The sequence below is a fragment of the Rossellomorea oryzaecorticis genome (genome assembly GCF_045897515.1).
Taxonomy (GTDB): domain Bacteria; phylum Bacillota; class Bacilli; order Bacillales; family Bacillaceae_B; genus Rossellomorea; species Rossellomorea enclensis.
Map to the genome: position 1 here is coordinate 1 of NZ_JBJOSA010000009.1, position 57,671 is coordinate 57,671.

The 57,671-nt window shown below is 45.0% G+C and carries 52 protein-coding genes (1 of these 52 running past the window's edge); 44 read left to right on the plus strand and 8 right to left on the minus strand.

The window, feature by feature from the left end:
• The first annotated feature begins 625 nt into the window (after positions 1–625).
• A complete protein-coding gene (locus ACKA06_RS11995) occupies positions 626–2,218 on the plus strand; it encodes an amidohydrolase (RefSeq protein ID WP_411159752.1) in 1,593 nt (530 codons plus the stop codon).
• A 77-nt stretch (positions 2,219–2,295) separates the two neighbouring features.
• A complete protein-coding gene (rarD, locus tag ACKA06_RS12000; RefSeq protein ID WP_411159753.1) occupies positions 2,296–3,213 on the plus strand; it encodes an EamA family transporter RarD in 918 nt (305 codons plus the stop codon).
• Between the two features lie 46 nt (positions 3,214–3,259).
• Here rarD and ACKA06_RS12005 read toward each other — a convergent pair whose 3' ends face one another.
• On the minus strand, positions 3,260–4,060 hold the full coding sequence (locus tag ACKA06_RS12005) for an NAD kinase (RefSeq protein WP_411159754.1): 801 nt from the start codon (positions 4,058–4,060) through the stop codon (positions 3,260–3,262).
• 152 nt (positions 4,061–4,212) lie between these two features.
• Here ACKA06_RS12005 and sppA point away from each other — a divergent pair, with 152 nt between their 5' ends.
• The 8 genes from sppA (at position 4,213) to ACKA06_RS12045 (ending at position 12,052) form a co-directional block, all read left to right on the plus strand.
• Positions 4,213–5,223 (plus strand): signal peptide peptidase SppA, encoded by a 1,011-nt coding sequence (gene sppA / locus ACKA06_RS12010; RefSeq protein WP_032087342.1) that lies wholly within the window; start codon positions 4,213–4,215, stop codon positions 5,221–5,223.
• Between the two features lie 98 nt (positions 5,224–5,321).
• Positions 5,322–5,795: an RDD family protein gene (locus ACKA06_RS12015; RefSeq protein WP_032087462.1), complete on the plus strand. Its 474-nt coding sequence runs from the start codon at positions 5,322–5,324 to the stop codon at positions 5,793–5,795.
• 132 nt (positions 5,796–5,927) lie between these two features.
• Entirely contained in the window at positions 5,928–6,650 is a 723-nt protein-coding gene (locus ACKA06_RS12020; protein ID WP_411159755.1) for a DUF2953 domain-containing protein, read from the plus strand.
• A 15-nt stretch (positions 6,651–6,665) separates the two neighbouring features.
• The gene (gene ytfJ / locus ACKA06_RS12025) at positions 6,666–7,142 is read left to right on the plus strand and encodes a GerW family sporulation protein (RefSeq protein WP_411159756.1); all 477 of its coding nucleotides are present in this window, start codon (positions 6,666–6,668) and stop codon (positions 7,140–7,142) included.
• Positions 7,143–7,461: 319 nt separating this feature from the next.
• Positions 7,462–7,962: a thiol peroxidase gene (gene tpx, locus ACKA06_RS12030; protein ID WP_032087344.1), complete on the plus strand. Its 501-nt coding sequence runs from the start codon at positions 7,462–7,464 to the stop codon at positions 7,960–7,962.
• A gap of 130 nt (positions 7,963–8,092) precedes the next feature.
• A complete protein-coding gene (locus ACKA06_RS12035; protein WP_032087464.1) occupies positions 8,093–9,076 on the plus strand; it encodes a class I SAM-dependent methyltransferase in 984 nt (327 codons plus the stop codon).
• 785 nt (positions 9,077–9,861) lie between these two features.
• A complete protein-coding gene (locus ACKA06_RS12040; RefSeq protein WP_032087345.1) occupies positions 9,862–11,055 on the plus strand; it encodes an acetate kinase in 1,194 nt (397 codons plus the stop codon).
• Between the two features lie 160 nt (positions 11,056–11,215).
• Entirely contained in the window at positions 11,216–12,052 is an 837-nt protein-coding gene (locus ACKA06_RS12045; protein WP_411159757.1) for an EcsC family protein, read from the plus strand.
• Positions 12,053–12,609: 557 nt separating this feature from the next.
• Here the strand turns inward: ACKA06_RS12045 and ACKA06_RS12050 are convergent.
• Entirely contained in the window at positions 12,610–12,915 is a 306-nt protein-coding gene (locus tag ACKA06_RS12050; protein WP_064564712.1) for a hypothetical protein, read from the minus strand.
• Between the two features lie 251 nt (positions 12,916–13,166).
• Here ACKA06_RS12050 and ACKA06_RS12055 point away from each other — a divergent pair, with 251 nt between their 5' ends.
• Both ACKA06_RS12055 and argH read left to right on the plus strand, forming a co-directional pair.
• A complete protein-coding gene (locus ACKA06_RS12055; RefSeq protein WP_064564505.1) occupies positions 13,167–14,381 on the plus strand; it encodes an argininosuccinate synthase in 1,215 nt (404 codons plus the stop codon).
• Complete coding sequence (argH, locus tag ACKA06_RS12060; RefSeq protein WP_032087348.1) at positions 14,378–15,772, plus strand: argininosuccinate lyase; 1,395 nt, start codon at positions 14,378–14,380, stop codon at positions 15,770–15,772. The genes ACKA06_RS12055 and argH overlap by 4 nt, the downstream gene beginning before the upstream one ends.
• 35 nt (positions 15,773–15,807) lie before the next feature.
• Here argH and ACKA06_RS12065 read toward each other — a convergent pair whose 3' ends face one another.
• A complete protein-coding gene (locus tag ACKA06_RS12065) occupies positions 15,808–16,260 on the minus strand; it encodes a universal stress protein (RefSeq protein ID WP_032087349.1) in 453 nt (150 codons plus the stop codon).
• A 106-nt stretch (positions 16,261–16,366) separates the two neighbouring features.
• Between ACKA06_RS12065 and ACKA06_RS12070 the strand changes: the two genes are divergently transcribed.
• Positions 16,367–16,522 carry a hypothetical protein gene (locus ACKA06_RS12070; RefSeq protein ID WP_169792803.1) on the plus strand — a complete coding sequence of 52 codons (156 nt, stop codon included), beginning with the start codon at positions 16,367–16,369 and terminating at the stop codon, positions 16,520–16,522.
• Between the two features lie 43 nt (positions 16,523–16,565).
• Here the strand turns inward: ACKA06_RS12070 and ACKA06_RS12075 are convergent, their stop codons facing one another.
• On the minus strand, positions 16,566–17,909 hold the full coding sequence (locus tag ACKA06_RS12075; RefSeq protein ID WP_411159758.1) for a purine-cytosine permease family protein: 1,344 nt from the start codon (positions 17,907–17,909) through the stop codon (positions 16,566–16,568).
• Positions 17,910–18,372: 463 nt separating this feature from the next.
• On the opposite strand from ACKA06_RS12075, the gene ald reads away from it, so the two are divergent.
• The 4 genes from ald to ACKA06_RS12095 all read left to right on the plus strand — a co-directional run bounded on the left by ald (position 18,373) and on the right by ACKA06_RS12095 (position 22,529).
• A complete protein-coding gene (gene ald, locus ACKA06_RS12080; protein WP_032087351.1) occupies positions 18,373–19,491 on the plus strand; it encodes an alanine dehydrogenase in 1,119 nt (372 codons plus the stop codon).
• A 564-nt stretch (positions 19,492–20,055) separates the two neighbouring features.
• Positions 20,056–20,736 (plus strand): metal-dependent hydrolase, encoded by a 681-nt coding sequence (locus ACKA06_RS12085; RefSeq protein ID WP_032087352.1) that lies wholly within the window; start codon positions 20,056–20,058, stop codon positions 20,734–20,736.
• 116 nt (positions 20,737–20,852) lie between these two features.
• The gene (locus ACKA06_RS12090; protein ID WP_052011494.1) at positions 20,853–21,104 is read left to right on the plus strand and encodes a hypothetical protein; all 252 of its coding nucleotides are present in this window, start codon (positions 20,853–20,855) and stop codon (positions 21,102–21,104) included.
• Between the two features lie 108 nt (positions 21,105–21,212).
• Positions 21,213–22,529 carry a CBS domain-containing protein gene (locus ACKA06_RS12095; protein WP_032087354.1) on the plus strand — a complete coding sequence of 439 codons (1,317 nt, stop codon included), beginning with the start codon at positions 21,213–21,215 and terminating at the stop codon, positions 22,527–22,529.
• A gap of 47 nt (positions 22,530–22,576) precedes the next feature.
• Here the strand turns inward: ACKA06_RS12095 and ACKA06_RS12100 are convergent, their stop codons facing one another.
• The gene (locus ACKA06_RS12100) at positions 22,577–22,882 is read right to left on the minus strand and encodes a YtpI family protein (RefSeq protein ID WP_032087355.1); all 306 of its coding nucleotides are present in this window, start codon (positions 22,880–22,882) and stop codon (positions 22,577–22,579) included.
• 93 nt (positions 22,883–22,975) lie between these two features.
• On the opposite strand from ACKA06_RS12100, the gene ACKA06_RS12105 reads away from it, so the two are divergent.
• Entirely contained in the window at positions 22,976–23,914 is a 939-nt protein-coding gene (locus tag ACKA06_RS12105) for a DHH family phosphoesterase (RefSeq protein WP_411159759.1), read from the plus strand.
• Between the two features lie 498 nt (positions 23,915–24,412).
• On the opposite strand, the gene ytrI is transcribed toward ACKA06_RS12105, so the two are convergent.
• Together ytrI and ACKA06_RS12115 are read right to left on the minus strand one after the other, a co-directional pair.
• On the minus strand, positions 24,413–24,916 hold the full coding sequence (gene ytrI, locus ACKA06_RS12110; RefSeq protein ID WP_411159760.1) for a sporulation membrane protein YtrI: 504 nt from the start codon (positions 24,914–24,916) through the stop codon (positions 24,413–24,415).
• Positions 24,913–25,248, minus strand: a complete 336-nt coding sequence (locus ACKA06_RS12115; protein WP_032087358.1) for a YtrH family sporulation protein — start codon at positions 25,246–25,248, stop codon at positions 24,913–24,915. The genes ytrI and ACKA06_RS12115 overlap by 4 nt, the downstream gene beginning before the upstream one ends.
• Positions 25,249–25,391: 143 nt before the next feature.
• Here ACKA06_RS12115 and dnaE point away from each other — a divergent pair, with 143 nt between their 5' ends.
• The 8 genes from dnaE (at position 25,392) to ACKA06_RS12155 (ending at position 36,588) form a co-directional block, all read left to right on the plus strand.
• Positions 25,392–28,745: a DNA polymerase III subunit alpha gene (dnaE, locus tag ACKA06_RS12120; protein WP_411159761.1), complete on the plus strand. Its 3,354-nt coding sequence runs from the start codon at positions 25,392–25,394 to the stop codon at positions 28,743–28,745.
• Positions 28,746–28,893: 148 nt separating this feature from the next.
• Positions 28,894–30,132, plus strand: a complete 1,239-nt coding sequence (locus ACKA06_RS12125; protein ID WP_032087360.1) for an NAD(P)-dependent malic enzyme — start codon at positions 28,894–28,896, stop codon at positions 30,130–30,132.
• On the plus strand, positions 30,132–30,797 hold the full coding sequence (locus ACKA06_RS12130; RefSeq protein ID WP_052011495.1) for a FadR/GntR family transcriptional regulator: 666 nt from the start codon (positions 30,132–30,134) through the stop codon (positions 30,795–30,797). Before ACKA06_RS12125 ends, ACKA06_RS12130 begins: the two co-directional genes overlap by 1 nt.
• Before the next feature lie 125 nt (positions 30,798–30,922).
• The gene (accD, locus tag ACKA06_RS12135) at positions 30,923–31,801 is read left to right on the plus strand and encodes an acetyl-CoA carboxylase, carboxyltransferase subunit beta (protein WP_032087361.1); all 879 of its coding nucleotides are present in this window, start codon (positions 30,923–30,925) and stop codon (positions 31,799–31,801) included.
• On the plus strand, positions 31,795–32,775 hold the full coding sequence (gene accA, locus ACKA06_RS12140; RefSeq protein WP_058297954.1) for an acetyl-CoA carboxylase carboxyl transferase subunit alpha: 981 nt from the start codon (positions 31,795–31,797) through the stop codon (positions 32,773–32,775). Before accD ends, accA begins: the two co-directional genes overlap by 7 nt.
• 316 nt (positions 32,776–33,091) lie before the next feature.
• The gene (gene pfkA / locus ACKA06_RS12145; protein ID WP_032087363.1) at positions 33,092–34,051 is read left to right on the plus strand and encodes a 6-phosphofructokinase; all 960 of its coding nucleotides are present in this window, start codon (positions 33,092–33,094) and stop codon (positions 34,049–34,051) included.
• Between the two features lie 30 nt (positions 34,052–34,081).
• Positions 34,082–35,842: a pyruvate kinase gene (gene pyk, locus ACKA06_RS12150; RefSeq protein ID WP_411159762.1), complete on the plus strand. Its 1,761-nt coding sequence runs from the start codon at positions 34,082–34,084 to the stop codon at positions 35,840–35,842.
• 359 nt (positions 35,843–36,201) lie between these two features.
• The gene (locus ACKA06_RS12155; protein WP_411159763.1) at positions 36,202–36,588 is read left to right on the plus strand and encodes an FxsA family protein; all 387 of its coding nucleotides are present in this window, start codon (positions 36,202–36,204) and stop codon (positions 36,586–36,588) included.
• Between the two features lie 43 nt (positions 36,589–36,631).
• Here ACKA06_RS12155 and ytvI read toward each other — a convergent pair whose 3' ends face one another.
• Positions 36,632–37,744, minus strand: a complete 1,113-nt coding sequence (gene ytvI, locus ACKA06_RS12160; RefSeq protein ID WP_411159764.1) for a sporulation integral membrane protein YtvI — start codon at positions 37,742–37,744, stop codon at positions 36,632–36,634.
• A 468-nt stretch (positions 37,745–38,212) separates the two neighbouring features.
• Between ytvI and citZ the strand changes: the two genes are divergently transcribed.
• The 18 genes from citZ to dnaI all read left to right on the plus strand — a co-directional run.
• Positions 38,213–39,331 (plus strand): citrate synthase, encoded by a 1,119-nt coding sequence (citZ, locus tag ACKA06_RS12165; protein WP_032087367.1) that lies wholly within the window; start codon positions 38,213–38,215, stop codon positions 39,329–39,331.
• A 122-nt stretch (positions 39,332–39,453) separates the two neighbouring features.
• Positions 39,454–40,725, plus strand: coding sequence for an NADP-dependent isocitrate dehydrogenase (gene icd, locus ACKA06_RS12170; protein WP_032087368.1), 1,272 nt, complete (start codon positions 39,454–39,456; stop codon positions 40,723–40,725).
• A gap of 82 nt (positions 40,726–40,807) precedes the next feature.
• Positions 40,808–41,746 carry a malate dehydrogenase gene (gene mdh, locus ACKA06_RS12175; protein WP_032087369.1) on the plus strand — a complete coding sequence of 313 codons (939 nt, stop codon included), beginning with the start codon at positions 40,808–40,810 and terminating at the stop codon, positions 41,744–41,746.
• Positions 41,747–42,141: 395 nt separating this feature from the next.
• Positions 42,142–42,618 (plus strand): MaoC family dehydratase, encoded by a 477-nt coding sequence (locus tag ACKA06_RS12180; protein ID WP_032087370.1) that lies wholly within the window; start codon positions 42,142–42,144, stop codon positions 42,616–42,618.
• A 179-nt stretch (positions 42,619–42,797) separates the two neighbouring features.
• Complete coding sequence (locus ACKA06_RS12185) at positions 42,798–43,511, plus strand: response regulator (RefSeq protein ID WP_411159765.1); 714 nt, start codon at positions 42,798–42,800, stop codon at positions 43,509–43,511.
• Entirely contained in the window at positions 43,508–45,304 is a 1,797-nt protein-coding gene (gene pnpS, locus ACKA06_RS12190) for a two-component system histidine kinase PnpS (RefSeq protein ID WP_411159766.1), read from the plus strand. Before ACKA06_RS12185 ends, pnpS begins: the two co-directional genes overlap by 4 nt.
• Positions 45,305–45,599: 295 nt before the next feature.
• Entirely contained in the window at positions 45,600–46,523 is a 924-nt protein-coding gene (gene hflK, locus ACKA06_RS12195) for an FtsH protease activity modulator HflK (RefSeq protein ID WP_411159807.1), read from the plus strand.
• Positions 46,523–47,458 carry a protease modulator HflC gene (gene hflC / locus ACKA06_RS12200; RefSeq protein ID WP_411159767.1) on the plus strand — a complete coding sequence of 312 codons (936 nt, stop codon included), beginning with the start codon at positions 46,523–46,525 and terminating at the stop codon, positions 47,456–47,458. Before hflK ends, hflC begins: the two co-directional genes overlap by 1 nt.
• Before the next feature lie 158 nt (positions 47,459–47,616).
• The gene (gene polA, locus ACKA06_RS12205; protein ID WP_411159768.1) at positions 47,617–50,247 is read left to right on the plus strand and encodes a DNA polymerase I; all 2,631 of its coding nucleotides are present in this window, start codon (positions 47,617–47,619) and stop codon (positions 50,245–50,247) included.
• A 22-nt stretch (positions 50,248–50,269) separates the two neighbouring features.
• Entirely contained in the window at positions 50,270–51,100 is an 831-nt protein-coding gene (mutM, locus tag ACKA06_RS12210; protein ID WP_411159769.1) for a DNA-formamidopyrimidine glycosylase, read from the plus strand.
• A gap of 70 nt (positions 51,101–51,170) precedes the next feature.
• The gene (gene ytaF / locus ACKA06_RS12215) at positions 51,171–51,809 is read left to right on the plus strand and encodes a sporulation membrane protein YtaF (protein ID WP_032087377.1); all 639 of its coding nucleotides are present in this window, start codon (positions 51,171–51,173) and stop codon (positions 51,807–51,809) included.
• Between the two features lie 64 nt (positions 51,810–51,873).
• A complete protein-coding gene (coaE, locus tag ACKA06_RS12220) occupies positions 51,874–52,479 on the plus strand; it encodes a dephospho-CoA kinase (protein WP_198258937.1) in 606 nt (201 codons plus the stop codon).
• 435 nt (positions 52,480–52,914) lie between these two features.
• Entirely contained in the window at positions 52,915–53,943 is a 1,029-nt protein-coding gene (locus tag ACKA06_RS12225) for a glyceraldehyde-3-phosphate dehydrogenase (protein WP_058297945.1), read from the plus strand.
• A gap of 499 nt (positions 53,944–54,442) precedes the next feature.
• Positions 54,443–54,823 carry an adenosylmethionine decarboxylase gene (gene speD, locus ACKA06_RS12230; RefSeq protein ID WP_032087380.1) on the plus strand — a complete coding sequence of 127 codons (381 nt, stop codon included), beginning with the start codon at positions 54,443–54,445 and terminating at the stop codon, positions 54,821–54,823.
• A gap of 168 nt (positions 54,824–54,991) precedes the next feature.
• Entirely contained in the window at positions 54,992–55,372 is a 381-nt protein-coding gene (locus ACKA06_RS12235; protein ID WP_058297944.1) for a hypothetical protein, read from the plus strand.
• Between the two features lie 82 nt (positions 55,373–55,454).
• Positions 55,455–55,910 (plus strand): transcriptional regulator NrdR, encoded by a 456-nt coding sequence (nrdR, locus tag ACKA06_RS12240; protein WP_032087382.1) that lies wholly within the window; start codon positions 55,455–55,457, stop codon positions 55,908–55,910.
• A gap of 105 nt (positions 55,911–56,015) precedes the next feature.
• On the plus strand, positions 56,016–57,410 hold the full coding sequence (locus tag ACKA06_RS12245) for a replication initiation and membrane attachment family protein (RefSeq protein WP_411159770.1): 1,395 nt from the start codon (positions 56,016–56,018) through the stop codon (positions 57,408–57,410).
• A gap of 11 nt (positions 57,411–57,421) precedes the next feature.
• On the plus strand, positions 57,422–57,671 hold the 5' portion of the coding sequence (gene dnaI, locus ACKA06_RS12250; protein ID WP_032087384.1) for a primosomal protein DnaI. 683 nt of this gene lie beyond the right edge of the window; only the first 250 of its 933 coding nucleotides appear in the window; it begins with the start codon at positions 57,422–57,424; the stop codon falls past the right edge of the window.

Genomic DNA, 57,671 nt, shown 5'->3' on the forward strand with positions numbered 1-57,671 from the left:
ATGAAACCGCCGTATACGGAACCGTACGTACGGTGGTGTGAGAGGTCGGGGGTTAGTCACCCCCTCCTACTCGATTGAATGTAGAAGGACGACGATAACTATACTAGTTGGTTCCAAAGTTGATTGAAGTGCAAGACAAAGACTCCTAACCGAAAAGCGGAAGGGCTTTGCTCAGAGGCGGGTGGCATAAGACGAACCGTCCACGAAGGCGTTCTTTGCCTTCTTGGACGGTTTGGCTTATGACATGTGCCTATAAGACCTGCAGTTGGACAGTTCCCTTCTCTGAGGGGGCTCCCTGTCCGCCCGCGGAAAGCGAAGTCTTGCACGGAAATCATAACCGGCATTCAATAAACTTTCTATAATCCTTCTACTTCCCGATTCCTCCTATAATATGGTACATTTGAAACAGAATTTTTTAGTAGAAGGCTCCGCTGCATTTCTGGTATAACCGGATATAGCTGTTGATTGGAGTGCAAGACGAAGACTCCGGCGGGAGAAGTGGCCAATGTGAGACCCCGCAGGCGAAGCCGAGGAGGCTCACGGGTCACCCGCGGAAAGCGAAGTATTGCACGGAAATCAACAGCGGTATTTTAACAGGAGCCTTAATAGAAAGGAAGCTTCCAAGATGGGTACATTATGGACAAACGGAAAAATCTATACAATGCAGTCGGAAGGCCACATGGTCGAAGCCGTCTATACAGAAAACGGGTTCATTAAAGACTTGGGCCAGGCAGAACAATTAAGGAACAAATATACAATAGAAGAAACAATCGACTTAAAGAATGGCGTCATGTTCCCCGGATTCGTGGACAGCCATATGCACTTGATCGGCCATGGGGAGACCCTCCTGCGCCTTGACTTGTCACAGATGACGAGCAAAGAAGAGGTACTGGAGGCCATAGCTGAAAAAGCAGGCAAGCTTCCCGAGGGACAATGGATCTTCGGGGAAGGATGGAATGAAAATCTTTGGGCCGGAGCGGAAGTCATTACAAAGAAAGAACTGGATGACGCTGTACCGAACCACCCTGTCCTGTTAAAAAGGATCTGCCGCCACGCCATGGTGGTCAACTCCCTTGCGCTTAAAGAGGCAAAGATTGATGAGGAAACCCCTGATCCTGAGGGAGGATTGATTGAAAAAGGTGAGGATGGCAGCCTGAACGGACTATTAAAGGATAAAGCCCAGGACCTCATGACAGCAGCCCTTCCTCCCATATCATCAAACTATCTGGAAGAAGCCCTGTCAAAGGGTATAGAGAGTTGCTGGGAAAATGGCCTTGTCGGTGGACATACAGAAGATTTAAGCTATTACGGAAATTTCAACAAAACGTACAATGCGTTCAAACAAACGATCAACCATAACAATAAAAAATTCAGGGCGCATCTACTTGTCCATCATGCAGTGATCGATGATTGGCATGAAGAAGGGCATCAATTCCTTGGAGGAAATGAATTCATCGAGTTCGGAGCCATGAAAATCTTCGCCGATGGCGCCCTCGGAGGCAGGACAGCCCTTCTCAGCTATCCTTATGCAGACGAACCGGATACAAAAGGTGTCAGCATCCATTCTCAGGAAAAGCTCCTGCAGCTGGTTGAAAAAGCACGAAGCCTTGAGCTGCCGATTGCCGTCCATACGATCGGTGATCAGGCATTCGAGAATGTCGTGGATGCCATCACGGTACACCCATCTGAAAAATCGAGGCGTGACCGATTGATCCATGCGCAGATTCTCAGGGAGCAACTGATAGGAAAAATCAAAGGTCTCCCCCTCATATTGGATATCCAGCCGCGTTTTGTCGCTTCTGATTTTCCATGGGTGATCGACAGGCTCGGTAAAGAAAATATGAAATACAATTATGCCTGGAAGACTCTGCTCGACAGAGGCGTCCACTGTGCGGGCGGATCCGACGCCCCGATCGAACCCGTCAATCCTTTATGGGGCATCCATGCCGCTGTCACAAGGACAAATCCTTTGGATCCGGAAAAGACCGTTCATATTCCTGAAGAACGTCTCTCGATGTACGAAGCGATTTCGCTTTTCACAAAAGGAAGCGCATATGCTTGTCACCATGAAAGTGACAGGGGGATGATCAAGGAAGGCTTTACTGCAGACTTTACGGTCCTTGAAAAAGATCCATTCGAGTCCAATCCAGATGAATTGCTCGAAAAAATCGTTTCCATGACCATAATCGACGAAACAATCGTCTTTGCAAAAGAATAAAAAGATTGCCCCCAAAACGTTTCCCCGATATAATGAAGTTATTTCGGAAACAGAAATAATTTTGGGGGTGTTTTTTTATGAAACAGAATGAACAGACAGGTATGATATACACAGCTTTTTCCTATTTTCTATGGGGAATACTCCCGATTTACTGGAAATGGTTAAACCATGTATCAGCTGACGAAATCCTGGCAAACCGGATCTTTTGGTCTTTCTGGTTTATGCTTTTATTTTTATTTTTCACGAAGAGATGGAAGGCTTTCACTTCCTACATAAAGACTTCATTGACCAAGAAAAAACAGCTGCTTGCTTTACTGCTTGCTTCTCTTTTGATCAGTGCCAACTGGTTCATTTATATCTGGGCAGTGAATACGGATCAGATGGTGGAAGCGAGTCTGGGTTACTATATTAATCCTCTTGTCAGTGTCCTGTTAGGGGTGTTCATCTTAAAGGAAAGCTTGTCAAAAGCGCAAATCGTTTCATTTATCCTTGCGGCTGCAGGTGTGTTGATCCTGACGTTCTCGTATGGAGATTTCCCTTGGATCGCGATGGGTCTCGCCTTCTCATTTGGTCTTTACGGCCTTGCCAAGAAGATGATCAAAGTGGATTCTGCGATCGGTCTGACCTTGGAGACGATGACGATTGCACCGCTTTCGCTTATCTATATGGGGTATTTGTACGCGGATGGGACACCATCGTTATTCACCGTCTCATGGGGGACGGATCTTCTCTTGATGGGGGCGGGGGCGGCCACGGCGATTCCGCTGCTTTTCTTCTCAAAGGGCGCGCAGCAGATCCCGCTTTATATGGTCGGGTTCCTGCAATATATCGCGCCGACGATCACCTTGATCCTCGGTGTCATGGTCTATGGTGAAACCTTCTCCATGACCCATCTGATCTCGTTCATGTTCATTTGGATCGCGCTGGCCGTTTTTACGGGTTCCCGTATCCGATTTGCGAGGAAAAGAAGAAGGGAAGCGAAGCTTTCTGCATGACAGGGAAAAAGCTCCGGGCATTTGCCGGAGCTTTTTTACTTTATGTTTATAAGAAGGAACGCTTTACTTTCTCCCAGAAGGAGTTGTCCTTTAGTTTTACGGTTTTAATGATTTTATCACTTAATTTTGCTTCCACTTTCTCAACGTGCTGGATGCTGAGGGCTTCATTGTCCATCCCCATCGCTGGGTAGTCATTTCCATCCTGGACGATTTTCAGTTCCAGGCGGCGTTTGTCGCTGAGGATGAAGGACGATCCAAGGGTACGGTACCGGTTGTTGTTCAGTGAAGCCATTTCACTGACCTGAAGACAAGGGATCATCGGATCGACGACCGCTCCGCTGACGGATTTATTATACGCTGTACTGCCCGTCGGAGTGGCGATGATCATGCCGTCCCCCCTGAATGTTTCAAAGTGGATATCATCAATGAAGACATCCATTACGAACGTCTTGATGATCCCGGATCTGATGCTGAATTCATTCAGGCAATGAAAAGAAGTCTGCTCGTCGACCGTGACTTCAATGGTTGGGTATTTTCTTACTTCAATTTGCTCTTTCGTCATCGCATCGATCATCTTGGATGTATCATCGATATGGAAATCGCAGTACATGCTCAGAGTACCGCCTGTCGAGATGCCTGCATACAGGCAGTCCTGTCTGAAGCCTGTTTTACGGACAGCCTGAAGTAATGTACCGTCACCGCCTACACTCACGATGATGTTTGCTTCTTTATGGGACTGTACGATGTTGAAATCATAACGGTTTGCCAAATCATATAGTTTGTCGAGCTTGGGCTGGATGGCTTTATCTTTTAATACGTAAAAATAAATATTCCTGCGATTGTTCATTTCTATGTACCTCCCAAAATTTAGTAGGATAATTTTTCCCATTCCATCAAAAGTCTGCTAAAATAACTTTGTGAATATTCTATCATGATTTGCCATGAGAATGATATTCATATCCTTACATAAGATAGGATAAACAAGGGAGGAATATACTTATGAATGCGAAAAGATGGATTGCCCTGGCGATTGCAGCAGGTCTGTTCTTTGTCTCCGTTGTGGTGAATTTCGCCACTTCAGCATTGACAGGGGATTTCAATAAGGCGTTTGATGAGGTGCTTGGCGGCACCGAGCAGGCTTTTGGGGAAGAAATCATTGAGGATGGAAACATGCAGAAGAGAATCGCGGTGCTTGAGGTGAATGGGGTCATCCAGGATACCGGGGATGCAGCTTCCATGTTCCAGAGTCCCGGCTATAATCATGAACAGTTCATGGAAAAGCTGGATGCCGTCCAGGAAGATGATTCGGTAAAAGGGATCATCCTTAAAGTGAATTCACCAGGCGGAGGAGTGGTAGAAAGCGCTCAAATCCATTCCAAGCTGGTTGAGATCATAGAAAAATCGAAAAAACCTGTTTATGTTTCGATGGGCAGCATGGCGGCTTCAGGAGGATATTACATATCTGCACCTGCAACGAAGATCTTTGCAAGCAAGGAAACATTGACCGGTTCACTGGGAGTGATCATGCAAAGCATCAATTACTCCGAGCTTGCGGAGAAATATGGTGTTGATTTCGTGACGATCAAGAGCGGTCCGTATAAAGATATCATGAGTCCGACAAGGAAAATGACAGAAGAAGAAAGAAAGATCCTTCAAACAATGATCAATAATTCGTATGAAGGCTTTGTGGATGTCATCGCAAGCGGACGTGACATGTCTGAAGCACAGGTGAAAAAGATTGCAGATGGAAGAATCTACGACGGCCAGCAGGCGAAAGATGCCAACTTGATTGATGAGTTCGGATACATTGAAGATGTCATCGCTGCGATGAAGAAAGATCATAATCTGAAAGGCGCAGAGGTATTTGAATATACAAGCGGCGATCCTTTCTCAGAATTATTCAGCATGAGCGCCAAGAAGATGATCGGCAAGGACTTTGAAGCAACCGCATTGATGAAGCTTCTGTCAAAGCCGAATGCCCCAAGATTGATGTATCTATATTCTGAGTAAGGAAGGTGAATGAAGTGAGTGAAAATCAAGATGCACCTCGTGTACACGAGGAGGAAACCATAGAGAAACATGACGAATTGACTTCGCAGCACTCTGTTATTCAGACGCCTCCGCCATATAAAGAGACAAGGGGATATTTTCTCGCAGGTTTCTGGCTGAGGGTGTGGGCTTACCTGATTGATCTCATCGTCATCGGAAGCATCACACGGCTTATCGTGAAACCCGTGTTCAAAGTCCTGGATGTTTCACTGGTGGAAGGTTCGATGTTTGCGCCGATATCCATTCTTTCTGCTATCGTCTTTTACGGCTATTTTGTCCTTATGACAAAGTTCTTCAGTCAGACGATCGGGAAAATGGTACTTGGAATCAAGGTGATTGACTTGAAGGGAAGCCGTCCGACATGGGGGACTGTCATCTTCAGGGAATTGATCGGCCGCTTCATTTCGTCTACCATTTTTATTCTTTATATCGTGGTGGCGTTCACCACTAAGAAACAGGGAATACATGATTTGTTTGCCGATACAACGGTTGTTCAGGAGAAAAAGAAACTTGAATTCTCACCGGCTGTGTAGGTGAATGTGCCGCTCTATTCATAGGGCGGTTTTTTTATTGCCCAATAGCGACTCATTTTTCAGGGAAAAAAATAATCAGGGGAAGACCGTTTAATTTTTCTTTCAACGTACATACTGAAAAGTTGAAGGGTTGTGAAAAAATTGAATGGTTGGGTATGGGCATTACTCATTCTATCTGCATTATTAGTTATCATCATTATTCTTATTATCATAACGAAATTAACGATCACCCTTTCTTTATACCACGGTAATGACAATGATCATTTCAAGGTGAAACTCCGGGCTTGGTTCGGGTTGCTGAGATACACGATCGACGTTCCGCTGGTCAAACTTGATGACGACGGTCCCAATGTCGTGGTCGAAGAGAAAAAAATGAGGGGGAAGGAAAAAGCGCCCTCGAGTGAAAAAGAATCTAAAAAGAAGATTTCTCCGAAAGATTTTATCAACAGCCTGCATGATACGAAAGAAATCCTTACCCATGTAAAAGGGTTTCATAAGATCATCCGCACTTTTTTGAAAAAAGTGAAAATCGATCATATCCATTGGAAGACCTTATTCGGAACCGGTGATGCTGCTTCCACAGGGACGATGACAGGGGCGATATGGGGCTTGAAAGGAAGCATCATCGGCATCATCAGCGGATATATGAGGCTTCAGTCACCCCCATCGGTCGAAGTGATTCCATCCTTCCAGAAAGCCATCATCCAGACTCACTTTTCATGTATTATCCAGTTTCGGATAGGGAATGCTATCCTAGTAGGTTTCAAGATACTTCGGTACTGGAGAGGCGGCAAACCGGACTTCAAGGCGTTGTCTCTTTCCGGTCTCTCAGAAGAAGAACAACAATCAGTTTAGCGAGGAGGACTAGACATGTCTGAACATCCGATTGAAGGTCTCATGACCACTGCAATGGAAAATTTAAAAGAGATGATCGATGTAAATACAATCATTGGCGATCCTGTGGAAACACCGGACGGCAGCGTGATCCTGACGGTTTCAAAAGTAGGCTTTGGGTTTGCTGCAGGCGGAAGTGAATTTAACATCGACGGCAAAAGCAAAAAAGGTGATTCTGAAGGAGGAAAAGGCGGCAGCAACGGTGAAGGGTCTTCGAAGAAGCAGCCGTTTGGCGGAGGTAGCGGCGGCGGGGTCTCCATCACACCGATCGCATTCCTGATCGTCAGCTCAAGAGGCATCAAAATGCTTCATCTGGACGAAAGCACACACCTCTTGGACCGTCTGCTCGACCTTGCCCCGGGTGCAATCGAAAAAATCCAGGGCATGATGAAAAAGAACGACCAGGGAAGCGGCCAACAAGGAAACGGATCAAAACAGAATATGGATTTCTAAAAGAACAATTTCTTAAGGGGGCTGACTCTGTTGTCAGCTCTTTTTTGATAGAACCATAATCGTCTCGATGGATGGCGTATGAAGGTGTACCAGCAGTTGATTAGGGTGCAAGTCGAAGACTCCTGCGGGAGAAGCGGGCCAGGTGAGACCCCGCAGGAGCTTTAGCGACGCGGAGGCTCAACGACCGCCGGCGGAAAACGAAGTCTTGCACTGAAATCAACTGTGGCATTTTAACATCTCGACCCTTATCAGTTGCGTTGCACATCCGATTTTCTGTACTATGAAACTGTACATACTAATCATAGAGGAGGAACAAATAATGGCAAACATTACATTTAAGAACAACCCTGTAACACTGCTTGGCAGCGAAGTGAAAGTCGGGGACAAAGCACCTGATTTCACCGTACTTGCAAATGATTTATCAGAAGTGACTCTGAATGATTCAAAGGGTAAGGTTCGTTTGATCAGTGTCGTTCCTTCAATTGATACTGGTGTTTGTGATGCACAAACAAGAAAATTCAACGAAGAAGCAACGAAATTTGATAACGTTGAAGTATTGACTGTTTCAGTCGACCTTCCTTTCGCGCAAAAGCGCTGGTGCGGAGCGAACGGTATTGAAAATGTCCAGACGCTTTCTGATCACCGCGACCTTTCATTCGGTGAAGCATACGGCGTTCACATCCAGGAATTGCGTTTGCTTGCACGTGCCGTATTCGTGGTCGACAGCAATGATGAAGTCACTTATGTGGAATATGTGAGTGAAGCAACCAATCACCCGGATTACGATGCTGCAGTAGAAGCAGTGAAGAATGCGAAATAATACAACTCACTAGAGAAAAGGGACATGCTGACCTGCCTTCGCTGTATGGTCAGCATTGTTGTTTTTACAAACTGCCCGGCGGCGGGTAAAATAGAGGACAGAAAACGTTGGTAAAGGAATGAATGATATGATGAATTCGCCAGTCGAATCTCTTTTCGCGATCATCGATGAAACGTCACAGCTTCTTAAGGAAGAGCTCGCATGCAGCTATCTGGAAGCCGTGGCCGAAACAGGGGAAAACCTTTTTCAAGGCGAGATCCTTCAAGATGAAGTAAGCGAACTGACAAAAAAACGTCTACATAAAAAATATGAAGAAATCAAGATCGGAAGCTTTGAAAATGAGGATATCCGCAAAGCCTTTCAGTTTGCCATCCTCAAGGGTATGAAGGAAAACGTTCAGCCAAATCATCAGATGACCCCGGATTCCCTCGGGTTGTTTATCAGCTTTCTCGTCAATAAATTCACTCAGGGCAGCGAAAAGCTGACTGTGCTGGACCCGGCGATCGGTACAGGGAATCTCCTGACAACTGTGTTGAATCAGATGCCACACGTTGAATCCGACTCCATTGGGGTGGAAATCGATGAAGTGCTGATCAAGTTGGCCTATGTAGGGGCCAATCTTCAAAAGCACCCTCTGCAGCTGTTCAATCAGGACGCCTTGGAGCCTCTTTTCATCGACCCGGTAGATATCGTTCTCAGCGATCTTCCTGTTGGATACTATCCGAACGATATCAGAGCCGGCGATTATGAATTGAAAGCGGAAGAAGGGCATTCCTACGCACATCATTTATTCATCGAACAAAGCCTGAAGCATACGAAAGAAGGCGGCTACCTGTTCTTCATCGTCCCGAATGCACTGTTCGAATCACCGCTCAGCAGCCAGCTTCATTTATTTTTAAAAGAAAAAGTGAACATACAGGGCTTCCTGCAGCTGCCTCTTTCACTCTTTAAAAATAAGAACTCGGCCAAAAGCATCCTGATTCTTCAAAAGAAGAAAGAAGGTTTGAAAGCGCCGAAAGAAGTCCTGCTCGCGAATCTTCCAAGCCTCTCAAATCAGCGTGCATTAGAAGATATCCTTGGCAAGATTGATCAGTGGCTGGTTGAAAATAAATAATGCTTGATTGGAGACTGTTCTTGATTAGGGCAGTCTCTTTTACTTTTTCAATGATTGGAGGGGGCGGCACTTGAATTCGATGGGAGACAGAGGAAATGTGGAGACCCCCCAGCGTTTGGGTGAGCGGCCTGGGGAGCAGGCAGGATGAAGATTTTTCGACATGTAGGGTGCAATTAATTTTTTGAGAGGGAGAATTAATTTGTTGAAGGGTAGAATAGTGTCGATGAAGGGTGTAATCGTGATCCTGAAGGGTGCAATTATACGATTGAAGGGCAGAATCGTCATTTTGCTTCCTGAAAATCGTTGATCGGGTTCAGGATACAGACTGCTGTCCCTGCGGCGGCGCAAAAATCAAGATTCCGGCGCAATAATCCGGAAAGTGACGCAATTCTGATTTCCGGAACAATAATCCACTACAGGAGCCCGACCCCATTCTTAAATAGAGCCATAACGAGACTATTAAAGTACAAGCTTGACGAAAGAATCCCTCTGTTCAGAAGCGAGACTTAAATGGCTCGGCCTGTTCCCCGGGGATTCTTGTGCATGTAACGTAAAGAACTAGCAAATGTTGAAAAGTTTAATTCATTCCTTTATGCGGTAAAAAAAGAGTGAATCCATTTGGAATTTTGTGAAAATATTTAATTTAACATGAAAACGATGTCATTTCAAGCTTTTTCTTGAAATAGGGAGTGGACAGTGATTAAATGAGAAACTGAGAGATAAAAAGTGATTCTATGAACACAATATAGATAATCAAGATCCTAAATTAAAAGGAGCGATACATCGTGGCAAACAAAATCATTGCGATCAATGCTGGAAGCTCATCTTTGAAGTTTCAGCTTTTCGATATGCCTGAAGAAACAGTTATCACTAAAGGACTTATTGAGCGTATTGGCTTGGACAATGCGGTTTTCAACATATCAGTGAACGGTGAAAAGAAAGAGGAAGTAACGGATATCCCTGATCACGAAGTAGCGGTCAAAATGTTATTGGACAAGCTGACCGGCTTTGGCATCATCGGTTCTCTTGATGAAATCCAGGGAATCGGACACCGTGTCGTACACGGAGGGGAAGTCTTTAACGAGTCTGTCCTCATCACGGATGAAGTAATTGAAAAGATCGGTGAACTGTCAGATCTTGCTCCGCTTCATAATCCTGCGAACCTGACAGGTATCAAAGCATTCAAGAATGTGCTTCCGAATGTACCTGCAGTAGCGGTATTTGATACGGCTTTCCACCAGTCCATGCCTGAAAGCTCATTCTTATACAGCCTCCCTTATGAGTATTATGAAGATTTCGGCATCCGTAAATACGGATTCCACGGTACTTCACATAAATACGTATCTGAGAGAGCCGCTGAAATGCTTGGCCGTCCGAAGGAGCAGGTGCGCCTGATTTCCTGCCACCTTGGTAATGGTGCGAGTATCGCTGCCATCGAAGGCGGAAAATCAATCGATACGTCCATGGGCTTCACACCACTTGCAGGTGTAGCGATGGGTACCCGTTCAGGGAACATCGACCCGGCATTGATTCCATTCATTATGGAAAAAACAGGTTCAACAGCGGAAGAAGTGTTGAATATCCTGAATAAAAAATCAGGAATGCTTGGTGTATCCGGATTCTCAAGCGACCTTCGTGATATTGAGCAGCAGGCCTCTGAAGGAAATGAACGTGCAGAGCTTGCCCTCGAAGTATTCGCGAACCGCATTCATAAATATATCGGTTCCTACGCTTCACGCATGTACGGGGTAGATGCGATCGTATTCACTGCCGGCATCGGTGAAAACAGCACCCTTGTCCGTGAAAAAGTACTTCAAGGCCTTGAATTCATGGGTGTATACTGGGATCCTGCACGCAATAACGTGCGCGGTGAAGAAACTTTCATCAACTACCCGCACTCACCGGTAAAAGTCATGGTCATCCCGACTAACGAAGAAGTCATGATCGCCCGTGACGTTGTTGAAAAAGGAAACATTTAATATAGGCTGAATCAAACAGGACCTCCATATTGACGGTCCTGTTTTTTTGCAGTTATATAATAGAAGATAAAATTACAGAAAATTCACTTTACATTTTTATCGGGGACAGAAGTTGTATGATATACTTATACTAATTTCGTAACTGTAAGGAGTGGAAGTCATGAGCTGGTCCGATCGGGATAAACAAGTTTGGCAGTCAATCAAATCGTGGAAAGAAGGCTTGTATGAATATGAAGCGAATGATTTGGAGCATACATATGTAAAGTGGCTGGATTACGCTTTTGAATCCATCCCCCAGGATGTCCAGGAACAATTTTTTCAGCGTTTGGACGGCTGGCTGTTCCACATGCATTCCCTTATCCAGGGATCGCAGATGCAAAATGATGCAAGGGAACGCATCCTGGTAACGGCCAGGGCATTCAACCAGGATATTGAGACGATTGAAGATCTTCAGTACCTCACAATTGATCAGCTTCATTATATCGCCGAGCAGCATGCAGGACGGCACCGCATTTATTCATTGTTCCAAGGCGGATTCACAGGTACAGGCGGACTTGTGGCTCTTGGTTCGGATCTGCCTGCAATGGCCGTGATCAATCTAAGGTCGGTGCAGCTGATTGCGATCACCTACGGATTTGATGTCCAGACGCCGTTTGAAATGATGACAGCATTGAAAGTGTTCCATGCCTCCACCCTTCCATCACGACTCCGGGCACTGGCCTGGGAAGATCTCATGGAGGATTTGAACAAGAAGGATTCGAATTATTTCTATGACGGATCGGAACAGCTGACCGATTATACGTGGCTCGAGGGACCGATGAAGCAGGCATTCAAAGCCCTTGCGATCACCATGTTCAAAGGGAAGAAGTGGTCGGGTCTTCCGCTTGTCAGTATAGCGGTCGGTGCAGGTGCGAACTATCAGCTTTCCCGTAAAATCACTGATTTTGCAGAGAAATATTATCAGTATCGTTACCTGCGCTTGAAGAAGAATCAATAAAATGCATTTTTTGGCAAAAGCGAAAAATCCGAACTATAATGAATCCTAGAATTCATAATAATAGTTCGGATTTTACTTTGACTAAAAAAATTTTTGTCACGGCTTTTTTTTATAATGCTGCGTTGTTTTTTGAACCAAGAGTAGATTGCTAATAAGAATGTACTTTTGATTAGCACTTCATCTTATTGATAATAAAACGATAGACTCAATAAAAATATTTGATTTTTCGATAATAAATTCAAGGAATTCGATAATAATTCTTTCAGTTCCGATAATAAATTCAAGGAATTCGATAATAATTCTTTCAGTTCCGATAATAAAAAGTTAATTTTCGATAATAAATTAACCGACCATCAAAAAATACCCTCATTAAAAATGACGTGAGCCGAAAAGTTATACAGTTCATAAAGGAATTTAATTTTCACCTGTCACCTTTATCCAAAAACAAACAATAAAATCATAAAAAACGTGAAAAAATATTAAAAAAAGACAGTACTCATACCCTCAGGCATCATCCCTCAATAATCGGCATCTTCAGCCCGGACATAAAGCGTGTACTATTCCTCATTCATTTCCGGTGATTTACGATACCATATCCACAGATCATTGATCTGCGATGCTTTCTCTGATATTTCGCTGTTCAGCCTGCAAGATTCCGCAAAGTCCTCTTCCTGGCCGAGGCGGGACTGCAGCTCTTCAATTTCCTCATCAATCTCCCCGATCCGGTCAGGAATGGCTCCTCTAATTCTTTCCCACTCGAGAAGGATGGCTTCCTTCTCATGAGACGGATACATGCCCCACTCCTTTGACAGGCAGGGCAGATTTATTTTCAAACGTGTATTGTATGAAAAGTGACTGCTTATTGTACTCATATAACTCCTGCGTTCTCCTTTTCCGTGTTAATATCGTTAATTAAATCCTACATCAATTCCCCCTGCGAATCCATTCATACTGCTGATTCAGAATATGGCTCATAAAATATTTATACAAATTTATGAATAAGTATTGAAATATAGAAGAGATGTTGTTAATATAAATTCATTCAAAAGAATAAATATTCATTAATTACTTTCAAATACTCAATTTATATAAACAACAACTGGAGGGAATACGATTGAACAAAAAAGTGGTTTTAGCTTATTCAGGTGGTTTGGATACGTCAGTGGCAGTACAGTGGCTGAAGGAAAAAGGATACGAGGTCATCGCCTGCTGTCTGGATGTCGGTGAAGGGAAAGACCTTGATTTTGTAAAAGAAAAGGCGTTGACGGTCGGTGCATCGAAAAGTTATGTGATCGATGCGAAGGAAGAATTTGCGAAGGATTATGCGCTGACTGCGCTGCAAAGCCATGCGTTATATGAAGGTAAATATCCGCTCGTTTCAGCGCTTTCAAGACCTTTGATTGCAAGTAAACTTGTCGAAGTGGCTGAAAAAGAGGGGGCTTCTGCCGTCGCACACGGATGTACGGGAAAAGGGAATGACCAGGTGCGATTTGAAGTTTCCATTGGGGCTTTGAATCCGGAGCTTGAGGTGATCGCTCCTGTCCGTGAATGGAAATGGTCACGCGAAGAAGAAATCGAATATGCCAAAGATAAAGGGATTCCAATTCCGATCAATCTCGACTCTCCTTACTCCATCGATCAGAACTTGTGGGGAAGAAGCAATGAATGCGGTGTCTTAGAAAATCCTTGGACGGCTCCGCCGGAAGATGCTTATGATCTTACCAGCAGCATCGAAGAAGCACCGGATACAGCAGATGTGGTGGAAATTACATTTAAACAGGGTGTACCGGTTGAATTGAATGGACAGGAGAAACCGCTGGATCAATTGATTTCTGAGTTGAATCTTATTGCAGGTAAACACGGGGTAGGGCGCATCGACCACGTGGAGAACCGTTTGATCGGAATCAAATCGCGTGAAGTGTATGAATGCCCGGGCGCTGTCACTCTCCTGAAGGCACATAAGGAACTTGAAGATTTAACGCTTGTGAAGGAACTCGCACATTTTAAGCCGGTCATCGAAAAGAAAATGACTGAGTTGATATATGAAGGCCTCTGGTTCTCACCGTTAAACCAGGCATTAAAAGCATTCCTTGATCAGACTCAAGTGTATGTCAATGGAGTGGTACGTGTGAAACTTTTCAAGGGTCATGCCATCGTGGAGGGAAGAAAATCCCCGAACTCACTGTATGATGAAAATCTGGCTACGTATACAAAAGCGGATGAATTCGATCATGATGCTGCGGTTGGTTTCATCAAGCTTTGGGGACTGCCGACAAAGGTTTCCTCTGCCATCAACAGCTCTGAGAAAAAGGAGAAAGTGACTCTATGAGTAAGCTGTGGGGCGGACGATTCACAAAAAAACCGGAAGAGTGGGTGGATGAATTCAATGCATCCATTTCATTCGACCAGCAATTGGTCTTTGAGGATATAGAAGGCAGTATCGCCCATGTGACCATGCTGAAAAAATGCAGCATCCTGTCTGTGAAAGAAGCAGATCAAATCCTTCAGGGGCTTCACACGCTGTATGACAAGGCATTGAAACAGGAATTGGATTTTTCAGTGGAGTATGAGGATATCCACTTGAACCTTGAAAAACTATTAATTGATGAAATCGGCGAAGTCGGGGGTAAACTGCATACTGGGAGAAGCAGGAATGATCAGATTGCCACCGATATGCATTTATTTTTAAAGCGCAGGGTGCAGGAAATCATTGAACTGATTGATGAACTGCAGGAAGGGATCATCCTTCAATCCGAAAAAAACGTGGAAACGATCATACCCGGTTATACGCATCTCCAGCGCGCACAGCCGATTTCGTTCGCCCATCATTTAATGTGTTATTTCTGGATGCTTCAGCGTGATAAAGAGCGATTGGAAGATTCACTTAAGAGAATTGATCTTTCACCGCTTGGTGCCGGTGCGCTCGCCGGTACGACATTTCCCATCGACCGGGCATATTCGGCTGAACTGCTCGGTTTCGGTTCATATTATGAAAACAGTCTTGATGCAGTCAGCGACCGCGATTTCATCGTTGAATTCTTGAGCAATGGATCGATATTGATGACGCATCTCTCCCGGCTGGCTGAAGAGTTCATCCTCTGGTCAACCGAAGAATTCCAATTCATTGAACTGGATGACAGCTTTACAACGGGAAGCAGCATCATGCCCCAGAAAAAGAATCCGGACATGGCTGAATTGGTCAGGGGGAAGACGGGAAGAGTCAACGGCAACCTCATTTCCTTACTGACAGTCCTAAAAGGGCTGCCACTTGCCTATAACAAAGACATGCAGGAAGACAAAGAAGGGATGTTCGATACGGTCAAAACCGTGGTCGGTTCATTGAAGATCTTCAATGGGATGGTCCGTACGATGACAGTCAAACAGAAGAGAATGAAAGAAGCTGTGTCGAATGACTTTTCAAATGCGACTGAACTCGCTGATTACCTGGCAGCCAAAGGCGTCCCTTTCAGACAGGCTCATGAAATCGTCGGCAAGCTTGTCCTCCATTGCATCGGGGAAGGATATTATTTGAAAGATGTCCCGCTCGAAGAGTACCAGCAGCACTCACCTCTCATCGAGGAAGATATCTACTCCATCCTGGAACCTTATGCTGCGGTTGAGAGACGGAATTCTTACGGCGGCACAGGATTCCAACAGGTGAAAACCCAAATAGATAAAGGGAAATCGCTTTTAAAATCAAAAGAAGCGGCAACTAAATAATAAATAAAGAGAGGCGGAAATCCGCCTCTCTTTATTTACTCTTCTTTTTCTTCTGTCCGTACAACAAGGACATCGCAATGAGCAGCCCGGGTGATATGCTCTGAGACGCTTCCAATCAGAAAACGTTCCACTGCATTCAATCCGGTGGCACCGCATATGATCAGGTCTGCTTCAATGTTCTTGTTCGCTTCTCTGGGGATGATCACTTTAGGAGAACCATATTCAACATACGTATTTACCTTTGTAACGCCTTTGCCGGCTGCTTCTTTTTTATATTCCTCGAGAAGCTCCTCGGCATAACGGATCGCCCGCTCACCGACAGTACGGTCATATGACTCGATTGCGGCAAATGAACGCGTATCGATCACGTGAATCATGGAAAGTGTTGCATCATTACGCTTTGCGATGGCAATCGCCTTCTGGAAAGCCCATTCAGCTTCTTTGGATCCATCGACGGCTACTAATATGTTCTGATACTTCAAACTCATTGTTATCCCCTCCTTATCTTTATCATACTATATTTTCCCACTTATAGCCCGTGACGGAAAATCGAACAATATAGAAGAAAATATCTGATCAACAGGGGGAATTACGATGAAGAAGAAAGATCCTAAAGAACAGTTTACGTACGAAGATCAGGGAAGCATGGAAGTAAGCCAGCAAATCATGAATTCGTACACGAGCGGTGTTATCGATACGGAAAACGGATACTACAATACCTATGAAGATCATGGGGAACAAGAGCAATAAGCGTTTAAAAATGGCTGGTTCACGTTTGTGGCCAGCCATTTTTCTATCCAAGTTTCTTTTCAAAAAAGGGTGAATTCCTCTTGAATAACGACATGCGTTTCGCTGCCGCATAAAGGGCGGATGTAAGGATAAAGGAAAGGAAACCGGGTGAATAGGTTTCCGGTATCAAAATATAAAATAACATTCCGATGAGAAGCACCCATAAAGCTTCTTTGTTATAGGTTGATGTTCCGTTAAGGAGCCCGAAAAGAGATTTTTCGGTTAATGTTCCTTTTTTCACGAGCAGATAATCAGAAACCACAATCGCCGAAATGGGAATGACCAGTATGCCAAGGAGTGATATGTAGCCTTGTGCATGTGAAACGAGCGACGGGATGCAGCTTAATAGAATGCCTGCTGCCCCGAAAACAGCAGCACTTTGAATCCGTGACAGCGCAGGAAGGGCATTAAGGAGGCTGTAGCCCCCGGTATAGGCATTACTGAGGTTGATCGAGATCATTGAAACCATTGCACACAGGATGATAATCACTAACAGTATGAGTGACGAGGTGAGTTCACTTGCCGCGACAAATGGATTCAAATCATTGAACAGGCTCGCACTCAATCCGCCAAGCAAAGCAGTCATCATGAAACCGGCCACATTTCCGCCGTACAATCCCCAAAAACCGTGGGCACTGCTTTTACTGTAGCGTGTAATATCAGAAGAAGCACTGACACCAGATACATATTGAACAAATACAAGGCTCGAATAAAAAAAGAATGCACCTGCCTCAGCATCTTTGGTGCCTGTTGTTAATGGAGTCATATCGCCGGCAGCAAGACCTTCTTTGATAAATAGATAAAGTATGACAAGCTGACCGATTACCAGGACCGGAATGAAGTATTTGACCGCTTTTTTAACCGCATGGAACCCGACCAGTGCAAGAAGAGTCATGATGAGGGCCAGCCCTGCGGCAATCGGGATGAATGGCAGTGACATACCTGTAAGCTTTTCCACGCTGGACAAAAGGACATATGTTCCGCCGATGGTTTGAACACTGAACCAGTAAAGAGATGTCAGTGACCGGATGGGAGAAGCGATCCTCATGGAAAGTTTCGTACCGATCAAGGTTCTCAGCACATATTGAGCGGGCAGCCCGTGTCTTGATCCGGGCAGCGAAAGAAGTGAAACAAACAGAAACGCTGCAAGCGCGCCCAATACGGTACAGGTGAATGCAGCGACGAAGGACAATCCGCCCTCAGTAACCGCCAGTGCAGGAACAAGAAAGTTTCCCGCATTGACCGAAAACGCAAGCTGAATGATGAAATATTCCTTCCACGTTGTTGTCTTCTGTTCTGCCGGAACCGGCTCCAGACCAAGCTTTTCAATCACAGGTTGTTTTACCATAGAAGTCTCCTTTGTATGTATTTTGCTTTTTAACATATTATAAAGCTGAACTTAATTATAAGCTTGTTGGTATGATTGACTGTTCCAGCGTTATGTTGCAGTGGGAGAAGAATCCTTCTATCAAAAAGCGGAAGGGCTTTGCCCAGAGTCTTATGAGATGTGTCTCTTAACCTTGCAGCTGGACATGTAAGAATTGTCACCAACCCCAAACGGAAAGCCAAGTCTTCCACTGATGGCATAAGCGGTAATTAACAACGTTATATATTTTAAAGAATTTTTGCAAAAAAGAGAAGAAATAAACATTTATAATTTTGATTTAAAATAGAGAAATTTTATAATTTATTTGTTAAAATGTAAGTGCTTACAGAGAAGCGAAATTCTCTTAGCTATTATATAAGGAAAATGTTATATTTATGAAGTGATGCTCAATAAGAGCAATTGTGGATTAAGGAGGTAGGCATATATGCGTATTGGTGTGCCAATGGAAATCAAGAATAATGAAAACCGTGTAGCGATGACTCCTGCCGGTGTTGTGAACCTTGTTCAATTCGGACATGAGGTGTTTATCGAATCCGGAGCAGGGATGGGTTCAGGCTTTACAGATGAAGATTACACTGCTGCAGGCGGACAAATCGTAAGCACTGCATCGGAAGCATGGTCGATGGATATGGTCATGAAGGTAAAGGAGCCGCTTCCAAGCGAATATTCTTATTTCCGTGAAGGGCTGATTTTATTTACATATTTACATCTTGCACCGGAACCTGAACTTACAAAGGCACTAATCGACAATAAAGTCGTAGCGATTGCTTACGAAACAGTCGAAGTGAACCGCTCGCTTCCGCTTCTGACTCCTATGAGTGAAGTGGCTGGACGCATGGCGACTCAGATCGGTGCCCAGTTCCTTGAGAAGATCCATGGCGGAAAAGGGGTTCTTCTATCTGGAGTGCCGGGTGTGCGCCGCAGTAAGGTAACGATCATCGGCGGAGGGGTTGCCGGAACGAATGCTGCTAAAATGGCTGTCGGACTTGGAGCTAACGTCACCATCCTTGATTTGAATCCCGACCGTCTGCGCCAGCTCGATGATATCTTCGGAAGCGATGTTACTACGCTGATGTCCAACCCATTAAATATCGAACAAGCTGTAAAAGAAGCAGATCTTGTTATCGGTGCCGTCCTGATCCCGGGAGCGAAAGCACCTAAACTGGTAACAGAAGACATGATCAAGTCAATGACTCCTGGATCAGTCGTGGTCGATATCGCAATCGATCAAGGCGGTATCTTTGAAACGACAGACAGGATCACGACTCATGATGATCCTACTTACGAAAAACATGGTGTAGTCCACTATGCCGTTGCAAATATGCCAGGAGCTGTACCGCGTACATCCACGATTGCATTGACAAACGTGACGGTTCCTTATGCGATCCAAATCGCATCAAAAGGTTACAAGCAAGCATGCCTGGACAATGAAGCCCTGCTTAAAGGGGTCAACACACTGAATGGTTATGTAACCTATCAAGCCGTTGCTGAAGCACACGGACTTGACTACTCAAACACAAGAACACAACTTGAACAACTCTAATACACCAAAGCCGGCCGCAGACAATATTTCTGGGCCGGTTTTTGTTTTCTGAATTGGTTTTTGTTCTTTTTTACAGTAGACCATTCTTTTCCGCTCCAATACACTCTGGTTTATAAAAATAGAACATCATTAAGTTTACGGATGAAAAACTACAGCTTGTATACCCACCATTTAATAAACTTGGTAATTATAGATCATAACTAATTTATATATTTAAATCGTTCTAACAGGTGATTGGAGTGCAAGACGAAGACTCCTCCGTGAGAAGTGGCCAATGTGAGACTTGTCCAGCTGCGGGGCTTAGAGGCACATGTCATAAGTCAAATCGACCAAGAAGGCCTTCGAAGTCAATACGTCTTATGTCACCCGCCTCTTCAAAGCCCCTCCGCTTTTCTTCCAGGCTTGCCGAGGAGCTCAACTTCATCCCCGGGGAATCTTGTGCCTGCAGCGTAAGGGAACGGTCTAAGTTATTCAAATAACAACCAGTTTAGTAATTCAACTTTTAAAACCATAAAAATCCGGGTATATCAATCTATATACAATAAAGTCTCAGGAGGAGTTAGAATGAAAGTATCTTATCATGGACATTCAGTAGTGAAAATCGAAACAAATGGCAAAACGATCCTGATCGATCCATTCATCAATGGAAATGAACTGACGGATCTCAAAGCAGAAGATGAACAACCGGACGTGATCATCCTGACACACGGCCATAATGACCACGTGGGAGATACGGTTGAACTTGCAAAGAAAAATGACTCTCTCGTGATAGCCAATCACGAACTCGCGACTTACCTCAGTTGGCAGCTGGTCAAAACGCATCCGATGCACGTCGGGGGCGCATATGAGTTTGATTTTGGAAAAGTGAAGTTCACCCAGGCGTTCCACGGTTCAGGGCTCATTACAGACGGAAATGAAATCATCTATATGGGCATGCCGGCCGGCCTTCTGTTGTTCATTGAAGGAAAAACAATCTATCATGCAGGTGATACCGGTTTATTCTCAGATATGAAACTGATTGGGGAGAGGCATCCGATTGACCTGGCATTCCTGCCGATCGGGGATAATTTCACAATGGGGCCGGAGGATGCGGCTGAGGCTGCACGTTTCCTGAAGCCGAAAAAGGTCGTCCCTGTTCATTACAATACCTTCCCGCCAATCAAACAGGACCCTCATAAGTTCGTCGAAATGCTGGATGGCTGTGAGGGACAAGTGATGTCTGCCGGGGACGTAATCGAATACTGATGAATAAGAGAGTGATGTATAGAGGCTGATCCGGCCTGTGCATCGCTCTCTTTTTTAATTTTTAACAATATCCCGTCCTGCTCCTGCATATAAATGAAACAAGCATAGAGAGGAGGATGACTGTGAAAAAACAACGATATATACTTTGCCTGCTGCTGACGGGTGCGCTGTTGTATTATGCAGCTCCGCGATTATCCATCGAAGCCGGCGGACTCGAGGGGATCTTCGCCATCGGGTGGCTCGTACTCGCAACTTTTGTAATAGCCGGTAATCTGGCTGCCCTGCTTTTCAGCCCTGCCAAAGCTTCAAAAAGGGGAAAAGGGAAGATATCGGATTCCCGAAAAAGGAGACTGCGTTCCTTCGGGTAAGCATGACGCATTAACTAAAATGCCGTTAAACCCTTGATAAAATTGAAACCCCAAGCTTTTCACATTATAATGAAACTAAGCAGGACGTAAAAAAGAAGGGTGAAAAGCTTGGCAACCAAACATGAACAAATTCTCGAATACATAGATTCCCTCCCCGTCGGAGAGAAAATATCCGTCCGCCAGATCGCAAAGGCACTGAGTGTCAGTGAAGGAACAGCTTACAGAGCGATCAAGGATGCTGAAATAAAAGGCTATGTCAGTACGATCGAACGTGTCGGAACAATCAGGATCGAACAGAAGAAGAAAGAAAACATCGAAAAACTGACCTATGCCGAAGTCGTGAACATCATTGATGGGCAGGTTCTTGGGGGAAGGACAGGCCTTCATAAGATGCTCAATAAATTCGTCATCGGTGCGATGAAGCTTGAGGCGATGATGCGTTATACCGAAGCTGGAAACCTGCTGATTGTCGGAAACCGGACAAGGGCGCATGAACAGGCTTTGAGAGCCGGGGCAGCCGTCCTGATCACGGGCGGCTTTGACGCTGAAGATGATGTGAAAAAGCTTGCCGATGAGCTAGAACTCCCGATCATATCCACGTCCTATGATACGTTTACGGTTGCGGCCATGATCAACCGGGCAATCTATGATCAGCTGATCAAAAAAGAAGTTGTCCTCGTGGAAGATATTTTGACCAAAGTGGACAATACCGCATATTTACATATTAATGATACACTTGAAGATTGGTATGAAAAAAATCAATATACGTTCCACAGCAGGTTCCCGGTCGTCGATCAAAACCTGAAAGTGCATGGGATGGTGACGTCCAAGGATGTCATGGGGCAGGAAAAACATATCGGTCTCGATAAGATCATGACCAGGCACCCGATTACGGTCAGCAAGAAGACAAGCGTTGCTTCCGCCGCCCACATGATGATTTGGGAAGGCATCGAGGTCCTGCCGGTTGTAAATGAACAGAACAGACTGCAGGGAATCATATCGCGTCAGGACGTCCTGAAGGCGCTGCAAATGATCCAAAGGCAGCCGCAGGTGGGGGAAACGATCGATGACCTGATCAGCAACGGAGTCGAAGCAGGGGAGAAAAAAGGGGACAAGGAAATTTACCACTTTGCCGTCACCCCGCAAATGACGACGGGGCTCGGGACCATGTCATACGGCGTCTTTACGACGCTTATGACAGAAGCTGCAAACCGGGTGTTGAAGCCTTATAAAAAAGGAGATCTTGTTGTAGAGAACATGACCATCTACTTTATCAAGCCGGTCCAGATGGAAAGTATGCTTGAGATCCATCCGAAGGTGCTTGATGTGGGGCGGAAGTTCGGTAAGGTGGATGTTGAAGTATACAGCGAAGGAGTCCTGGTAGGTAAATCGCTCATGATCTGTCAGCTGATTGACCGGCATTAAGACAAACGAAAAGACCGGGATACCCATCCCGGTCTTGCCGACTAAAATCAATTTCCGTTCAGTTCCTTTGCTTCCCGCTCTGCATACGGGAGTACGTGTCTGTAATATTTATATCCTGCCCAGATGCTTCCAAGTCCGATCAGGATGAACAGGGCCCCAACGATATACGTGACCGTACCAGGGAATAAGACAAGCTGATTGACCCCGAATAAAGTAACGAACAAGCCAAGAGCCATGCTTGCTTTTGCAGACAGCCATTTCTTCTCCATCGGCCGGTTGCTTCTGACTTGCTTAATTTTATAGAAAATATAAAAAGCAAATGCTAATGTAATGAAAAAAGCGAGAAAATACATAATTCTTATCCTCCAGTGCTGGCTTTCTCGCTACTATTTTACAGGTAAGAATACAGATTGCCAAATGAAAATTTCGTGAAAAAGGAGATCCTTATGAAAGAACAGATCCTTGATTTAATCAAAGAATATGAAACCATCATCATCCACAGGCATGTACGTCCCGATCCCGATGCCTACGGTTCCCAGGGAGGCCTTGCCGAAATGTTGAAAGCTTCCTTCCCTGATAAAAATATATATGCTGTCGGGCTGGAAGAAGAAACCCTGCATTATCTGAACCGCCTTGATCCGATTGAAGATGAAGTCTTCGAAGGTGCGCTCATCATTGTCTGTGACACTGCCAATGAAGAACGGATCTGTGACAGCCGCTACAAGCTGGGGGAAAAGCTGGTGAAAATCGATCATCATCCAAACGAAGATGCCTATGGCGATCATTTATGGATCGACACGTCTGCCAGTTCCGTCAGTGAAATGATTTATGAATTCTATCAATTCGGAAAGGATAAAGGGCTTGTACTTCCTGATCATGCCGCGCGCCTTCTGTTTGCCGGCATCGTAGGCGATACGGGAAGATTCCTTTACCCGAGCACGACCCAGAAAACGTTCGATATCGCGGGAGAACTGATCCGGTTTGATTTTGACAGGAACGACCTGTTCAATAAGATGTATGAAGTTGATTCGAATGTCTTGAAGCTGCAAGGCTTTGTGCTTCAGAATTTTGAAATGGATGAAGACGGCTGTGCCCAGATGGTCATGTCCAAGGACATTCTCGAGCAGCATGATGTCGTTCCTTCAGAGGCATCCTTATTGGTGAGCTCATTAGGGAATGTGAAGGGGATCAAAGCATGGGTCTTCTTTATCGAAGAGGATGATCAGATCCGTGTCCGCCTCCGTTCAAAGGGTCCTGTCATCAACACCATTGCAAAGAAATACAACGGCGGAGGGCATTCGCTCGCAGCAGGCGCTTCCATCTATTCATGGGAAGAGAAAGAAGATGTACTGCGGGATTTACGTGAGGCTTGCCGGGGTCATTAAGATATGTGTAGTAAAAGCTCCTTATCAACGTAACGAGTTCGGTTTTGAAGTGCAAAATTTGAATTAGCAGTGCTTTTCAGTTGGAATTAGCAGACACTTTAGCAGTGAAATTAGCAAGTGTAAAAGCTCGGAGCAAATTATGCTTCGAGCCTTTTTTATCATCATTCTTTATTAAAGATTAGCACCCTTTTATTGAACAATGAGAGCCGGTACCCTGGCGTTTGAAAATTAGCGGAAGAATTCCGTTTAAATCGAAAAATGCCGCTATTTTACCAGTAATAACCGGAGATTTTCCGCTTATAGTAAAATTTCCGTTAAATATTGTTCCATATTGAGCAGTTAAGCGGAACTTCTACCCTTATTACAGAGTTTTAACCCTCCTCCACCCGCCTTAGACGGAATTTCTCCGCTTATAAATTTACCGCCAAAAGGGGATCATCTAAGCAGTATGCTTCATTGTTGGTTTACTTTAACAAACAAATGGACTTTCCACCTTTTCTATTCTTCATACTCAAGCTCCAATGTGATCTGCGTGGTTGTCCAGAAATAAATCTCACGCACTTTAAAGGTGAACGACTTGTCATTTAACTCCACGGTTTTATTTTCGATGATCTTCTTAATCAAATCACGGGTTCCATAAGCGGTTTCAAGGTCCTTATTGATCAGGCTGCGCAGATCCCCGCTTAGCCTGTCCTCGGTTTCATGGATGCTGAGGAGCTCGACTTTTGTTTTGGTCGGATTGATCAGCTTAATTTTCACTTCCTGGATGGTCAGCTGATTTTCATTTTTTTCATTGAGCTGCTTGTATTCTTCCTGCAGATAGGAGAGGGTGTTTTTATATTTGCTTATCTCATTTTTCTGTTCTTCTATCAATTTGGTCTGATTTTCATGCATGACCCCGAACATATAAATGAAGATGATCCAGCTGACGATGCCCCCCACCACCATACCGGAGAAAAAGCGCTGCCAGGAAGGAAGTTTGTAAAATGGGGGGATCCTCATGATGAAATATGCTCCTGAGTCAGCCATGAAATGATCATGGCACCTGTATTCGCTCCTCCCAAGGCAGATAGAATCAACAGGAACTGTTTGAACAGCTCTTTCGTTTCTCCATTCAGAAATCCTTTCTCAAAGCTGTATACCGTGTCGAACGTTCCCCCGATTGCTGCTATGATTGCCCAGATACGCAAAAAATTTGAAAGGCGCCACATCTCGATGAACAGCGGCTGCCCCATTGCGAAGGAAGCGAGCCCGCCCATCAGGGATCCACCCAATATCACACCGAAAGCAATAAAGAAACTCTTGAATAATTCAGGAAAAAAGGCTTCAGCCATTTCATCATCTCCATATGAGCAATTCTTCTCTTACGATAACTATATGGGTTTCATGGACAGGATATGAGGGAGAACATATTTTCTTTTTTTGCTTTTCTTACCTATAATAAAAGTATATTGAAATGAAAAAGGGTGTGCATAATATGTCGTTTGTTCATTTACAGGTAGCAAGCGCTTATAGTTTACTTTCCAGCACAATCTCCATAAATGGACTTGTACATAAAGCGAAGACGCTCGGATATAGATCCCTGGCGTTGACCGATCGAAATATGATGTATGCTGCCATTCCTTTTTATAAGGCATGTGTGAAGGAAGGGATCAAGCCGATCATCGGTTTGACTGCGGATATCGCTGTCAGCGATGAACAGTCGTTCCCGCTTGTGCTGTTGAGCAGGAATAATAGGGGTTATCAGAATCTATTGAAGATATCGAGCGCGATCGGGGCCAAGTCCCCGGAAGGGATCCCTCATAAGTGGCTCAGTTCCTACAGTGATGGCCTGATTGCGATCACTCCCGGTCTGCAGGGGGAAGTTGAAACCCATTTATTGAATGGGGAAGAAGATAAAGCAAAAGAAGCCATACAACTATACAAAAGGATGTTCGGAGAAGGATCTTTTTATATCAGTCTTCAAAAACACGGCTTGAAGGCAGAAGAAACGCTCCATCCCCTGCTGAAAAATATAGCGCGTGAAAACGGTGTGAATATGGTGGCCGCAAACGATGTCCGGTATTTGGACAAGGAAGATCATTTTGCACATGAATGCATGAATGCAATACGCGATGGTGTCAAGCTGTCGGAAGATGAACGGACTGTCCTTGAGACGGAGGAATACTACTTCAAGTCAAAAGAGCAAATGACAGAACTTTTTCCGGATGAAGTAGAAGAGCTCCAAAACACGTTGAGGATTGCAGAAGAATGCACCGTCGAAATACCGTTCCATCAGCAGCTCCTCCCAAAATACCCGCTCCCCGAAGGTGTGACAGCCCGGCACGAACTCACCAGGCTTTGTGAAATCGGACTGAGTGAAAAGCTTGAAGAGGTTACGGCCGAGTATCTGGAAAGGCTCGATTATGAACTCGATGTCATCGGGAGGATGGGCTTCAGTGATTATTTCCTCATCGTCTGGGACTTTATGAAATTTGCAAGGGAAAGGGACATCCTCACCGGTCCTGGCAGGGGGTCTGCAGCGGGATCGCTCGTTTCTTATGCACTCAGCATCACCGATGTCGATCCGATCAAGCATCATTTATTATTCGAACGTTTCCTTAATCCTGAACGGGTATCGATGCCCGACATCGATATTGATTTTCCGGACCACCGAAGGGATGAAGTGATCGAGTACGTAGAAGCAAAATACGGATCCCTCCATGTCGCCCAGATCATTACATTCGGTACATTTGCAGCAAAGGCAGCCCTGAGGGATACAGGCAGGGTATTCGGGTTGAATATGAAAGAGCAGGAGCAGCTTTCGAAGCTGATACCGAATCAGCCCGGCATAACGCTGAAGGATGCTTATGAGAAATCCAAAGAGCTCCGTGATCTTATCGAAAACCAGGAATTATATAAACGGTTATTCGAAACGGCACTGAAGCTTGAAGGCCTGCCGAGGCACACATCTACACATGCTGCAGGCGTTGTGATCAGCGAAGACCCTTTGGTGCAGTGGATCCCGATTCAAGGGAGTGCATCCGGCATCCATCTGACCCAGTATTCAATGGATATCCTTGAAGAAATCGGCTTATTGAAAATGGATTTCCTCGGTCTCAGGAATCTTAGCATCCTCGAGAGGATCATAAAGAATATAAAGAAGGGAAGGGATAAACGCTTTACTTTGGAACGCATCCCTTCAAATGACAGTAAAACCTTCAAACTCCTCAGTGAAGGGCACACCAACGGAATCTTTCAGCTTGAGTCGGACGGCATGCGCAATGTTTTGACAAGGCTGAAGCCCACTTCCTTCGAGGATATCGTCGCGGTCAACGCCCTGTTCAGGCCGGGCCCGATGGAAAACATCCCGACGTATATCAATCGGAAGCATGGTAAGGAAACGGTGGAATATCCCCATCCGGACTTGAAGCCGATCCTTGAAATGACATACGGCGTCATCGTTTATCAGGAGCAGATCATGCAAATCGCTTCAAAAATGGCCGGCTTTTCACTAGGCGAAGCCGACCTGTTAAGAAGAGCCGTCTCGAAAAAGAAAAAAGACGTTCTCGATCAGGAAAGGGAGCATTTCGTGAAAGGTTCCATTCAAAAAGGCTATTCAACAGAAGAGGCACATCGCATTTATGACCTTATCGTCCGATTTGCAAATTATGGATTCAACCGTTCCCATGCGGTTGCCTATAGTATGATTGCCTATCAGCTGGCATACTTGAAAGCCCATTATCCTGCTTACTTTTTATCTGCCCTCCTTACCCACGTTGTCGGCAATGAAACGAAAATCGCTCAGTATGTAAGAGAAGCGAAACAATACGGCATCGATATTCTGCCACCGTCCGTCAACAGCAGCCAATTTGTTTTCTCTGTGGAGAGGAAAGAGGCGATCAGGTACAGTCTCGGCGCAATTAAAGGGATCGGGGCACAGGTACTGAAAGAAATCATCTCTGTAAGAAAAGACAAGCCATTTGATGATTTGTTCGATTTCTGCATGAGGGTTTCCTCGAAAATCATCAACAGGAAGATATTGGAGAACCTTGTGTTGGCAGGTGCCTTTGATGAATTCAATATAGACCGGGCCACCCTCCTCGCAAGCCTTGATGTTGCGATTCAGCATGCAGAGCTCGTCAACCCGGAGGATGATCATGATCTATTTAAAGAAGAAGAAGCATTCCTGCTTAAACCGAAATATGTTGAAGTAGAGGAAATGAACGCAGAAACGAAATTGAATTTCGAAAAACAAGTCCTGGGACTTTATCTTTCAGATCATCCTGTGACTTCGTACCGTCTGCTTCTGGATGATATGGGAGCCGCATTGATTGTAGATGTCCGGCAGGGTGCGAAAGCGTCAATAGGCGGCTTTATCAGCTCGATCAGGTCAATCCGCACGAAAAAGGGCGAGGTCATGGCGTTCCTTGAAATCAGTGATGAAACAGGAGATATGGAAGCAGTCGTATTTCCTGCGGTCTACCGCCAAATTATGACACTCCTGAAAGAAGGGAATGTGTTATGTTTTGATGGAAAAATAGAGGAACGCAACAATAAGCTGCAGCTTATCATCAACAGAGTGCAAACCATCGAAGAGATAAAGGAACGTTCTGAAACACGGGAGAAGAAACTATTCTTGAGAATTCCTACTGCCGTTGATCAAGATGCCAGCATGAAGGAAATACAGCGCATCATCGCTCGTTACAAGGGGCATCAATCGGTGATTGTCTATATTGAAAAAGACAAGAAAAGTATAAAACTATCTGATTCTTATAGAATAGATGCGTCCCGGGATGCGATTAGTAAATTAGAAGCAGTTTTAGGAAAACCTAATGTCGTTTTGACATAACATACTTTACTTAAACCGGAATTTATATTATTGTTTAATAGAAAAAAGTGGTCTGACCACTGGGGTTTAATATGAGGCAGAATGACATAACCATTGATGAATTGATTAAACATATGAAAACACGGAACTTGAGAAGGAGTGAATGATTTTGTCATTACGCGAAGAAGCATTGCATATGCATCGAGTGAACAAGGGGAAACTGGAATCGAAATCCAAAGTTGAGGTAAGAAATGCAGAAGACTTAAGTCTTGCCTACTCACCAGGAGTGGCAGAACCATGCAAGGTGATATATGACAAGCCGGAAACGGTCTATGATTATACGATGAAGGGGAATATGGTCGCAGTCGTGTCAGACGGGACGGCTGTGCTTGGGCTTGGGAACATCGGTCCTGAAGCTTCACTTCCTGTAATGGAAGGAAAAGCTGTTCTATTTAAGAGTTTCGCAGGCGTCGACGCATTTCCTATCTGTTTGAATACAACGGATGTGGACAAGATCGTTGAAACGGTCAAGCTGCTTGAACCGACATTCGGCGGAGTGAATTTGGAAGATATCGCTGCTCCGAACTGCTTTGAAATAGAAGAACGCCTTAAAAAAGAAACGAACATCCCGATTTTCCATGACGATCAGCACGGGACTGCCATCGTAACGGTAGCCGGGCTTGTAAACGCGCTGAAAATCGTCGGCAAGAAAATGTCTGAAATCAAAGTCGTGGCCAATGGTGCAGGGGCAGCGGGTATTGCCATCATCAAACTGCTTTACCGCTACGGTGTAAGGGATATCATTATGTGTGATTCTAAAGGGGCGATCTTTGAGGGCCGCTCACAAGGAATGAATGCAATCAAAGATGAAGTGGCAAAATTCACGAATCGTGAACGTCTTGAAGGCGGCCTTGGGGACGTATTAAAAGATGCCGACGTCTTCATCGGTGTCTCTGTCGCCGGTGCATTGACCGAAGAAATGGTCTCATCGATGAAAGAGGATCCGATCATCTTTGCGATGGCGAATCCGGTACCTGAAATCATGCCTGAACTGGCTAAATCTGCGGGTGCTAAAGTGATTGGTACAGGCCGTTCAGATTTTCCAAACCAGGTGAACAATGTACTCGCCTTCCCTGGGATTTTCCGCGGAGCTTTGGATGTACGTGCTACACATATCAACGAAAAAATGAAACAAGCCGCGGTAGAAGCGATTGCTGACTTGATCAGTGAAGACGAATTGAATGCGGATTACGTCATCCCGCGTCCATTTGACAAGCGCGTGGCACCTGCTGTCGCAGCCGCAGTGGCAAAGACGGCAATGGAAACGGGAGTTGCCCGATTAAAGGTCGATCCCGAAGAAATCCGTAAAAAGACAGAAGAATTAGCGGTCATCGGGAAAGGTGAATGATGACGAAAGTGAACTCTCTCCATTCCCAATCGAAAGTATATATTGGAATTGTTCACCAACTCAGAGAAATGATATCAAATGACGGCCTCAAGAAGGGGGATAAAATCCCCTCGGAAAGAGAACTTTCAGAGAGATTGAACGTAGGCCGTTCTTCCGTGAGGGAAGCATTGAGAGCCTTGGAACTTTTAGGGCTGATTGAAACCAGAAGGGGAGAAGGGACATTCCTCCGTGATTTCAGGGACCATCATCTGATCGACCTGCTCGGGATGTTCATCCTCCAGGACCAAAAGGCCAAGGAAGATATCAAATGCACAAAAACGATGATTGAAAAAGAAGCCCTTCGTACAATCTTCTGCCAAAAGCTCGATATATCTGCAATCGAGACCCTTGTAAAAGAAGACAACGGGACTCTTACATGGAGGGAGATCGTGGAGGAACTCATTCTCCTGAGCAACAACTATCTTTCCCATCGAATCTGGAACGTCCTGAATGATTACGAGACTTTCATCATCGGTGAAAAAAAGATAACACCTGAGATAAAAGAAAAGCTTTTGAACCTGCTTCAAGGATTAGAAAACCAGGATAAAGAATTGGTGCAGACTGCTTACAGGCAGATTTCGGAAATCAGCGACTGGGAGCTGACAAATTCCAACATCTTTTTATAAGGCTATCAGTTAATCTGATAGACAGGCAGTCTCCACATTCATCTTGCTCACTGAACTTATATATTTCTATCATCTAAAGAATACGAATACAAAAGGCGATTGTAATTAGTTAAGGAGGTTTCACCTTGCTTAAGGATCTTTTCAATAAATCCAATAAACCCAAAAAGAAAAAATATGCAACGATTCCTTCCGAGGCAGCCAAACAGGATGTTCCTGAAGGAATCATGACCAAATGTCCCGATTGTAAAAAAATCATGTATACGAAGGAATTGCAGAAAAATTTAAAAGTATGCATTCATTGCGGATACCATCACGGCATGAGCTCGATGGAGAGGGTGGACAGCTTCATCGATGAAGGGACATTCGAAGAAATCGATGCAGGCCTTGTCTCGGTGAATCCCCTCGGTTTTCCTGAATACCTTGATAAAGTGGAAAAAGACCGGAAAAAGACAGGGCTGAATGAAGCGGTGCTCACGGGAACAGGGAAAGTAAACGGCATCGATATCGTCGTTGCCGTCATGGATTCCAGGTTCCGGATGGGAAGTATGGGATCCGTGGTCGGTGAGAAGATTACGAGAGCGGTCGAAGAAGCCGACAAACGAAAAGTGCCATTCATTATTTTTACGGCATCAGGAGGGGCACGTATGCAGGAAGGTGTGCTTTCCCTTATGCAAATGGCCAAAACAAGCGTCGCCCTTAAACGATTCAGTGATAATGGAGGTCTCTTCATTTCAGTCATGACCCATCCAACAACCGGAGGGGTATCGGCAAGCTTTGCTTCTGTAGGTGATTATAATTTTGCAGAGCCAGGTGCATTGATCGGATTTGCTGGAAGAAGGATCATTGAACAAACCATCCGGGAAGATCTTCCGGAAGATTTCCAGACAGCAGAGTTCCTTCTCAAGCACGGCCAGCTTGATGAAGTCATCTCGAGGATGGAAATGAAGGAGAAGATCGGACTGGTACTAGATATACATCAATGGGACGGTGATCTGCCATGGTAAATGAGATGGAATTTGAAAAGCCTGTAGTTGAATTGAAAAAGAAGATTGCAGAGCTTAAAGAGTTCACTCAGAATTCGGAAGTGGATTTATCAAAGGAAATTGAAAAACTGGAAACGCGGTTGAAGAAGCTCGAAAATGATATCTATGAAAACATGAAGCCGTGGGAAAGGGTCCAGGTTGCACGTCACCCCAACCGCCCGACGACTCTGGATTATATTCGCTGCCTGTTTACAGATTTTATGGAAATGCATGGAGACCGGCTTTACGGTGATGACGATGCAATTGTATCAGGGCTTGCCAAATTCGACGGCGTACCGGTAACTGTAATCGGCCACCAGCGCGGGAAAGACACGAAAGAAAATATCCGCAGAAATTTCGGTATGCCGCACCCTGAAGGCTACCGGAAAGCATTGAGGCTGATGAAGCAGGCTGAAAAGTTCAATCGCCCGATTGTTTGTTTCATCGATACAAAAGGCGCTTATCCAGGTAAAGCAGCCGAAGAACGGGGGCAGAGTGAAGCCATTGCCAGGAATCTGGTTGAAATGGCGGGTCTGACCGTGCCCGTTGTATGCATCGTTATCGGAGAAGGAGGAAGCGGTGGAGCATTGGCCTTGGGTGTGGGAAATCACATTCATATGCTTGAAAACTCCACGTACTCAGTCATTTCTCCGGAAGGAGCTGCAGCCCTGCTATGGAAAGATTCCACTCAGGCAAAGAGAGCTGCGGAATCCATGAAGATCACGGCACCCGACCTTAAAGAGCTCGGAATCATCGATGAGATCATTACCGAAGTGAAGGGCGGGGCACACAAGGATATAGAAGAACAGGCTCACCTCATGAAGGACGTATTGAAACAATCGTTGAAAGAACTCATCCCGATGAGTCATGAAGAATTAATTCAGCATCGCTATGAGAAATTTAAAGCGATCGGTGATTTTTCTGTTTTAAATGATGTTGTTGGGGTAAAATCATAAGGTAACCACTGGACTGACAAATAGGATTCTGCCTTTTGTCAGTCCTTTTATTTGAAGGATGCAGGTGTTTTTGAATTTTTTAACAATTGAAACGCTTTCAGTTAATAGATAATTTCGTCTATTGGTCTTACCGGGGGGAACTTGTTGAGAAGCTTTACTCTTCGTGTTATTTTAGAAATAATCAATGGTCTATTAGTCCATAATAAATGGGTAGAATAGAGAGGATAAAATGCGATTCACTGAAAATATGTGAAACCATTAACAAATTTTCTTTAAACATTTTTACATATAAATATATCTTCATGAGGTGATGAAAGTGAAAAAAATAGGAGTACTGACAAGTGGCGGAGATTCTCCGGGCATGAATGCCGCTGTACGTGCCGTCGTACGTAAAGCTATTTTTCAAGGCGTTGAAGTGTATGGCATCTATCAGGGATACAATGGATTGATCAATGGAAACATCAAGAAGCTGGAACTTGGTTCAGTGGGGGATATCATCCACCGCGGCGGAACGATGCTTTACACCGCCCGCTGTGAGGAATTCAAAACAAAAGAAGGCCAGCAAAAAGGGATTCAGCAGCTTGAAAAACATGGCATCGAAGGCCTTGTCGTAATCGGCGGAGACGGCTCTTATCAAGGAGCCAAAGCGTTGACAGAATGGGGTTATCCATGTGTCGGTGTACCGGGTACGATCGATAATGACATCCCGGGTACGGAATTCACGATCGGTTTTGATACAGCGTTGAACACTGTAATTGATGCGATTGATAAAATCCGTGATACGGCCACTTCCCATGAACGAACATTCATCATTGAAGTGATGGGCCGCAATGCAGGGGATATTGCCCTATGGTCAGGACTTGCAGGCGGAGCAGAGACCGTTATCATTCCAGAAGAAAAGTTTGACATGGATGATATCGTCAGCCGATTGACAAAGGGTCAGGAACGCGGTAAGAAACACAGTGTCATCATCGTTGCTGAAGGCGTCATGTCCGGAAACGAATTTGCGAACCGTTTTACTGAAGCAACAGGAATGGATACCAGGGTTTCTGTGCTTGGACATATTCAGCGCGGGGGAACCCCGACAGCTTCAGACCGTGTACTGGCGAGCCGTCTGGGTGCGCGTGCCGTCGAACTGTTAATGGCTGGAAAAGGCGGAAGAGCAGTTGGAATCGAAAAGAATGAACTCGTCGATTATGATATCATTGAAGCACTAGCCAAGCCTCACAAGATCGACTTGGATATGTACCGCCTATCAAAAGAGCTGTCAATATAATAATCGCTGAACATTCAGGAGGTAAAGATAATGAGAAAAGCAAAAATTGTATGTACCATTGGCCCAGCCAGTGAAAGTATCGAAAAGTTATCTCAACTGATCGATGCCGGGATGAATGTCGCCCGCCTAAACTTCTCCCATGGGGATCATGAGGAGCATGGCCAGCGTATCAAGAACATCCGTGAAGCAGCAGCAAAAGCAGGTAAGACTGTCGGGATCCTGTTAGATACAAAAGGCCCTGAAATCCGTACGAATAATATGGAGAATGATGGATTTGAACTTCAGCAGGGAGCATCCGTGATTGTGTCCATGAAAGAGGTTTTAGGTACGCCTGAGAAATTCTCCGTTACATACAAAGGATTGATCGACGACGTAGATACAGGATCAAAAATCCTTTTGGATGACGGACTCATCGGACTCGAAGTAACTGAAATCGATAAAGCAAATGGAGAAATCCATACAGTCGTTTCAAACAGCGGAATGCTGAAAAATAAAAAAGGTGTGAACGTACCAGGCGTTTCCGTTAACCTGCCTGGGATCACGGATAAAGATGCGAAGGATATCATTTTCGGTATCCAGCAGGATGTTGATTTCATTGCTGCTTCATTCGTACGCCGTGCGTCTGATGTACTGGAAATCCGTCAGTTATTGGAGGAGCATCATGCACCTCATATTCAAATCATCCCTAAGATTGAAAACCAAGAGGGTGTAGACAATATCGATGAAATCCTTGAAGTATCCGACGGCCTGATGGTTGCACGTGGTGATCTTGGAGTGGAAATCCCGGCAGAAGAAGTGCCGCTTGTCCAAAAGCAGCTGATCAAGAAATGCAACTCACAAGGGAAGCCAGTCATCACGGCTACTCAAATGCTTGATTCAATGCAGAGAAACCCAAGACCAACGAGAGCGGAAGCAAGTGACGTGGCAAACGCGATCTTTGACGGAACGGATGCCATCATGCTTTCAGGTGAAACGGCTGCAGGTACTTATCCAGTGGAAGCTGTTCAAACCATGCACAATATTGCTTTTAAAGCGGAAACCGCACTGGACTTCAACGAGATCCTTTCAGCCCGCAGCAAAGAAAGTGATCATAATATGACCGATGCAATCGGACAATCAGTGGCGCACACGGCCATCAACCTGGATGTCAACGCAATCGTGGCACCTACAGAAAGCGGTCATACAGCACGCATGATTTCTAAATACCGCCCGAAAGCCCCGATCGTAGCTGTCACAGGCTCTGAATCTGTTTCAAGAAGATTGGCACTGGTATGGGGAGTATACCCTACTGTCGGACGCAGAGTATCCACGACAGATGAGATGCTTGATATGGCGGTCGAAGAAAGCGTGAATTCCGGCATGACAAAACACGGCGACCTGATTGTCATCACTGCCGGTGTTCCAATTGGTGAAACAGGCACAACCAACCTGATGAAAATCCATGTAGTAGGGGATATCCTCGCCAAAGGACAGGGAATCGGACGTAAATCTGCTTACGGTAAAGCAGTCGTCGCTTCAAACGCCCAGGAAGCAGTGGAAAAGGTCGAACAGGGTTCAGTCCTTGTGACCATCGGAACTGACAAAGAGATGATGCCTGCCCTGGAGAAGTGCTCTGCACTGATCGTCGAGGAAGGCGGCTTGACAAGCCACGCAGCAGTAGTGGGGATCAACCTCGGAATTCCTGTAGTGGTCGGTGTGGATAATGCCACATCCCTGTTCAGAGATGGTCAGGAAGTAACAGTCGATGCAACACGCGGCGTGATTTATAATGGTCATGCTAGTGTATTATAATCATTAAAATACATGCTGGAGTCCCTTTAAGGGGCTCCGGTTTTTTTATTTCCTGGCGGTGAAGGGACTTTGATTCCCTTCACCGTCACATACTCAATCACCAACCCGGAGTGGATTTTATCTGTTCTCACTTATCAGATGCCCATCTTCCGATAAAAAAGCTGATTTCGCTCGGAAACGACTAAATTCTTTATTTTCTCAAGTAGATTCACCCTCTCTCCGGCTTAAACTCCACCTTGAAGCAAACCTCTCTTTAAGTGGACGACAAGCCAGAATCCTCAATCAACCGGAATACTGCCACCCATGTTTCTATATGTTATAATAAAGGGACAAGTCGTAAATAAATGGAGGAATTCCTCATGAGATATATCCTGCCGTTTTTAATCATCGTGCCCGCTTTGGAAATCGGGATCCTTATTCTTGCCGGTCAGACAATCGGCGTGCTTCCCACCGTGTTGATGATCATTGCAACCGGGGTCACTGGTGCTTATCTGGCAAAAAAACAAGGTCTCGAAACAATCAGGAGGGCAAGGGAAGACATGCAGTATGCCCAATTCCCCGGGGATGTGATCATCGACGGTCTCTGCATCCTTGTAGGCGGCGTATTGTTATTGACGCCGGGCTTCATTACGGATGCAACCGGATTCCTATTGCTGCTGCCCCCGACCAGGAAATTGTTCAAGCCTCTCATTTACAAACTCTTTAAAAAATGGTTCAATAACGGCAACCTGATCATTTATCGATAATAAAAAAGCACCGTTCCGGTTTTTTACCGAAACGGTGCTTCTTTTATTTTTTACCCATAATAAACTTCCAAGCATCTTCAAAAACACCTGCACGTCTTAATGTTGAAAGAATCACCAGTACGACCGGACCCACGATCAATCCGAGGAAACCAATCAGTTTGAAACCGACGAACAGAGCGATCAGTGTAGCAAGAGGATCAAGACCGATGCTTGAGGACAGCACTTTCGGTTCCATGATCTGCCGCTGAACGACGACGACTGCGTATAACACGGAAAGACCGATGCCAAGGCCTACATCCCCTGTAATGAATTCATAAGCGATCCAGGGCACGAACACCGCGCCAGTCCCGAGATACGGAAGGATATCAACCAGACCGCTTACGAGGGCGATGGTTATGGCGTAGTCGACACGAAGAATGAGCAGTCCGACCAATACGATGATAGCCGTTATCGAAATCAGCGTGAACTGGGCCCTGATGAAGCCGAACAAAGCTTTTTTCAGATCGATGAATACCGTCCTTCCGCTCTCCATTGCCCTGCCGGGAACGAATTTTTCGGCTTTGGCAGACAGTTTGTACCAGTCTTTACTGATGAAGAAGGTTGCCAGTGCCGAAAATACGAGAACAGATGCGGCATTCGGGATCCAGGAAATAAGCTGAGGCAGCCTCTGGAAGAAGTTCTGAAGAAAATCCCCAGCCGACTGGGCGATTTTACTGCCGGCAGTTTCAATGTTTTCGAGTATAGTATTCTGCTGTCCTGCATCAAGGTTTTTGAAAAGTCCGGCGATCTGGTGGTAAAAAGGCATCACCTGGCCCACAATGAAGTTTTCTGCATAGGTCACCAGTGTGCGGACGTGTTCCGGCAGCACTTCCGATAAGTAGTTTGCACCTGATACAATTTCTGCTATCAGCAAAGTGATCAAACCTGCAAAAGCCCCGATGATCAAAAACAGGGATATGACGACCGCCCACACCCTCGGAAGTCTGCCTTTGGATTCAAGCCAGTTGACGAAAGGATTGATCAAGAGGGCAATCCCGACAGCAATGACGAACGGATAGGCAAGTTTCCATATGTAATACAAAGCAAATAAAGAAAGGATGATGATGCTTACCACTATAAGAAAGCGGATGGTTCTGTAAACATATTCCAAGTTCAACTGAGTTCCCCCTGACCTGTCTATTACTTCCTATTTTATAAGAGTCATTAAATGAAAGAAAGTTCTAAATTTAATAATTTTATACTATTCACACCGGCAGACAGAAAGGATTTTTAAAGCTTTTTTCATTGTTTTAGTCCGGTACAGTCAGAAAGTTTTATTTTTCTAGTAAAATAATTTTAGACAAATTCGAGCGTTTTCGTTCACAAATGTCAGATAATTGTTTATAATAGAAAATGTAAGCGCATCCCAAGCGCTGTTTTCCCTGCTGGTCTTTATCGTACAGGGAATCATTTTTTGTGCAGGGATTGAGCAATCGCTCAACATTGGAAATGTAATGATTTAAATGCCCTCAACAGGTAATTTTACTTACTTATTTTAAACAAGCCCGCTACAAATTTTCGTGCAGGGTTTTATGCTCATATGAAAATGGGTAAAAGGGAAATACATTCAGAAGGAGAGATTATTATGACAGCGACTCGCGGACTAGAAGGTGTTGTAGCCACTACTTCATCCATCAGTTCAATCATTGACGACACTCTTACATATGTCGGCTATAACATTGATGACTTAACCAACAATGCCACTTTCGAAGAGGTAATCTATTTGCTGTGGCATCTGAAGCTGCCAACTAAATCGGAGCTGCAGGAGCTGACAGATCAGCTCGCGGACAATATGGCCCTTCCACAGGAAGTGCTTGATCACTTCAAGATGTACAACATCAAGGAAGTACATCCTATGGCCGCTTTGCGTTCAGCCGTGTCTTTGCTTGGTTTATATGATGATCAGGCGGACGTGATGGAAGAAGAAGCGAACTATATGAAAGCTGTTCGCCTTCAAGCGAAGATCCCGACGATTGTAACAAGCTTCGCAAGGATCCGTAACGGCCAGGAGCCGATTGCACCACGTAAGGATCTTGGTTTCGCTGCCAACTTCCTGTACATGCTGACAGGCAAAGAACCTGAACCGATCGAGATCGAAGCGTTCAATAAGGCACTCGTCCTTCATGCGGACCATGAGTTAAACGCTTCCACATTCACTGCACGTGTATGTGTAGCCACACTTTCCGACGTGTACTCAGGTGTTACTGCCGCAATCGGGGCACTTAAAGGACCGCTGCACGGCGGAGCCAACGAGCAGGTTATGAAGATGCTTACCGAAGTGGGGTCTGTCGAGAATGCGGAAGCGTATATTCTGGACAAGCTTGAGAAAAAAGAGAAGATCATGGGCTTCGGCCACCGTGTTTACCGTCAGGGAGACCCGCGCGCCAAGCATCTTAAAGAAATGTCCAAAAAGCTGACTGAGCTTAGAGGAGAAAGCAAATATTATGAAATGTCTGCGAAGATCGAAGAAGTCTTCACAGCAAATAAAGGGCTTCCGCCAAATGTTGATTTCTATTCAGCATCTGTCTATCACAGCCTCGGCATCGATCATGACCTGTTTACACCGATCTTTGCTGTCAGCCGTGTATCCGGCTGGCTCGCTCATATCCTGGAGCAATATTCCAACAACCGTTTAATCCGTCCTCGTGCCGATTATATCGGGCCTGGCAAACAGGAATATGTTCCCGTTGATGAAAGAGGTTAATCATCGATATTTACAAATAGTAAAAATATTGGTGTAATGAATAAGGAGGGGAATGACGATGACTGCCATGCTGCACTTATCGGTCATCCCCTTTGATAATGAATGAATATGGAGGTTACATAATGACACAAGGTGAAAAAATTACAAACCAAAACGGCCAGCTTAATGTGCCGAATAATCCAATCGTTCCGTTTATCGAAGGTGACGGTACTGGTCCTGATATCTGGGCTGCAGCTCAGCGCGTACTTGATGCGTCAGTAGAAAAAGCTTACAAAGGCGAACGTAAAATCGAGTGGAAAGAAGTTTATGCCGGCGAAAAAGCATTCAACAAAACAGGTGAATGGCTTCCAAATGATACGCTTGAAGCAATCCGTGAGTATTTCATTGCCATCAAAGGACCACTTACGACTCCTGTAGGAGGCGGAATCCGTTCATTGAACGTTGCCCTTCGCCAAGAGCTTGACCTATTCACATGCCTGCGTCCTGTGCGCTACTTCGAAGGTGTGCCTTCTCCTGTAAAGCGTCCTGAAGATACTGATATGGTCATCTTCCGTGAAAATACAGAAGATATCTATGCGGGTATCGAATATGCGAGTGGTTCTGATGAAGTGAAGAAACTCATCAGCTTCCTTCAAGACGAAATGGGCGTAAACAAAATCCGTTTCCCTGAAACATCCGGAATCGGTATCAAGCCTGTATCTGAAGAAGGTACATCCCGCCTTGTCCGTGCTGCCATTAATTATGCCATCACTGAAGGCCGTAAATCAGTTACGCTTGTACACAAAGGGAACATCATGAAGTTCACTGAAGGTGCATTCAAAAATTGGGGTTACGAGCTTGCTGAGAAAGAATTCGGCGATAAAGTATTCACTTGGGCTCAATACGATAAAATCAAAGACGCTGAAGGCGTTGACGCAGCTAACAAAGCACAGTCTGAAGCAGAGGCTGCAGGCAAGATCATCGTCAAGGATTCAATCGCTGATATCTTCTTACAACAAATCCTTACACGTCCGGCTGAGTTCGATGTCGTTGCTACAATGAACCTGAACGGAGACTATATTTCTGATGCGCTTGCTGCACAAGTAGGCGGAATCGGGATCGCTCCTGGAGCGAACATCAACTATGAGTCCGGCCATGCCATTTTCGAAGCGACTCACGGTACTGCTCCTAAATATGCAGGAATGGATAAGGTTAACCCTTCTTCAGTCATCCTTTCAGGAGTGCTTATGCTTGAGCACCTTGGATGGACAGAAGCAGCTAATCTAATCACTAAATCAATGGAAAAAACAATCGCTTCTAAAGTTGTGACATATGACTTTGCCCGTCTGATGGATGGTGCGACTGAAGTGAAATGTTCTGAATTCGGTACTGCATTAATCGAAAACATGGAATAATATAAACAGCAGAAGCATTCCTTTCATAGGGATGCTTCTGTCTTATATAAAATACATAGGATGAACAGGAGGAATCATCATTATGACAATTAAACGCAGAAAAGTTTCAGTGATCGGCGGAGGTTTTACAGGTGCGACGACTGCACTCATGCTGGCGCAAAAAGAGCTTGGAGATGTGGTACTTGTTGATATTCCCCAGATGGAAGACCCTACAAAAGGGAAAGCCCTCGATATGCTTGAAGCAAGTCCGGTTCAAGGCTTTGATGCAAACATCATCGGTACATCAAACTATGAAGACACAAAGGACTCCGATGTGGTTGTCATCACTGCAGGAATTGCCCGCAAGCCCGGGATGAGCCGTGACGACCTTGTTCAGACAAACCAGAAAGTCATGAAATCTGTTACAGAGCAAATTGTCAAATATTCTCCAAACTGCTATATCATCGTATTGACTAATCCGGTCGATGCCATGACTTACACGGTCTTCAAAGAATCAGGATTCCCGAAAGAACGGGTAATCGGTCAGTCCGGTGTCCTTGACACAGCCCGTTTCCGTACATTCGTTGCACAGGAATTGAATCTGTCCGTGAAAGATGTGACTGGATTTGTTCTTGGCGGACATGGAGATGATATGGTTCCGTTGATCCGTTATTCCTATGCAGGAGGAATCCCATTAGAGGCCTTGATTCCAAAAGACCGCCTCGATGCCATTGTGGAACGCACACGTAAAGGCGGAGGCGAAATCGTCGGCCTGCTGGGCAATGGGTCTGCATACTATGCCCCGGCCGCATCCCTCGTTCAAATGGTCGAAGCGATCCTGAAAGACCAGCGACGAGTCATCCCGGCAATCGCGTACCTTGAAGGCGAATACGGATTCGAAGGCATCTACCTCGGAGTGCCGACCATCCTCGGAGGAAACGGCCTCGAAAAAATAATCGAACTAGAACTGACAGAAGAAGAACAATCAGCACTCGCCAAATCAGCCGACTCCGTAAAAAACGTCATGTCATCATTGGCATAGATATAATTATAGCCAGTTCCATAAAGAAATGGAGCTGGCTATTTTAATGATTTTGCTGACACCATATTGAATATTCAGAGTGGATTGTAGCGGAAGGCACTTGACTCCGACGGGAGATAGAGGAAATGTCGAGACCCCGCAGGAGCGCAGCGACGAGGAGGCTCGACTTCCTCCCCGGGGAATCTTGTGCCTGCAGCGGAAAGGAACGGTCAACATATTTGCCCATAAAAATAGTTGAACTGGATAAAATAAGAAAGATTGAAATTTATATTTCTCTAGCAGCTTAAAATCCCTTTGATTGGAAAGTCTATAAATGATATTATAGTAATATACAGATAATAATGACTATTTCTATTATTGTAAATTGTATGCGTTTACATACGGAGGTGCTTCTTATGTTACTGGGCAAGAAAAGAAAACTGGGAAGAAAAATAGACGAAATGACAGTAGGGGAAAAATTGACATTAACCGAAAAAATAGAAGACAATGACCTGCTTCTGTATCTCGGCTTGACGAATGACGCCAACCCACTGTACATCCAGCACGATTATGCGTCCCAGACCCCTTTTAAAAAGCCGATCGTCCCATCCATCATGCTGACAGGGATCATCACGTCTGCCGTGTCAAAGTATCTGCCGGGACCCGGTTCGCACATCATTGAACAGAATATCGATTTTCCAAAGCCGGTATACCATTATGCAACAATCCAGTTCCTATTTGAGGTCACGGAAGTGGAGCCGTCTTCCCATACTGTCACCATCACCGTCACAGCGGTGAATGAAGATGACGAAAAAGTGATAAATGGAACAATAAAAGTCTGCCCGCCGCACAGGCTTGAAAAAATGAACAGCCATGCACTTGAAAACTTTTAACATGATAAGCGATACGAAAAGCTATAGAATCCTGATTGGATTGTATAGCTTTTTTAATTTGCACATACTAATACTATCTTTAGGGTATGGCCATGCCATCGAATTGTATTATAATGAAACTACAATTACATAATATCGTTGGATGATGGGGTTAATTTCTGATAGTTGGAGGCACAAAAATGAACAAAACAATCCTGGTGGTAGAAGATGAGCAATCGATCGCGACTTTGTTGAAGTATAACCTTGAGCAATCGGGTTATTCGGTCATTACGGCAAATGATGGTGAAGAAGGAATGAACATGGCACTTGAACAGCTGCCTGACTTAATGATCCTTGATTTAATGCTCCCAAAGATGGACGGGATCGAAGTGTGCAAGGAATTGAGGCAGAAAAAAATGAATATTCCTATCCTTATGCTGACGGCCAAGGATGATGAATTCGATAAAGTCCTTGGACTCGAGCTTGGAGCAGACGATTATATGACAAAACCTTTCAGCCCGAGGGAAGTAGTGGCAAGGGTAAAGGCAATCCTGCGCCGGAGCCAGGCGATCAAGGGTGCGGTCGAACCTGAAGAACCTGCTGATTATAAAGAAGTTGGAGAATTGAAAGTGTACCCCGAGCAATATGAAGCGTATTTCCAAGGTCAATTATTGGAATTGACGCCTAAAGAATTTGAACTGCTTCTCCACTTGGCAAACAACAAAGGGAGAGTATTGACAAGGGACCATCTTCTCAGTGCTGTATGGAATTATGATTTCGCGGGTGATACCAGGATTGTCGATGTACATATCAGCCATCTCCGTGAAAAGATTGAGCCTGATACGAAGAAACCCGTGTATATTAAAACCATCCGCGGGCTTGGCTATAAGATGGAGGAGCCTAGAAATCAATGACAAAATTCAGGACGAAGCTCCTTTTTGCCCTGATAACATTAATCATCTTTGTATTGGTCGGCCTCGGTCTGGTATTGGGCCAGATATTTGAAAACTTTTACATGGACACCTTTAACTCCAGGATCCAGAAGGAATCCAGGTTATTGGCCAATTCAATCGAAGAGAACAGAAGGCTGGGGGAAATCAATCCTTCCATGATTGAGGAATTAAGCGATATATTGGATGTCCGGATCTCGATCCTTGATGAGTCGGGAAAAGTCATTCATGATACGGAGTCAGCTGATCCAAGGCTCAAAGATCAGCAAAAGCAGATGATCAAGAAAATCGGTGAAAACTGGGATGTCAAAACCAAGCATAAAAAACTTGTGTATTCAGGCAAGGAATACCGTTATTATTGGTATCCGCTCAGAAAAGCGGATGGCAGTATGGAAGGCCTCCTGATAATGAGTACCGAAGTAGATGCGCTGGAAAAGGGTACGGGCCAGATCTGGCTTGTCCTTGCCGTGTCCCTGGGTCTCGCATTGATTCTCATCATCATCCTTGGATCAAGGATCACGGTCCGCTATACGAAACCGGTCGAATCTGCCACCAAAGTGGCGATGGAACTTGCAAAAGGTAATTTCAGGGCAAGGACGTATGAAGATCATATGGATGAGACCAGCATGCTGAGTTCCTCAATCAACATCCTGGCGAGGAATCTGCAGGAAATGATCACTTCCCAGGAAATGCAGCAGGACCGTCTAACCACCCTTGTGGAAAACATGGGAAGTGCGATGCTTCTCATTGATCACCGCGGCTATGTGGTCTTGACGAACCGGACATTCAGGGAGTTTTTTAACCTGAATGAAAGCCAGTTGAGGAAGGTGCGATATCATGAAGTAATCCACCACCAGCAAGTGAATAAGCTGGTGGAGGAAATCTTCATGACGGAGGACCGGGTAAGGAGGCAGATCCTCCTCCCTCATAAAATTGAACGAAGGCATTATGAAGTGTACGGTGCACCGATCATTGGTCAGAATGATGAATGGAAAGGGATTGTCGTCGTTTTTCATGATATTACGGAATTAAAGAACCTGGAGCAGATGAGAAAAGACTTTGTTGCCAATGTGTCCCATGAGCTGAAGACGCCGATCACATCGATCAAGGGGTTTTCTGAAACGTTGTTGGATGGTGCCATGAATGATAAAGAAGCGCTGAAGTCTTTCCTTGAGATCATCCTGACTGAAAGTGACCGCCTGCAGACACTTATCCAGGATTTACTTGAGCTGTCGAAAATCGAAAAGCATGGTTTTGAGCTTTCCCTGGATAAACAAGAGATTTCAGGGCTGGTGGGGGAAGTCCTGCCCATTTTGAAAGATCGGGCCGAAAGGAAAGACATCACCATACACAGCAGATTCGATTCACCTGGAACAGCAGAAGTCGATTCCTACCGGATGAAGCAGGTTTTCATCAATTTGATTTCCAATGCGATTGTTTATACTCCGAAAGGCGGGGACGTCATCATTTCCATTACGGAAGATAGGGAGAACATCCATGTTTCGATCAGTGATAACGGAATCGGGATCAGTGAGGAGGAGCTTCCGAGGATCTTTGAACGTTTCTACCGCGTTGACAAAGCGAGGAGCAGGAACTCGGGCGGTACCGGTCTCGGGCTCGCCATCGTCAAACATATTATCGAAGCGCATGAAGGGAAGATTGAAGTGGAGAGCCGGTTGAATGAAGGCACAACATTTAAATTGACGATTCATAAACAGTTTCCCGACCCTTCATTCAGAGAAAAAAGTAGAAACTGATCCATTCTCTTACTGATTTTTTACAATTCATTTACAATGGGTTAAACAGAAATTAATAAAGTGCTGATACTATAATAGATGAAACCCCTTCATCCAAGGAGTGAAGAAAAGGCGAGAACCAACCCCGTTCTCGCCTTTTCGCATGTTTATCTTTCCTTCCCCTTTTGTAATATTATTGAAACCTTTTTGCCTTTTATCCGTATAGATTAGTAGTCGACTAATATGATAGAGATAACTGCAACTAGGAAAGGGGAGGAAGTTTTTGAGCCTGAAACGCATTTATACGATTACCGGTATGGTGATTGCCGCTCTGATATTAATTCTTGTATTAATTACATCCTGGTACACGGTTGATGAATCCGAACAGGCGCTCGTTTTGACATTCGGGGAAGCGGGTGAGCCTGTCGTGGAGCCTGGACTTCATTTTAAAATGCCTTGGCCGATGCAATCGGTAGAAGTACTGTCCAAAGAAACATTCAGTCTTCAATTCGGTTATGAAGAAAGTGAAGGTAAAATAAAGGATTTTCCGAAAGAAACGAAAATGATAACGGGGGATGAATATATCGTCCTTGCTGACCTGGTGGTACAATGGAAAATCACCGATCCCGAAAGTTACTTATTCAATTCAGATGATCCGAAGGAAATTTTGTATGACGCGACTTCAGCTTCCTTGAGGAGCATTATTGGAAGTTCACTCATCGACGACGCCTTGACCTCAGGGAAAGCAGAAATCGAAGCCAATGTCAGGGATTTATTAACGAGTCTGATCGATGAGTACGATATCGGTATATCCATTCTGGCAGTCAAGCTGCAGGATGTTGAACTGCCGAACGACGAGGTGCGCAGCTCCTTTACTGCAGTCACCGACGCACGCGAAACAATGAATACGAAAATCAACGAAGCGAAGAAGTACCGCAATCAGCGCACGAATGAAGCACAGGGTGAAAAAGATGCTATCATATCAAGAGCAAAAGGTGACAAAATTGCCCGTGTCGAGCAGGCCCGCGGGGATGTAGCGGTCTTTGATAAGCTATATACGGAATACAAGGGCAATCCGGAAATCACCCGGAAGCGGCTCGTCCTCGAAACCCTCGAGAATGTCCTGCCTGAAGCTGAAATCTATATTATGAAGGATAACGGGGAGACCCTTAAATACTTCCCGATCAGACAGCTTGAAAATCAGACACCGCCGCAAAAACAGGAAGGGAGTGAGGAATAATGACCGAGCAGAATGTCTTTGACTTGAAGTCGAAACAGAAGGAACCGGTTGAATGGAAAAGATACAGAAAGCTGGGCATCTTCATTATCCTCCTCCTTGCAGCGATCCTTCTTCTATTTACAAGCCTTTATATTGTGAAAGAAGGTGAATACAAAGTGGTGAGGCAATTCGGGGAAGTGGTGAAAATTGACAAGGAACCGGGTCTGAAAGCGAAGATTCCGTTCATTCAATCCGTCACCACGCTGCCGAAGCATCAGATGACGTATGATGTAACAGAAGCAGAAATCAACACTAAGGATAAAAAGCGGATGTTGATTGATAATTTTGCGGTGTGGAGCATTGAAGATCCACTGAAGATGATCAAAAATGCGAGGACGGTAGTGAATGCCGAGACGAAAATGGAAGAGTTCATTTATTCTGTCGTCCGCGCCGAACTCGGCCGATTGAATTATGATCAAATCATCAATGATGAGAAATCCTCACGCGGCAGCCTGAATGATCAAATCACAAAAAAAGTGAATGAGCTTCTGTCCAAAGATGGATATGGAATCGTCGTAAAAGACGTGCGCATGAAACGGACTGATCTGCCGGAGGCAAATGAAAACTCTGTTTATACCCGCATGATTTCCGAACGTGAATCAAAGGCCCAGGAATATCTGTCGATGGGTGATGCAGAGAAGCAGAGGATTACAGCCGATACAGACAGGGAAGTTAAAGAGCTCCTTGCAAAGGCAAGCGCAGATGCCAATGTCATCCGCGCCGAGGGTGAATCGGAAGCAGCAAAAATCTACAATAATTCATTCTCAAAGGACCCAAGTTTCTATGACTTATTTAAAACCCTGGAAACATATAAGAAGACGGTGGATGATAAAACAGTCATCATCCTTCCATCTGATTCACCGTATGCCCGATTGCTGATGGGCTATACAGAATAATGGATAAGCCCTTCCGGATTAGGACCCATCTTCCCGGAGGGGCTTATTTTTCCTTTCTGACTGCGGCATGATAGAATAAAAGAAGATATATGGAAAAAATCCCGGCAATCTCATGCCGGCAATCATATAAGTATTTTACCTTTTAAGGAGGTCCATCCATGGCGAAGAAATTAGTATTGATTGACGGGAACAGTATCGCATACCGCGCATTTTTTGCCCTGCCGCTGTTGAACAATGACAAGGGTGTACATACAAATGCAGTATACGGTTTCACTACCATGCTGCAAAAGATCCTCGAAGATGAAAAGCCTTCTCATATCATGGTCGCTTTCGATGCAGGAAAGACGACTTTCAGACATAAGACGTTCAAGGAATATAAAGGGGGGAGACAAAAGACACCTCCTGAGCTGTCAGAACAGTTCCCTTACATCAGGGAGCTTCTGGATGCATATGGCATCAAACGGTATGAAAAGGAAAACTATGAAGCGGACGATATTATCGGGACCCTCTCCCTTCAGGCGGAAGCAGACGGATATGAAGTCAAGATTTTTTCGGGTGACAAGGACCTGACTCAGCTCAGCACGGATAAAACCACCGTATGCATCACGAGAAAAGGGATCACCGATCTTGAAATCTATACGCCTGACCATATCAAGGAAAAGTGGGAAATATCCCCGGATCAGATCATTGATATGAAAGGACTGATGGGAGACAGCTCCGATAATATCCCGGGTGTGCCGGGCGTCGGTGAAAAAACTGCGATCAAGCTGCTGAAGGAGTTTGGTTCCGTAGAAAAGCTGCTTGAATCCATCGACTCCGTAAGCGGGAAAAAGTTGAAAGAGAAGCTCGAGGAACATAAAGAATCGGCAGTCATGAGTAAGGAACTGGCCACGATCCTCCGTGAAGCGCCGATTGAAGTCAAAGTGGACGAACTTGACTATGATGGAATGGACGCAGGCAAGCTAAAGGAAGTGTTCAAGGATCTCGGCTTCAATTCCCTTCTTGAAAAAATGGGGGAAACACCCGAGGAAGAAGTACAGGAATTAGAAGAAATCTCATATGAAATCCTAAAAGAAATCGAAGGAAAACATCTTGCGAAAGAAAGTTCATTATATATCGAGATGCTCGAAGACAACTACCATCTCGGTTCCATCATCGGAGTGAGCATGCACAATGAGAAAGGGACATTCTATTTTTCACTGAATGCAGCACTGAAATCGGAAGACTTCAAAGAGTGGGCGGAAAGTGATGAGAATAGAAAATATGTGTACGATTCGAAACAGACAGTCGTTTCACTGAAAAGGCACGGCATCGATATCAAGGGAATTGAATTCGATTTATCCTTGACATCCTATATTTTAAATCCATCTTCTTCAGGCGACGATTTTGCCTCGATTGCAAAAACACACGGCCTTCCAGCAGTGGACAGCGATGAAGCAGTCTACGGTAAGGGAGCGAAACAGAAAGTGCCGGCTGAGGAGATCCTTTCAGAGCACCTGGCCAGAAAGGCAGCTGCCCTCTTTGAACTAGAGTCAGTCTGTACGAAGGAGCTCGAGGAAAACGAACAATTGGAATTGATCAATGAGCTGGAGCTTCCGTTGGCATTGATTCTTGCTGAAATGGAGTATACAGGGGTCAAAGTGGACAAACAACGCTTACTCCATATGAAAGAAGAACTTGGTACGAGGATTGAAGAGCTTGAGAAGAAAATCCACGAGCTCGCAGGGGAAAACTTCAATATCAATTCCCCGAAACAGCTGGGTGTCATTCTTTTTGATAAGCTGGGACTGCCGGTCGTCAAGAAGACAAAGACGGGCTATTCAACTTCGGCGGATGTATTGGAAAAGCTTCAATCGAAGCATGACATCATTGACTATATCCTTCACTACCGTCAACTAGGAAAGCTGCAGTCCACTTATCTGGAAGGTCTGCTGAAAGTGATCCATGAAGATTCAGGCAAAATCCATACGCGGTTCAATCAGGCACTGACGCAGACCGGGAGATTGAGTTCAATCGATCCGAACCTGCAAAATATCCCGATCAGGCTCGAGGAAGGCAGGAAGATCCGTCAGGCCTTCATTCCATCCGAAAAGGGCTGGGTGATGTTTGCCGCTGATTATTCACAAATCGAGCTCAGGGTGCTTGCCCATATTGCCGGGGACGAAAAACTGATCGAAGCATTCCGCAATGATATGGATATCCATACGAAAACGGCAATGGATGTTTTCGGGGTTTCAAAGGAGGAAGTCACCTCGAATATGAGGCGGCATGCAAAAGCGGTCAATTTCGGGATAGTATATGGTATCAGTGACTACGGACTTTCACAGAGTCTTGATATTACCCGTAAGGAAGCAGGGGAGTTCATCAAGAAGTACCTGGAAAGCTTCCCGGGTGTCAAAGAATATATGGATGACATCGTTCAGGAAGCGAAGCAGAAAGGTTTCGTCCAGACGCTTCTGAACCGCCGCCGCTATCTGCCTGAGATCACGAGCAGGAATTTCAACCTCCGCAGCTTTGCGGAACGGACAGCGATGAATACCCCGATTCAGGGAAGTGCCGCCGATATCATCAAGAAAGCGATGATCGATATGGCCTTGCGCCTGAAAGAGGAAAACCTTCAATCTCGCTTACTGCTGCAGGTGCACGATGAATTGATCTTTGAGGCACCTGAAGATGAAATAGAAATATTGAAGAAAATCGTACCTGAAGTAATGGAAAATGCGATGGAACTGGAAGTGCCGCTCAAGGTAGATTATTCTTACGGACCGACCTGGTACGACGCAAAATAAGCAGCCATAAGGAGGTACCCCTATGCCAGAGCTTCCTGAAGTGGAAACGGTCAGAAAAACGCTCGAACTTCTTGTTATAGGAAAAAAAATTAAGGATGTATCGGTTTTCTGGCCAAAAATGATTAAACATCCAGAGGACACAGGTGAGTTCATTCATGCTCTCCGCGGCCAGGAGATTCTAGAAATGAAACGGAGAGGGAAATTCCTGGTCTTCTATATGAATGAACTGTCCCTGGTGTCCCATTTAAGGATGGAAGGAAAGTACGGGCTTTACAATGAAGATGATCCAGTGGAAAAGCATACACACGTCATTTTTCATTTTACAGATGGTACGGAGTTGAGATACCGGGACGTCCGTAAATTCGGCACGATGCATCTGTTTAAAAAAGGAGAAGAACTTCTCCACCGTCCCCTGATCCAACTTGGGGCAGAGCCTTTTGATAAAAAATTCACCGTCGGTTATCTCCAGCAGAAACTGATGAAAACCGAGCGAATTGTAAAAGCCGCCTTATTGGATCAATCGGTAGTAGTGGGACTCGGCAATATCTATGTGGATGAGGCCCTGTTCCGAGCTGGTGTACATCCAGATCGAAAAGCCAAATCCCTCACCACGGAAGAAGCAGCTGAATTACACCGCACGATCATCGAGACACTGCAGGAAGCTGTCGAAATGGGCGGCAGCACGATCAGGTCATATGTGAACTCACAGGGACAAATGGGGATGTTTCAGCAAAACTTGTTTGTCTACAGCCGGAAGGACGAAGACTGCAGAGTCTGCGGCACCCCGATTGAAAAGAAAGTTTCAGCCGGAAGGGGTACCCATTATTGCCCCCGCTGCCAGAAGCATCCTTAAGCCTAAAGACATTTAACATCTGATAAGCCCTTGCCATATAGTATTGTAATGATTTATGGGAGGGCTTTAGATGACTCAAACAATCTCCTTGCTGCTGCTTGCATTTGCTGTAAGTCTAGATAGTTTAGGCACAGGTTTAACGTACGGATTAAGAAAAGTGAAGATTCCTGTAAAATCAATCAGTATCATCTCGATCTGTTCGGCAAGTTCACTGCTCGCCGCCATGTTGGTCGGAGGGGCAGTCCAGTCGTTCATCACCGCCGAATGGGCAGGCAGGATCGGAGGGCTCATCCTCGTCGTGATAGGGGCTGCGGTCCTGTATCAGTTTTTCAGACCGGAAAAGGAAACAGACTTACGTGCTTCTGAAGAGAAGACACTCATCAATTTTGAAATAAAGTCCATTGGATTGGTCATCCAGATCCTGAGGCGCCCATTGACCGCAGACTTTGACAGGTCTGGGACGATTACCGGAATCGAAGCGTTCATGCTCGGGATTGCCTTATCACTCGATGCCTTCGGAGCGGGGATCGGAGCCGCGCTGCTGAATTTCTCACCGTTGTTATTGGCTGCGGCCATCATGTGCATGAGCTTTGTGTTTTTATCCACAGGCCTGAAAATGGGGCAGTCTCTATCACATTTAAAATGGATCCAGCGGGTGGCTTTCCTGCCGGGCGTCCTGCTGATACTTATAGGAATCCTTCGCTTTTAATATACACCCTTCAAACAGCGCAAAATGGACCTTGAACAACTGTACTAAAGAAAGGAATAGAAATATGGCAACCATTCTAGGATTGACAGGCGGAATTGCAAGCGGAAAAAGTACGGTATCTGAAATGCTTAGTAAAAAGGGATACACGGTGATCGATGCAGATCTTGCTGCCCGAAAGGTTGTCGAGGTCGGTCAGCCGGCTTACCTCGCCATCGTCGAGGAATTCGGCAGAAGCATCCTTCATACGGACGACGACACCATCAACCGTGCAAAACTCGGCGATATCGTTTTTCATAATGAAGAAATGAGAAAAAAACTGAACGGCATCGTCCACCCTGCAGTCCGGGGACTGATGCTTTCAGAAAAAGATCAGGCCATCGAGTCAGGAAAAAACACCATCATCATGGATATTCCGCTCCTCTATGAAAGCGACCTTACATGGATGGTGGACCGCACCATCGTCGTATACGTAGATGAAGAAACCCAGCTATCCCGATTAATGAAACGAAACCAATTCACAGAACAGGAAGCATCATCACGGATCGCATCCCAATTCCCCCTCAAAGGCAAAATCGGCCTCGCCGACGCAGTCATCAACAATAACGGAACAATCGAAGAAACCGGAGAACAGCTCGAGAAGATTTTAAATGATTGGGATTTGCGACCATAATACTTAACATAAGCTGACAGGAATTTTGTTCTTGTCGGCTTTTTTATATTAGTTACGGTAGATATAATTGTTTATTTTAGACCGTCTCCAGCTGTTGATTGGAGTGGAAGGCAAAGACTCCTGCGGACTCCTGCGGGATGGGAGACGTGTCCAGCTCCAGGGCTTAGAGGCACATGTCATAAGTCAACTCGTCCGAAAAGGCTCACGGGCTACCCGCGGAAAGCGAAGTCTTGCACGGAAATCAAAAGCGGTATTAGTGGGGTGATTTATTTCTGTCCGCATTCATTTTCCACAGAGCATCAGAATATAATTTGTCAGAATAATAAAACATTAAAAATCCGCAAATTACTTATTAACTATTTCTCTAAATATGTTATACTATTTTTAGCCAATAAACATATAAGTATAACATTAATATAGAGGGGAGCCGGATTTATGAAGGCGAAAATTGCGATTAACGGTTTTGGACGAATTGGAAGAATGGTATTCAGAAAAGCGATTTTGGAAGACAACTTAGAGGTTGTGGCAATTAACGCAAGCTACCCAGCTGCAACATTGGCACATTTGATTAAGTATGACACAAATCATGGCACGTTCGATGCAGAAGTACTGACAGAAGACAACGCCATTATCGTGAATGGAAAAAAAGTTCAACTATTAAGTAATCGTGATCCAAAAGCACTGCCTTGGAACGAACTGGGCATCGATATTGTCATTGAAGCAACGGGGAAATTCAATGACAAAGAAAAGGCAAGCCTTCACCTGGAAGCCGGCGCTAAAAAAGTAATCCTTACAGCTCCAGGTAAAAATGAAGATGTAACGATTGTCATGGGAGTAAATGAAAGCGCATTAAATATCGAAGAGCACTCCATTATTTCCAACGCATCTTGTACGACAAACTGCCTCGCTCCTGTAGCGAAGGTGCTGGATGAGCAGTTCGGAATCGAGAATGGATTGATGACGACTGTCCATGCTTATACAAATGATCAAAAGAATATCGATAACCCGCATAAAGACCTGCGCAGGGCAAGGGCGTGCGGACAGTCGATCATCCCTACAACCACAGGTGCTGCGAAAGCGCTGTCACTTGTGCTTCCTCAGTTGAAAGGAAAGCTCCATGGGATGGCACTTCGAGTACCGACGCCTAATGTGTCTCTTGTTGACCTTGTAGTCGATGTAAAGAGAGACGTAACGGCAGAAGAAATCAATGAAGCATTCATCACGGCATCACTTGGGTCGCTGCAAGGCATCCTGCAATACACGACCGAACCGCTGGTATCCATCGACTTTAACACAAACCCGCACTCCGCCATCATCGACGGATTGTCCACAATGGTCATGGGTGACCGTAAAGTCAAAGTACTGGCATGGTACGACAACGAATGGGGCTACTCCTGCCGCGTAGTCGACCTAGTCAAATACACAGCATCCAAAATGCAAGCCAAAACAGAAGTAAACGTTTGAAAGAACCAACAAAAACAATAAGCAAAACCACTCGAACGTCCCCCGGGGCGTTCTTTTCTTTTAGATAATATTTACTGTTTTGTTGAAGAAGGCGGGAGGATAAGCAGAATTTATTATTAGCTTTTCAGGGTTTAGTACATTCCAGCTTTTGATTGTAGTGGAAGACGAAGACTCCTGCGGGAAAAGTGACCGATGTGAGACCCCGCAGGAGCGCATGCGACGAGGAGGCTCACGGGTCACCCGCGGAAAGCGAAGTCTTCCACGGAAATCAAAAGCGTCGATTAAAACCTTCGAAAAAACTTTTAATAAATTTATTGCAAAAGAATATCAAACAAAGTATACTATTTTTCGTGAACTTCTTAATGGCAGATGAATACTGATTTAGCTACTTAAAGGGTTAGGACCTCTTCGGACTAACTTTCCCCCGTGGTAGTTAAGATTTTGCTGAGGGATTCGTTCATTTTGACGAAAAAAACTATGTCAAAGGGGGAAACGATCAATGGAAACAATGGGTCGTCATGTAATCGCAGAACTTTGGGGCTGTGATTTCGAAAAGCTTAACGATGTTGAAGGAATTGAAAAAACGTTTGTAGATGCTGCACTTAAATCAGGTGCTGAAATCCGTGAGGTAGCCTTTCATAAATTTGCTCCTCAAGGCGTGAGTGGAGTTGTGATCATCTCTGAATCACACTTGACCATTCACAGCTTTCCTGAACATGGTTATGCCAGTATAGATGTGTATACTTGCGGTGATTTAGATCCTAATATTGCTGCTGATTATATTGCAGAAGCTCTTGGAGCAGATACTCGTGAAACAATCGAGCTGCCTCGGGGAATGGGTCCTGTCCAAGTGAAAAAATCTCAGGCACAGGCACTTTAATAGTTAATGTAAGAGATGCATCCATATGCATCTCTTTTTTGATGTTTTGGAAGGGTCCCTGCCTTTCATGGAATAATAGATTCCATACGAAATCAGTGTTTGCCAAGTATCAATTTTCAACGCAACCGTTTTCGTGTAAAATAAAGATAAATAAAGGGAGGCAGATATATGAGTGGATTAAAGACCCTGTTGAAAAGATTCCAATCTGAATGTGAGACTTCGGATCGGCACGAAGACCCGGCTCTCCGTTCACGTTATTATAAATCAATGCATGGCGCTGCATATAGTGCCGTTCTTGACTTGTTTTCGTCTTCCGAATACGAGGTCATCTCAGAATCAAAGGAGCGGGGGGAAATAACGGTACGCAAAAACGGGACGCCCCGTCTATTTATAGTCGCCACCGTCATCACCGTCCGTCCTCTCGAAACGGCAGTCGATTTCAAGGTGAGTGCAGACAAAGGAAAGATCTTTGGTACATATACAGTGCTGAAAGCTCAAATCGGACATTATTACGGCAGGCTGGACAGCCGGATGACAAAGGTAAAATAACGGTAATTCCGTGATTTGCTTGTTTAAATGACTGCTTTTTAATATGATAAAAGTAATAGTTTGTTAAAACGGAGCTGATAATATGAAATGCCCGTCATGCCAGCACAATGGGACCCGTGTAGTTGATTCCCGCCCCGCTGACGAAGGCCGCTCGATCAGAAGGCGAAGAGAATGCGAAGAATGCAGCTACCGGTTTACGACATTCGAAAAGGTGGAAGAGCTTCCGCTGATTGTTGTAAAAAAAGAAGGAGTCCGCGAAGAATTCAGCCGCGAAAAGATCTTGAGGGGATTGATCAAGGCTTGTGAAAAGCGGCCGGTACCCCTTGAAAGCCTGGAGAAGATCTCTATGGAAATCGAGAAGGAGCTCAGGAACCAGGGGGCTTCTGAAGTCGAGTCAGTCAAAATCGGCGAAATGGTAATGGATGAGCTTGCAAAAGTCGATGAAGTCGCATATGTTCGTTTTGCGTCTGTGTATCGACAATTCAAAGATATCAATGTATTTATTGATGAATTAAAAGAGTTAATAAAAAAAGAGTGAAATGGTGAGCTGAAGAGACTTTCTTTAGCTCTTTTTCTCTTTATAATTTTTACGCTGTCAGCAGCTGAGTATAATAGAGCTTTACTTGAAAGGTAGAATCAGAAAATGAAGAAGCATTGGAACGAAATACAGCCGATCGATCACTACACAGTAGCGACAAATGGAATGCTTCAGGAATACGACCGGAAAATCATCACGTTCCTTTATCAGCCATTAATCGGTTCAGCCCCTTACAGTCTTTTCATGAGTCTGTGGGGAGAGGTGGAGGAAAACCGGCTTTGGTCACTGGAGTCAGCCCATTATCATTTAATGAATGTTCTTTCTGCCAATCTCCAGGAAGTATATGAAGCAAGGCTGAAACTGGAAGGTATCGGCCTTTTGAAGGTCTTTGAAAAGAAGAGTGAAGGTGAACGCAGATTCGTCTATGAATTGCAGAGGCCGCTTTCACCCAGGGAGTTCTTTCATGACGGTATGCTGAATGTGTACCTTTATCAAAAGATCGGCAGGACCCATTATATGCGCTTGAAGAACTTTTTCACCGACCGGGCTGTCGAGAAGGAGCAATACAGCGAAACCACCCGTTCTTTTCAGGATGTATTTACGTCGGAGCAGAATATCAATTTCCTTCAGCATGATGCGAATGCGGATTCAGAATCAGGTACCGGCAGGCAATTCGTGCAGTATAACAACGGTTCAGGACTGCCGCTGGATGAAGTTGATTTTGATTTCCAATTACTCCTATCAGGCCTTTCAGAAGCGATGGTGCCGAGAAAAGCATTCAATGTCAAAGTGAAAGAAACGGTCGTAAAGTTAAGCACTTTATACGGCATTGATCCCCTTCAAATGAGAAACCTGCTTCTGAGCGCGATTGATTCAGAAGATGAGATTGACCTGGAAATGCTGAGAAAAGCTGCAAGGGACTGGTATCAGCTTCAATCAGGGGATAAACTTCCTGAACTGACTGCACGGAGCAGGGGAGCCAAGGAAATCAAAACATCAGACAAGCCGCTCTCCAAAGAGGAGGAGCTGCTTGAATATCTCGAAACGACATCACCGAAAGATGTCCTTGCCGATATTTCAAATGGCAGCACGCCTTCCAAATCGGATCTCCAGGCTGTGGAAGAAGTGATGCTTTCCCAGAAGCTCCCAATCGGGGTGATGAATGTACTCATTCAGTACGTTTTATTGAAAACAGATATGAAGCTTACCAAAGGGTACATGGAAAAAATCGCTTCTCATTGGTCGCGCAAAAAAGTGACCAATGCTGCACTGGCAATGGATCTTGCAAAGAAGGAGCATCAGCAGTACCTTGAATGGGCGCAGGGGAAAAAAGAAAACAAATCGAGAAGAAAGAAACCGATCCGGACGGAAAAGCTTCCTGACTGGTTCAGTGAAGAGGGGAAAACGGATGAAGCCCCATCCGCTTCTCAAGATGATGATTACGATTTTGAAGCTGAAAAGAAAAAGCTTGAAGAAGAACTGAAAAAATTCAGGAAGTAGGTGAAAGAAAAGTGGAAAAAATAAATAATACCCTCAAGAAACTGGCGGCTTCAGGATCCTTTCAGGAGCGCTATGAAAAAATGAAAAGAGAAATCCTTGAAAACCGGGATGTACGTGATTTCATAAATAAACATAGTGAAACAGTCACGTCCGACATGGTGAATGAAAGTTTAATGAAACTTTATGAATACATTTCCCAAAGCAAGGAATGCAGCGAGTGCCCTTCCCTTCAGGAATGTAAAAACATGATGCAGGGGTACG

What these genes read in the sequence shown, in the direction of transcription:
- ACKA06_RS11995 (WP_411159752.1), top strand. Translation starts at nt 626, where the DNA reads ATGGGTACATTATGGACAAACGGAAAAATCTATACAATGCAGTCGGAA.
- rarD (WP_411159753.1), top strand. Translation starts at nt 2,296, where the DNA reads ATGAAACAGAATGAACAGACAGGTATGATATACACAGCTTTTTCCTAT.
- ACKA06_RS12005 (WP_411159754.1), bottom strand. Translation starts at nt 4,060, where the DNA reads ATGAACAATCGCAGGAATATTTATTTTTACGTATTAAAAGATAAAGCC.
- sppA (WP_032087342.1), top strand. Translation starts at nt 4,213, where the DNA reads ATGAATGCGAAAAGATGGATTGCCCTGGCGATTGCAGCAGGTCTGTTC.
- ytfJ (WP_411159756.1), top strand. Translation starts at nt 6,666, where the DNA reads ATGTCTGAACATCCGATTGAAGGTCTCATGACCACTGCAATGGAAAAT.
- tpx (WP_032087344.1), top strand. Translation starts at nt 7,462, where the DNA reads ATGGCAAACATTACATTTAAGAACAACCCTGTAACACTGCTTGGCAGC.
- ACKA06_RS12035 (WP_032087464.1), top strand. Translation starts at nt 8,093, where the DNA reads ATGAATTCGCCAGTCGAATCTCTTTTCGCGATCATCGATGAAACGTCA.
- ACKA06_RS12045 (WP_411159757.1), top strand. Translation starts at nt 11,216, where the DNA reads ATGAGCTGGTCCGATCGGGATAAACAAGTTTGGCAGTCAATCAAATCG.
- argH (WP_032087348.1), top strand. Translation starts at nt 14,378, where the DNA reads ATGAGTAAGCTGTGGGGCGGACGATTCACAAAAAAACCGGAAGAGTGG.
- ACKA06_RS12065 (WP_032087349.1), bottom strand. Translation starts at nt 16,260, where the DNA reads ATGAGTTTGAAGTATCAGAACATATTAGTAGCCGTCGATGGATCCAAA.
- ACKA06_RS12070 (WP_169792803.1), top strand. Translation starts at nt 16,367, where the DNA reads ATGAAGAAGAAAGATCCTAAAGAACAGTTTACGTACGAAGATCAGGGA.
- ACKA06_RS12075 (WP_411159758.1), bottom strand. Translation starts at nt 17,909, where the DNA reads ATGGTAAAACAACCTGTGATTGAAAAGCTTGGTCTGGAGCCGGTTCCG.
- ald (WP_032087351.1), top strand. Translation starts at nt 18,373, where the DNA reads ATGCGTATTGGTGTGCCAATGGAAATCAAGAATAATGAAAACCGTGTA.
- ACKA06_RS12085 (WP_032087352.1), top strand. Translation starts at nt 20,056, where the DNA reads ATGAAAGTATCTTATCATGGACATTCAGTAGTGAAAATCGAAACAAAT.
- ACKA06_RS12090 (WP_052011494.1), top strand. Translation starts at nt 20,853, where the DNA reads ATGACTGTGAAAAAACAACGATATATACTTTGCCTGCTGCTGACGGGT.
- ACKA06_RS12100 (WP_032087355.1), bottom strand. Translation starts at nt 22,882, where the DNA reads ATGTATTTTCTCGCTTTTTTCATTACATTAGCATTTGCTTTTTATATT.
- ACKA06_RS12105 (WP_411159759.1), top strand. Translation starts at nt 22,976, where the DNA reads ATGAAAGAACAGATCCTTGATTTAATCAAAGAATATGAAACCATCATC.
- ytrI (WP_411159760.1), bottom strand. Translation starts at nt 24,916, where the DNA reads ATGAGGATCCCCCCATTTTACAAACTTCCTTCCTGGCAGCGCTTTTTC.
- ACKA06_RS12115 (WP_032087358.1), bottom strand. Translation starts at nt 25,248, where the DNA reads ATGGCTGAAGCCTTTTTTCCTGAATTATTCAAGAGTTTCTTTATTGCT.
- dnaE (WP_411159761.1), top strand. Translation starts at nt 25,392, where the DNA reads ATGTCGTTTGTTCATTTACAGGTAGCAAGCGCTTATAGTTTACTTTCC.
- ACKA06_RS12130 (WP_052011495.1), top strand. Translation starts at nt 30,132, where the DNA reads ATGACGAAAGTGAACTCTCTCCATTCCCAATCGAAAGTATATATTGGA.
- accA (WP_058297954.1), top strand. Translation starts at nt 31,795, where the DNA reads ATGGTAAATGAGATGGAATTTGAAAAGCCTGTAGTTGAATTGAAAAAG.
- pyk (WP_411159762.1), top strand. Translation starts at nt 34,082, where the DNA reads ATGAGAAAAGCAAAAATTGTATGTACCATTGGCCCAGCCAGTGAAAGT.
- ACKA06_RS12155 (WP_411159763.1), top strand. Translation starts at nt 36,202, where the DNA reads ATGAGATATATCCTGCCGTTTTTAATCATCGTGCCCGCTTTGGAAATC.
- citZ (WP_032087367.1), top strand. Translation starts at nt 38,213, where the DNA reads ATGACAGCGACTCGCGGACTAGAAGGTGTTGTAGCCACTACTTCATCC.
- icd (WP_032087368.1), top strand. Translation starts at nt 39,454, where the DNA reads ATGACACAAGGTGAAAAAATTACAAACCAAAACGGCCAGCTTAATGTG.
- mdh (WP_032087369.1), top strand. Translation starts at nt 40,808, where the DNA reads ATGACAATTAAACGCAGAAAAGTTTCAGTGATCGGCGGAGGTTTTACA.
- ACKA06_RS12180 (WP_032087370.1), top strand. Translation starts at nt 42,142, where the DNA reads ATGTTACTGGGCAAGAAAAGAAAACTGGGAAGAAAAATAGACGAAATG.
- ACKA06_RS12185 (WP_411159765.1), top strand. Translation starts at nt 42,798, where the DNA reads ATGAACAAAACAATCCTGGTGGTAGAAGATGAGCAATCGATCGCGACT.
- pnpS (WP_411159766.1), top strand. Translation starts at nt 43,508, where the DNA reads ATGACAAAATTCAGGACGAAGCTCCTTTTTGCCCTGATAACATTAATC.
- hflK (WP_411159807.1), top strand. Translation starts at nt 45,600, where the DNA reads ATGGTGATTGCCGCTCTGATATTAATTCTTGTATTAATTACATCCTGG.
- hflC (WP_411159767.1), top strand. Translation starts at nt 46,523, where the DNA reads ATGACCGAGCAGAATGTCTTTGACTTGAAGTCGAAACAGAAGGAACCG.
- polA (WP_411159768.1), top strand. Translation starts at nt 47,617, where the DNA reads ATGGCGAAGAAATTAGTATTGATTGACGGGAACAGTATCGCATACCGC.
- mutM (WP_411159769.1), top strand. Translation starts at nt 50,270, where the DNA reads ATGCCAGAGCTTCCTGAAGTGGAAACGGTCAGAAAAACGCTCGAACTT.
- ytaF (WP_032087377.1), top strand. Translation starts at nt 51,171, where the DNA reads ATGACTCAAACAATCTCCTTGCTGCTGCTTGCATTTGCTGTAAGTCTA.
- coaE (WP_198258937.1), top strand. Translation starts at nt 51,874, where the DNA reads ATGGCAACCATTCTAGGATTGACAGGCGGAATTGCAAGCGGAAAAAGT.
- ACKA06_RS12225 (WP_058297945.1), top strand. Translation starts at nt 52,915, where the DNA reads ATGAAGGCGAAAATTGCGATTAACGGTTTTGGACGAATTGGAAGAATG.
- speD (WP_032087380.1), top strand. Translation starts at nt 54,443, where the DNA reads ATGGAAACAATGGGTCGTCATGTAATCGCAGAACTTTGGGGCTGTGAT.
- ACKA06_RS12235 (WP_058297944.1), top strand. Translation starts at nt 54,992, where the DNA reads ATGAGTGGATTAAAGACCCTGTTGAAAAGATTCCAATCTGAATGTGAG.
- nrdR (WP_032087382.1), top strand. Translation starts at nt 55,455, where the DNA reads ATGAAATGCCCGTCATGCCAGCACAATGGGACCCGTGTAGTTGATTCC.
- ACKA06_RS12245 (WP_411159770.1), top strand. Translation starts at nt 56,016, where the DNA reads ATGAAGAAGCATTGGAACGAAATACAGCCGATCGATCACTACACAGTA.